This window comes from Streptomyces oceani (assembly GCF_001751245.1).
Lineage (GTDB): Bacteria > Actinomycetota > Actinomycetes > Streptomycetales > Streptomycetaceae > Streptomyces > Streptomyces oceani.
The window spans coordinates 22,673-80,188 of the sequence record NZ_LJGU01000149.1 but is presented as its reverse complement, the minus strand read 5'-3'; the positions used below and the strand labels follow the sequence as shown (position 1 = coordinate 80,188).

Sequence of the window (57,516 nt, the reverse complement as noted above, 5' to 3'; positions counted from 1 at the left end):
ACCTCTCCCAGACCCGCCACCGAGCGGGAACAGCACGTGAAAGCCCGCCGCGCGGCCTCCGCCTCCGCGGTCGGCAGCCTCGTCGAGTGGTACGACTTCGGTCTGTACGGCGCTGCCGCGGCACTGATCTTCAAGGACTACTTCTTCGGTACGGACGACGCCTTCGTCGGCCTGATGGCGGCGTTCGCGACCTTCGCGGTGGGCTACTTCGCCCGCCCCTTCGGCGGCGTGGTCTTCGGTCACCTGGGCGACAAGGTCGGCCGGAAGCCCGTGATGGTCGGCACCCTGGCGCTGATGGGTGTCAGCACCACGCTGATCGGTCTGCTGCCCGGCTACGACACCCTCGGCTGGTTCGCGCCGTTCCTGCTCGTCCTGCTGCGGTTGCTGCAGGGCCTGGGCGCGGGTGCCGAGTACGCGGGCGCGGTCGTGCTCTCCTCGGAGTCCTCGCCGCCGGGCCGGCGGGGCTTCTTCGCCTCCTGGTCGGGTGCCGGCGTCTGGGTGGGCTCGGCCCTGGGCCTGGCCGTCTTCCAGGCGATGCACGCGCTGACCGGCGACAGCTTCGAGACCTGGGGCTGGCGGGTGCCGTTCCTCCTGAGCATCGCGCTGCTGGCCATCTCGCTCTACATCCGCCGGCAGGTCGAGGAGACCGAGAGCTTCACCGAGACCAAGGAGGCGGCCAGGGAGGAGAACGTACCGCTGGTGCGGCTGCTGCGGACGGAGAAGCGCAGGCTGCTGGCCGCCCTGGGCTCCAACGTCATCCTCAGCGGCTACTCCTACATCCCGCAGGTGTGGATTCTGAGCTACCTCACCGAGAACGTCGGCGTCGCCGCCGGCCTCGCCCTGGCGATCAACGCGATCGTCCTGCTGTCCGGCGCGCTGTTCATGCCCTACTTCGGCTCGCTCGGGGACCGGTTCGGCCGCCGCAAGCTCTTCCTCTTCGGAACCGGCTTCGGCGTCCTCTGGCCCGTGCCGATGTTCCTGCTGATCGACACGCACAACACCGCCCTGATCATCCTCGGGATCGTGGTCTGCTTCGTCGGCGCGGTCGCCGTCTGCTACGCGGCCCAGGCGGCCTTCCTCACCGAGATGTTCCCGCCCGCCATCCGGTACTCGGGCATCGCCTTCGCCCGCGAGACCAGCGGCGCGCTGCTGGCCGGCACCACGCCCATGGTCGCGACGGGGCTGCTGCACCTGGCAGGGCACTGGTGGCCGATCGCGCTGTGCATGACCGTCTACGCCGCGATCGCGCTGGTCGCCGTGTACTACTCGCGGCAGTTCCGCTCGGACGCCGACCAGGCCGACCCGGACGCGTTCAAGGCCGACGAGGCGTGGACGCGTACGCCGGGCGCGGGCACGGAGAAGAACGAGACCACGGCGAAGGCGGTGCGCTGATGTCCCTCCACACGGAACGCTTCTTCGAGGACTACGCCCTCGGCGAGACGGGCGGCGGGCGCTCCCGTACCGTGGACCAGTCCGACGTCAACACCTTCGCCGGCCTGACCATGGACTTCCACCCCGCCCACGTCGACCGGGAGTTCGCTCAGGAACGGTTCGGCGGCCGGCTCGTCCACGGCGTGCTGACGTTCGGACTGGTCGTCGGTCTCACCGTCGAGTACAACCCCCGAGCGGTGGCGTACGGATACGAGCGCGTCCGCTTCCCCGGCCCGGTCATGGCCGGCGACACGATCACGGCCACCAGCGTCGTCACCGAACTCACCGAGCACCGTCGGCCGGGCATCGGCCTGGTCACCAAGCGGTACACGGGCGTCAACCAGCGGGCGGAGACGGTGCTCTCCTGCCTCCACATCCTGGCGGTGGACCGGCGCGACTGAGCCGGACCGCCGCGACCGCGCACACACCGTCCGTCCGCACCACCTCTCACCCGAAGGAAACGCACCATGCCTCTGACAGGAGCGATGTTCATCGGCTCGGAACGGCGCATCGGCCAGGGACCGGTGCTCGAACCCGTCGACCCCCGCACGGGCGCCTCCCTCCACCCCGGCTACGGCTCCGGCTCGGCCACGGACGTCGAGGACGCCTGCCAACTGGCCGATCTGGCGGCGCCCGAACTCCGGGCGACTCCGCCCGAGCGGCGTGCCGCCTTCCTGGAGCGCGTCGCCGAGCGCGTCGAGCAACTCGGCGGCGAGCTCGTCGAGCGGGCCGTGGCCGAGTCGGGCCTCCCGGAGGGGCGGATCAGTGGCGAGGTCGGGCGTACGACCGGACAGCTGCGGCTGTTCGCCGCGGAGATACGAGACGGCGGCTGGGCCGGCGTACGCATCGACCCCGCGCTGCCGGACCGTTCCCCGCAACCACGCCCTGACCTGCGGCAGCGGCAGCTCGCCGTGGGGCCGGTCGCGGTGTTCGGGGCGAGCAACTTCCCGCTCGCCTTCTCCGTCGCCGGGGGAGACACCGCGGCTGCCCTCGCCGCCGGATGCCCGGTCGTCGTGAAGGGGCACGAGGCCCATCTCGGAACCTGCGAGCTGGTCGGCTCGGCCGTGGCCGCCGCCGTGCGCGAATGCGGGATGCCCGAGGGCACGTTCTCGCTGCTGTACGGTTCCGGACCGGAGGTCGGCCAGGCCCTCGTGGCGGACCCGCGGATCCAGGCCGTGGGCTTCACCGGATCACGGGCCGGCGGTACGGCGCTGATGCGCACGGCCGCCGCCCGACCCCGGCCGATCCCGGTCCACGCGGAGATGAGCAGCGTCAACCCGGTGTTCCTGCTGCCCGGGGCGTTGCGGGACCGTGCCACCGAGATCGCGGAGGGGTTCGTCGGGTCGCTGACCCTGGGAGCCGGACAGTTCTGCACGAACCCGGGGTTGCTGGCCGCCGTCCGGGGGCCGGCGCTCACCGAGTTCCTGGACGTCGCGGCGGCGCGTCTGGCGGAGGCGGCCGGGCAGACCATGCTGACCAGGGGCATCCACGCGGCGTACGAGCGCTCGGTCGCGGAGATCGCGAGCGTGGAGGGCGTACGGGAGGTCGCTTCCGGTAGTCCCGGGGAGGACGGTAACGCGGGCGTGGCGCGGCTGTTCACCGTCGACGCGGAGGTCTTCCTGCGGCGTCCGGAACTCCAGGAGGAGGCCTTCGGCGCCGCCGCGACGGTCGTGGTCTGCGAGGACGCCGAGCAGCTGGCGAGGGTGGCCGGTGCCCTCGACGGGCAGCTCACCGTCACCGTCCAGCACGGCTCAGGCGACCGGGACACCGCCGCGGCGCTGCTTCCCGTGCTGGAGACCAGGGCCGGTCGGCTGTTGTTCAACGGGTGGCCCACCGGGGTGGAGGTCGGCCACGCGATGGTCCACGGAGGTCCGTACCCGGCCACCTCCGACGGACGTACGACATCGGTCGGCACCCTGGCGATCGAGCGCTTCCTGCGCCCCGTCTGCTACCAGTCGATGCCCGCGGACCTGCTGCCGCCCGCGCTCGCGGACGACAACCCGCTGGGTCTGCCGCGCCGGGTGGACGGGACGCGTGAGACCGTACGTGCCTGAGGCGCGGCCCGCCCACGCGCGGGACGGCGGTCAGCGGCTGCCGCGGCGCGTTCCCGGCGGCACCCCGAGCGGCCCTCCGGGGCCAGGCCGTACGGCGGCCGCACCCGCGGACGGAGTTCGGGGAGGGCACAGTACCCTTTCGCGAGGTTCTCGGGTTTCCGGGCGACGTCGGATACACGGCGCCCATCTCGGTCGAGATGTGGAACGACGAGGGCGAGCCCGAGCTGCCCGCCGACGCGCTGAACTGGTTCGAGTCGCTGCGACTCGGGGTCGGGGAGGCGCGGGCGGGCGACGGCTGTGGGTGCGGGCACTGACGTGTCCGTACGAAGACCCTGGAAGGAGCCGAACCACGTGCCACCGCGCCCCGAAGCATCCGAAACACCCGGGAGCCCCTTTCCGAGCCTCCCGCTGAGCGACGGCCGGACGATCCCCCAGCTGGGACTCGGCATCTACAAGACGCCCGAGGAAGCGGTACCAGCGCTGGCCCGGCGGGCCGTCGAGATCGGCTACCGACACTTCGACACCGCGTCGATGTACGAGAACGAGGCCGGTCTCGGGGAGGGCCTGCGGACCTGTGGCCTGCCCCGGGAGGAACTGTTCGTCACCACGAAGGTGTGGAACACCGACCACGGCTACGAGGAGACCCTCGCGGCCTGCGCACGCAGCCTTGAGCGGCTGCGGACCGAGTACGTCGACCTGTATCTCATCCACTGGCCGGCCCCCGGGCGAGGCCGCTACCGGGAGACCTGGCGGGCCCTGGAGAAGCTTCGGGACGACGGACTGGTCCGCTCGATCGGGGTGAGCAACTTCCACGCCCACCACCTGGCGGAGCTTCGGAAGTCCTCCGAACGCATGCCGGTCGTCAATCAGGTCGAGTGCCATCCGCGGCTGCCCCAGCGGGACCTGATCCGCTTTCACGACGAGCACGGCATCCGTACGGAGGCCTGGGCTCCTCTCGCACGCGGGCGCCTGCTCCAGGACGAGTCGCTCGGGGAGCTCGCCCGTTCCCTGGGTCGGACCCCGGCGCAGGTGGTGTTGCGATGGCACCTACAGCGCGGTGTGGTGGTGATCCCGAAGACGGTCAACCCGGAACGCCTCGTGGAGAACGCGCGGATTCTCGACTTCGAGCTGGCGGACACCGAGATGGCCGCGCTCGCCCGTCTGGAGACGGGCGAGCGGACCGGAGACGACCCGGACGACCGGGACTGAGGGCGCCGCATGGCGGACCGGCGGACCGGGGCGCGGGCACTACGGGCCGCCAGCGGCGGAGGCAGCCCGCGTACCGCCGGAGACGTCCGGAAGACGAACCGGACAGGAGCCGTTCGCCAGGGACTCCGCGCCGAACACGCCGACCAGTGAGGCGGCGACGGCCGGCCGCACCGGGACCAGCGGCGGCTCGGCACGCTCCACGGTGCCCCGGAAACCCCGGAGGAGCAGCATGGTCCCCTCCGCCTCGCGGGCCACGGTCTGTTCGCCGAGGACGAGCGGCTCGGGGGTGCGTTCCTCCTCGTACGCCTGATCGTCCGGCCTGGTCCAGCCCTCCGCCCGGAGCCGGACGGACCACGCCCGCTCGCCCCTCGCGCGTACGGACTCCGCCAGGGCCCGGTTTCCCCGTACCGACACCCAGCTCCAGTGGCTGTCCGGCTCCCCCTGCAGGAAGCCGTGCCGGGTGAGGGCGAGTGCGCCGCTGGACAGGCGTACGGCCAGCACGACGGCGGACCTCGGATCGGCCTCGTCCACCGGGAACGCGGTGACCTCCACCGGCCAGCTGTCGGTGAGCGCCAGCACCGGCGAGAGCGTGTGCGTGCAGTACGCGGTGGAGGCGATCCGGCCGCGCCAGTGCGCGGGGTCGCCGGCCAGCCGGGTCAGCGCTGCCGGCGACATGCCGTGCAGGTAGTCCGCCTCGATCAGGCTGACCCGGCCCAGCTCCCCGGCCTCGATCGCCGCGCGGATGGTCCGCACGTGCGGGTGGAGGACGTAGTTCTCGGCGAAGGAGTAGCTGGCGGTGGAGCTCTCCGCCGCCGTGATCAGCCGACGGCCTTCCGCTTCGCTGACGCAGGCCGCGCTCTCGGAGAGGACGTGCACGCCGCGCTCGAGGAAGGCGAGGGCCAACGGGGCGTGCGCGTCGAAGTCGTTGGCGAGGATCACGCCGTCCAGGCGCTGCTCGAGCAGGTCCTGCCAGCGGGCGGTCAGCTCCGCGTCCGGTAGTTCGTGCGCCGCCGCGGACCGGCGCTCGGCATCGTGGTCGCACGCGGCCACCACGTCCATGCCCAGGCCCCGGCACCGAACCGCGAGGAACAGCCCCATCCTGAGCCCGACCACTCCCACTCGCATGCGGGCATTCTCGTCCGGGGTCCGGTGGACGGCCAGCGGTTTTCCATGTGCCGAGGGTGCCGGGCGGGCTGGACGAGAGGGGCACGACCGTCGGAACGAGACACGGTCGGCTGCCGTCCGGACGGTCCCCGGCACGGGCGGCGGCCGGGACCAGCCTCGGTCAGCCCGCCACCGCCCGTCAGCCAGGCGTCACCGGCAGCAGTCGGTAGGCGTACTCGTACGTCCGGTCCGCGTGCAGCAGGTACTTCTCCAGTGGCGGCTCGCCCCAGCTGTTGTTGCCGCCGACCCCCGTCTGCCGGTGGTTGACGCTCAGCATGACCTCCTTCCGCCGCTTCACCTCGTACGGGTGTCGGACGTCCTCCAGGTCGTACGGGTGCTGGTGCAGCGCGTTGACCTCCAGCGCGCCCGACTTCCACGTGCCGTCCGCCGCTGTCGGGGTGCCCCGCACCTCCAGGCCGGCGCCGTCCTGGTTGGTGAGCCGCGCCCACCGGACGTCGGTGAGGTTGCCGGCCTCCTGCGGTCGCATGTAGCCGGAGGCGTGCACCCGCTTGTCCACCGGCTCGGAGTACCGGCCGAAGTGCGCGCTGCGGAACCGGTCCCAGTGGTTCTCGTGCGGCCCGCGGCCGTACCAGCTGAGCGTCCCGAACTCCGCCGGCACCGTGAACAGCGCGCCCACCAGCGGGATGTCCGGCAGCCCGGCGCCGGGCGCGAGGGTGTGGGTGATCCGCACCTCGCCGTCGCCCCGGATGTCGTAGAGCGTGGTCAGCTTGGACGGGGCCGGGCTGGTGGGCAGCGTGGCGGTCACGGTGAGCAGCGCCCGGCCGTCCCCGGGTTGCTCCACCCGCACCTCGCCCACCTGGGCTTTCGGGCCGGCCTCCCGCCAGGTGCGGAGCTTCTTGTCGGCGCCTCGGCCGATGTCGTTGTCGATGGGCGCGCGCCAGTAGTTGGCCACCGGCCCTTCGGTGAGCAGCGTACGTCCCTGGTGCCGGTAGCGGGTGAGGCCGCCGGTGGCGCGGTCCAGCAGGAGGTCGAAGTCCCGGCCGGTGACCGTGATCCGGTTGTCCCCCTCGTCCACCTCCAGGGCCGGCAGCCCGCCCGGGTCCGGCTGCTCCGGCCGCGGGGCGGGCCAGTCCAGGGGCAGCTGGTCGTGGGCGACGACGTGGCCGGCGTCGGCCCAGCTGGTCGGCTCGCGCAGGGTGAAGCTGAGGTTCAGCCAGTGTTCGGCTCCGGCCGGGATGTCCCGGGGCTTGCGGTACGGCACCCGTACGCTGCCGTGCTCGCCCGGTGCCACCTTCGGCGCGTCCAGGGTGCCGTCCTGGACGGACTCGCCGTCCCGCAGGACCTCCCAGCGCAGCTCGTAGCCGTCCAACCCGGTGAAGAGGTTCAGGTTGTCCACCCGGACCGTCCCCTGTCCCAGGTCGCTCAGGGCGCAGCGGATGGTCTGGTGGACCTTCTTGGCCTCCAGCAGGGCGGGCTTGACCTCGCGGTCCCCGGTCACGACGCCGTTGGCGCAGAAGTCGTCGTCGGTGGGGTAGTTCGGGTCCCAGTCCTTGCCGTAGGAGAGGTAGCTGCGGCCCGGGGCGTCCGGGATGGGGCGCCGGAGGTTCTGGTCGCACCAGTCCCAGATGAAGCCGCCGATCAGGACGTCGTACTTCTCGAAGAGGTCCCAGTACTCCTGGAAGTTGCCGAGGCTGTTGCCCATCGAGTGCGCGTACTCGCACAGCAGGTACGGTTTCGGGTCGCCGGACTTCGCGTAGTTCTCCACGTCCTGGGGCGGGGAGTACATCCTGCTGTGCAGGTCGGTGACCTCGTTCATCTGCTCGTAGTGCACCGGCCGCGAGGGGTCGCGCTGTCGGGCCCAGTCGGCCATCTGGCGGAAGGTGCCGCCCTGGCCCGCCTCGTTGCCGAGCGACCAGATGATCACGCTGGGGTGGTTCTTGTCCCGCTCCACCATGGACCGCATCCGGTCCAGGCACGCGTCGGCCCACTCCGGCAGGCCGCCGGGCAGCGTGTCCCGCACCCCGTGGGTCTCCAGGTTGGCCTCGTCACAGACGTAGAGGCCGTACTCGTCGCAGAGTTCCAGCCAGCGCGGGTCGTCGGGATAGTGCGAGGTGCGTACGGCGTTGATGTTGTGCCGCTTCATCAGCTTGATCTCCTCGAGCATCGACTCCTCGGAGACCACCTGCCCGGTGTCCGGGTGCATCTCGTGCCGGTTGGCGCCGCGCAGCAGCAGCGGCTTGCCGTTCACCGTGAAGGACCTGTCGCCCCAGCCGACCGAGCGGAAGCCGATCCGGACGCGCTGGACCTCCCGTACGGGCGCGTCGTCGCCTGCCTTCTCGGGGAGGGTGACGACCAGGGTGTACAGCGCCGGGTCCTCGGCGGACCACGGTCTCGGCTGGTCGACCGTGCCGGACAGTTCGAGCTCGGCCCGGCCGTCGGCGAACTCGGCCGTACCGCTGAGAGCTTCGTCGAGGACCGGCTTCCCCTCGCTGTCGTGGAGCGTGGCCCGTACGAGCTGCTCGCTCGCCCCGGAGCCGCCGCGATCCCGTAGCGTGACCCGGGCGCGCAGCTCGGCGCTGCCGAGGTCATCGGCCAGTTCGGTGCGTACGGTCAGGTCGTGCACGCCGATCTGGGGCACGGAGTAGAGGTAGACGTCCCGGAAGATGCCGCTGAGGTCGATCATGTCCTGGTCCTCCAGCCAGGACCCGTCGCTCCAGCGGTAGACCTGCACGGCGAGGGTGTTCCGGCCCTCGCGCAGCCAGGGGGTGAGGTCGAACTCGGCTGGGGCGAAGCTGTCCTCGCTGTAGCCGACGCTCTCGCCGTTCAGCCAGACGAAGAAGGCGGACTTCACGCCCTGGAAGGAGATCAGGGTGCGGCGGCCGGACCAGTCACCGGGCACGGTGAACGTGCGGCGGTAGGAGCCCACCGGGTTGTGGCTGGTGGGGACGTCCGGGTAGGTGGGCTGCTCGTGGCCCTTCCACGGATAGTCGACGTTCAGGTAGATCGGCTTGCCGTAGCCGTTGACCTCCCAGTTGGCGGGGACGGCGAGGGTGTCCCAGCCGCTGTCGTCGAAGTCGGGGCGCCAGAAGTCCTGTGGGCGGCCTTCCGGGTTCGGCGTCCAGTGGAAGCGCCAGTCGCCGTTCAGCGACCGGTAGTACGGCGAGTCGGTGGCGGCCGTTCGAGCACGTGCCGCGTCCGTGTCGGCGAGCGGGATCAGGCGGGCGCGGTGTGGCTCGCGGTTGACCTGGAAGTGGGTGGGGTCGGCGTTCCACTCCGAGCCCTTGCCGGCCTTGCCCGTCGGGGCCTCCGCCGCGAAGGCGGTGCGCTGTGCGGACAGTACGGCGAGGCTGCCGGCGGCCATGCCGGTGGTGGTGAGGAAGCTTCGTCGGCTGTGGCGTGTGCGCATGCCGTCTCCTCTCGGGTGAGGTCTCTCGGGTGCGGTCGGTGCGGGGTGCCTGTCGGGTGGGACGGCGGCGTGCCGGGCTGGGAGGTCATCGAGCGGCCGCCCTGAAAAATAATCAAGAACCAACATTTACAACCTGGTTCACACAGAAGATGACACGACAGGGTGGCGGGGATGTCAATGGGTCGCGCGCGGTTTCGGGGGCGCGTGGGGACCGTACGAGCGGGTGGATGTCGGCCGTACGGGCGCCGGCACGGGGCGGGGGCGCGAGCCGTGGGAAAAGCGGATGCTTGGCCGAGCCTGCTCCTTCTACGTTGTAGAGGAACTACCGACTTACGCTGTATAAGGAGCCGCATGGCCGCCCCCGACCCGCACGCCGGCCACCCCAGGCGCTGGCCGATCCTCGCGGTGATCTGTCTCGCGCAGCTCACCGTGCTGTTGGACAACACCATCCTCAACGTCGCCATCCCCTCACTCACCCGGGAGTTGACGGCCTCCACGGCGGACACCCAGTGGATGATCAACTCCTACGCCCTGGTGCAGGCCGGCCTGCTCCTCACCGCGGGCAACGCCGCAGACCGGTACGGACGGAAGCGGATGCTCCTCCTAGGCTTGGTGCTGTTCGGCATCGGCTCGCTCTGCGCCGGACTGTCCGGGAGCGCCGACCAACTGATCGCCGCACGCGCCGGGATGGGCGTCGGCGGCGCGCTGCTGATGACCACCACGCTCGCGATCGTGGTGCAGATCTTCGACGACGCGGAACGCCCCAAGGCCATCGGCATCTGGGGTGGTGTCAGCTCGCTCGGGTTCGCGGGCGGACCGCTGATCGGCGGCGTCCTGCTGGACCACTTCTGGTGGGGCGCCCTGTTCCTGATCAACATCCCGGTGGCGTTGCTCGGGCTGCTGGCGGTCACCGCCTGGGTCCCGGAGTCCCGGGGCCCGCGCTCCGACCGCCCCGACCTGCTGGGCGTACTCCTCTCCGTCGTGGGCATGGTCGGCGTCGTCTACGCCATCACGGAGGGCCCGGAGGCCGAGGGCGGCTGGCTCTCGCCGGGTGTCCTGCTGCCGGGGCTTACGGGCGCGGGAGTACTGGCGGCCTTCGTGCTCTGGGAGTCCCGGACGCCGCACCCGATGCTGAACATGCGGTTCTTCCGGGACCGCCGGTTCGTGGGCGCCGTCGCGGGCGGTGTCCTGGTCGCCTTCGGGATGGGTGGCTCGCTCTACCTGCTCACCCAGCACCTCCAGATCGTGCTGGGTTACGGCCCGTTGGAGGCCGGTACGCGGATGGCGCCACTGGCGCTGACCGTCGTCGCGCTCAACTTCTCCGGCGTGGGGGCGCGGCTGATGGCCAGCCGGGGTACGCCGTTCTCCCTGGTCGCCGGCATGGCTCTGATGTCCGCCGGGCTCGGCTCGATCGCCGTGCTCGGCGCGGAGTCCTACGGCGGCATGCTGTTCGGACTGTTCGTGATGGGTGCGGGTATCGCGCTGGCGATGCCCGCGATGGCGCACGCGATCATGTCCGCGATCCCGGCGGAGGAGGCGGGGGTGGGAGCGGGCGTGAACGGCACCCTCACCGAGTTCGGCAACGGCCTGGGCGTCGCCATCCTCGGAGCGGTGCTCGGCGCCCGGTTCGGCGCGCTGCTGCCGGACGCGATGGCCGGGGCGACCTCGCTGCCCGAGGCCCTCGCGGGGGCCCGTACGGACGAGGAGCGTGGCGCGGCGAGGGATGCCTTCGCGGAGGGCGTGCTGAGCGCCCAACTCGTCGGTGCGCTGGCCGTGTTGCTGGGCGGGCTGTTGGCTTTCGCGCTGCTGCGCCGGGCAGTCGGAGCGGCGAGCGCAGGGGCGGAGGCAGTCGATCCGGAAGCCGACTCCGCCGTGAAACGGCTCGGGAGGACGCGGTGATCCGGTCCGCATAGCATCGGCAGCGCGGCCGGCCCGTCGGCCGCTGCTGCCCGTGACCGCCGCCGCAAGGCCGGGCCGGGACCGTACCGCCGAGGAGGAGTTCCATGGCTGCCGACAGCCGCCCCAGTCGTACGCCCCGGACCAGCGTCTGGCTGGAGGACGGGACGACGGGCGCGAAGCGCCGCTCGGGAGAGCGGCGCGCGGCGGCGCGACGGCAGGGCGGGTCCGCGAAGCAGGGTCAGCAGCCCGCCCTGGACCTGGGGAGTATCACCGCGGCCGCCGTACGCTTGCTGGACGCGGAGGGCCTGGCGAAGTTCTCGATGCGGCGGCTCGCCAGCGAGCTGGGCGTCACGGCGATGTCGGTGTACTGGTACGTGGACAGCAAGGACGCGCTGCTGGAGCTCGCCCTGGACGCCGTGCAGGGCGAGGTCCCGCTGCCGGACCCGGCGGACGAGTCGGCGAACTGGCGGGACCAGCTCCGGCAGCTCGCGTACGGCTATCGGGCACTTTTCGTCGAGCACCCCTGGCTGTGCCAGATGTTCGGAAATCATCTGAACGTCGGCCCGCAGGCGACGGCCTTCGCCGAGGCCAGCACATCCGTGATGCGGCGTACGGGGCTGCCGGCGCGGTTGCTGAGCGGCGCGCTGTACGGGCTGTTCTACTTCGTGTTCGGCTTCGCCACCGTGGAGAGCAACTGGGACGCCCGTTGCAGGGAGGCCGGGCTCACCACGGACGAGTACTACGCGATCGTACGCTCCCGGTTGGCGGATCGACCGGAGTTCGAGGGCTCGCTGGATCTGCGTGCGGAGGCTGGTGAGTCCGGAAGCGTGGCTGAGGCACGGGATTGGGACTTCGCCGTCGCTCTCGACTGCATCCTGGCCGGGATCGAGGCGCAGTGCGCGTTGCTCCCGTCGACCACGGACGGGCCGACCGCCTGAGGTCGGCCGGAGCCCTCCGTACGTCGCGGGCGCGGGTCATACGCTGGGCAGCGACTCGCCCTGTACCGCCTGGATGTCCAGCTCCACCTTGAGGGTGGTGCCGATCGCCGCGATCCCGGCGGCGACCACCTGGTTGTAGTTCATCGAGAAGTCATGCCGCCGCAGTTCGGTGGTCGCGCGGAAGGCCGTGCGTATCCCGCCCCACGGGTCGGGGCCGGTGCCCAGGCAGGACAGGTCGAGGTCGATGTCCCGCACCACCCCGTGCATCGACAACTGTCCGTGTACGGTCCAGCGGTCCGGTCCGGCGGGGGAGACCTGGGTGGCGTGGTAGGTGATCTCCGGGTACTTCTCGACGTTCAGGAAGTCCGGCGACCGGATGTGATCGTCCCGCATGGAGTTCCCGGTGTCGATGCTGGACGCGATGATCACCGCCTCCACGCTGGACTTCTCGGGCCGTTGACCGACCTCGATCCGGCCACTGAGGTCCGTGAAGCGGCCGTGCACACTGGAGATGCCCAGGTGCTGTGCCGTCGCCGCCACCCGGGAATGGGCGGGGTCGATGGTCCACGGACCGGGCTCGGGCAGTTCGCTGCCGCCCTGCTGGTTCAACGTCAGGGTGCCGAGGTCCGCCCGCCCGGAAGCGGTGACCAGCGCGGTGGAGGCGGACGGTTCGTAACCCACGGCCGTGACGATGACCGTGCACGCGCCCTGCGGCAGCCGGTCCTTGGTCCGTACGACGCCGTTCTCGTCCGCCTGTGCGCGCAGTACTTGCAGGCCCGTCATGTCGGTTACGGTCAGCACCGCGTGTTGCAGTGGCCATCCGTCCCGCGTCCGGATGTGCGCACGTACGCCTGCCATCGAGTCTCCTTCGTCTGTCTGGTGCCGACGCGTCAAGCTTTTCAGTCGTCCGTGGTGCTGGATCTGCCGGGTGTTCTCCGGTGTTGCCGAGTGTCCAAGAGGCCATGTCGGGCGTTCCCGGGCCCGAGTCAGGTCCCGATGCCCGTAGAGCCGGATGGCCGCCGGGCGGGCAGGGGTCGCCATGCTCGGGTGCGCACCGACCCCTGCCCGGTCTCCGACCGGTCACTCCTCCGGATGGCTCAGCTCGACGTCGTAACCGTCGACCCCGTGACCCTGCACGGTCAACGCGCTCGCCACCGGCGGGTAGCCGCTGGCGATCACGCTGTACTGGCCGGCCGCCAGGTCGGTGAACGCGTAGCAGCCGTCCTCGTCGGTGGTGGCGGTCGCGGTGACGTTCCCCGCGGCGTCGATCAGGGTCACCCGGGCGTCGGGCAGCGGGTGTTGGTCGGCTCCGCCGCGGATGGTGCCACTGACCCGCGCGCCGGGCTGCAGCGCCACCTCGAGCTGGGTGGTGCCGTGCTCGCCGATCTCGATGGGTCGGGCGTGCGGGCGGTAGCCGGGCGCGTTCACCGCGAAGGTGTAGGTGCCGGCGACCAGGTCGCTGAACCCGAACTCGCCGTCCTCACCGGTCTTCTTGGTGGCCAGAACCTCGCCCCGGATGTCCGTCACGACGACCATGGCTTCCGCCACCGGCTTGGCGTCCACCGCGCCGAGCACCGTGCCGACGATCCCGCTGCTGCCCGTGAGGAGTATGTCGTGGTGCACGTAACCATCCCCTACGGCGGCGGTCGAGGCTTGCGGCTGGTGTCCGTCCGCGGCGGCGATCAGCACGTACGAGCCGGGGCCGGGGGCGTCCAGGACGTAACTGCCGTCGGCGTGCGCCAGGCACCGGCCCAGCTGCCGGCCGTCCAGGGAGATCAGGGTGACGGTGGCGTGGTCGAGGGCCGCGCCACCCGGGTCCCGTACGGTGCCGTGCAGACCGGTGCCCGCGGAGGGGTCTATGGAGGCCGCGGCGGCGCTGACCGCGGTGGCCGCCGGGCTCTGCTCGGCCCGCGCGGTCTGTGCCTTCTGGGCCGCGGGCGCGCCGGCGGCGTCCGGCAGGGGGGCCCAGCTGGGGGCTTCCCGCGGCGTGGCGCCGTTCGGGCCGGCGCCGTTCGGCGCGGCGCCCACGGTGGCCAGCTGACTGGTGGCGTCGGCGGGCGCTTCCGTGGCCTGCCCCACGTCCAGCCGCGACGTCTCCCGGTTCGGCTGTTCCGCTGGACCGGCGGATGCGTCCGGCCACCCTCCCGGAGAGCCGTACTCCGCCTCGACCATGCTCGGCTTCGTCGGATCGTCCTCCATCGCGGACCTGGTCTTCAGCGGGACCTCCTTGATGAACAGCACCAGGAGCAGCCCGACCAGCGCCAGCGGGGTGGCGTAGAGGTAGATGTCGGCGATGCCGTCGCCGTACGCCGACTCGATGACCCCACGCACCGGTCCCGGCAGCTTGCTCAGGTCCGGGATGCCGCTGGTGCCGCCCGAACCCTGCTGCGGCTGCCTGCCCAGCTCGGCGAAACCCTCCCGGGTGTAGTGCGTGATGCGCTCGGCGAGGATCGCGCCGAGCGCGGAGACGCCGATCGCGCCGCCCAGCGAGCGGAAGAATGCCACCACCGAGCTGGCAGTGCCGAGGTCCCGCATGTCGACCTGGTTCTGTGTGCACAGTACGAGGTTCTGCATCATCATGCCGATGCCGAGGCCGAGCAGCGCCATGAAGACCGCGACCCGCCAGTACGGAGTGTCGTAGGCCATGGTGCCCAGCAGCCCGAGACCGGCGGTGAGTAGCACGCCGCCCGCGCTGAGCCAGGACTTCCAGCGGCCGGTTCGGGTGATGATCCAGCCGGAGACGGTCGAGGAGAGGAACAGCCCGCCGATCATCGGGATGGTCATCAGCCCGGAGACGGTCGGGCTCTTGCCGCGGGCCAGCTGGAAGTACTGGATCAGGAAGACGGTCGCGCCGAACATCGCCACACCGACGAACAGCGAGGCCAGCGAGGCCAGCGTGATGGTGCGGTTGCGGAACAGCCGCAGCGGGACGATGGGTTCCTTCGCCCTGCTCTCGACGAGGACGAAGAGCAGGCCGAGCACGAGCGCCGCCGGGACCATGACGTAGGTCTGCACGGACAACCAGTCGTAGTTCTTTCCGGCCAGCGACACCCATATGAGCAGCACGGATACGGAGGCGGTGAAGACGAGGGCGCCCAGCCAGTCGATCTTGACACCGGCACGCTTCACCACCGGCAGGTGCAGCGTCTTCTGCAGGACGATGAGCGCGACGACGGCGAACGGCACGGCCACGTAGAAGCACCAGCGCCAACCGAGCGCCTCGGCGTCGGTGATCACTCCGCCGAGCAGCGGGCCGCCCACGGTGGCCACGGCGAACACCGCGCCGAGCAGGCCGTTGTAGCGTCCGCGCTCGCGTGGCGCGATCATCGCGGCGAGGATGATCTGGGCGAGGGCTGTCAGGCCGCCCATCCCCAGGCCCTGGATCGCGCGGAATCCGATCAGCATGCCCGAGCTCTGCGCCAGTCCGGCACCGGCGGAGGCGAGCACGAAGATCACCAGGGAGAGCTGTACGAGCAGCTTCTTGCTGGTCAGGTCCGCCAGCTTGCCCCAGAGCGGGGTGGAAGCGGTCATCGTCAGCAGCGAGGCCGTCACGACCCAGGTGTACGCGCTCTGGCCGCCGCCCAGATCATTGATGATCTTGGGCAGCGCTGCGGAGACGATCGTCGAGGACAGGATGGCGACGAACATGCCGAGCAGCAGCCCGGACAGGGCCTCCATGATCTGCCGGCGCGTCATCGCCGGTGCGGAGGAGTGGGCTGACGCCGCGTGCTTGCCGCCGCGCCCAGGCTCGTCCTCGGGCACACCGGTGGTGGGTGCGGGGGTGGCCATTACTTCCTTCTCTGAGCTTCAGTGTCGCGGTGTGGGGATGTGTGTTGGGCAGAAACTCTCACGCAACCGGTCCAATAGTGAACTGAGTTGAGCAACATCGGCTTCCGACCAGTCGGCGAGTTGATGCTCGAGCACGTCGACGGTCCGCTCGGACAGTTCGTCGAGCTGCTGGTCGCCGCTCTCGGTGAGCCGGAGCAGCCGGGACCGACCGTCACGGGGGTCCGGGTGGCGCTCGATCCAGCCCCGTTCGGCGACGTGTGCGACATGGCGACTGGTGACGCTCATGTCGATGCCGAGCAGTTCGGTCAGCTCGCTCATGCGCAACTCGCCGTACTTGCGCAGCAGTGCGAGCACTCCGGCCGAGGCGGGCGGGCACTCGTTCGGCAGATGCCGGCCGAGCTCCCGGTTGACCGCTACGACCGAGCGGAGCTGCCGGGCGAGCTCCCGGTGCTCTGCCCGTTCCGCTGACACCACTGCCTCCCACTTGTTCGTTGCTTGAGGCAACCATACGAACGGTTACTTGCTGCACGCAAATTCAATTCGGGCATGCGAGGCAAAGTCTGGCTAAAGAGTCTGCGTACTCCTGACCAAGCCGTGCTCGGCCGCGAAACCGAGGCCGCCGGCTCTGGCCAAGGCTGTCTCGCCACCGGTGGGTTCGCTAGGGTCCAGCCTCATGGTTCACAACCCGCACGTACCGCAGGAGCCGCAGGGAACGCAGGGCGACCCCGCGGGCAGCACGCAGATGTTCCGTGCCTTCGTAGACGAGGGGGAAGGCGGACGGGGCCCGTCGAGCGACCGGGGCGCCGGCTCCGGAGCGCGTATCGGGCTGGTCATCGGTGCGGTCGCCGTGATCGCGGTGTTCGCCGGGGTGGCCTGGCTCGCGTTCGCTTGATCGCGCTTCGTCGGGGGCCAGGCTGATCTGCCCGGGCGCTTCTGCACGTCAGCTCGGGGCGTCTGGCCGGGCCGTCCGCTCGAAGCGCTGTCAGCTCGGGGCGCGCCGGCGTTGGCCCAGCGCGCCCCCACCTCAGTCCTCCTTGGTCAACCCGTCGCGCAGTTGTGCCAGCGTCCGGGTGAGCAGCCGCGAGACGTGCATCTGGGAGATGCCGACCTCCTCGCCGATCTGTGACTGGGTCATGTTCGAGAAGAACCGCAGCATGATGATCTGCCGCTCCCGGGGCGGGAGTTTGGCCAGCAGCGGCTTCAGCGACTCGCGATACTCGACGCCCTCCAGCGCGCCGTCCTCGTAGCCCAGTCGGTCCGCCAGGGAGCCCTCGGTGCCGTCCTCCTCCAGCGCCGGGGAGTTGAGCGAGGAGGCGGTGTAGGCGTTGCCGACGGCCAGGCCGTCCACCACGTCCTCCTCAGAGACGCCGAGGCAGGCGGCGAGTTCGGGCACGGTCGGGGAGCGGTCCAGCGTCTGGGACAGGTCGTCGCTCGCCTTGGTGAGCGCCAGTCGCAGCTCCTGGAGCCGGCGTGGCACCCGCACCGACCAGGCGGTGTCCCGGAAGAACCGCTTGATCTCCCCGACGACGGTCGGCATGGCGAAGGTGGGGAACTCCACGCCCCGTTCGCAGTCGAAGCGGTCGATGGCCTTGATCAGGCCGATGGTGCCGACCTGGACGATGTCCTCCATCGGCTCGTTGCGGCTGCGGAACCGCGCCGCCGCGTAACGCACCAGCGGCAGGTTCAGCTCGATCAGGGTGTCGCGGACGTACGTCCGCTCCGGGCTGTCCTGGTCCAGCACGGTGAGTCGGAGGAAGAGGGAACGGGAAAGGGTGCGGGTGTCGAAGTCTGCGGCGCCGGTGGGCGCCTCCGGGACGGGTACGTCCTCGGCTGCGAAGCGCGGTTCGTCGGCGGTCGTGTTCTCGGCGAGCACCTTCGAGCTGCCCAGTTCTACGGACATGCCACCCCCTGGAGGTCGCGGACGGTTCGAAACGGCGCCTTCGGTGGAAGGGGCACCTCCCCCTCCATACCGGAAGCGCCGCCACGGCAAACGCTGCTCTCGCAGAATGTCACAAGTCAGCAACGCGACGTAGCGCCAAGTCGACATTATTTTCGCGCGTCCGCGATTCGGCTCCCCTTCGCGTCGTACGCAGCCCACAGGCGCCGGCCTCACCGGGCCACGCTGTGTCGGAACTCACCCCGGCGCGGGTGCGTCCCGCCCGCCGGCGTCCCCCGTGCGACCTACGCCTCGATCGGATTTGCGGCCCGCAGTCTGGCGAAGCTCCGCGACAGCAGCCGGGACACGTGCATCTGGGAGACGCCCAGCTCCACGCTGATCTGGGACTGGGTGAGGTTGCGGTAGTAGCGCAGCAGCAGGATGCGCTGTTCCCGCTCCGGTAGCTGCACCAGTAGGTGGCGTACGAGGTCCCGGTGCTCCACACCGTCCAGCTCCGGGTCCTCGTAGCCGAGCCGGTCGAGCAGCCCGGGCGGGCCGTCCTCGCGCTCCTGAGCCGCCTCCAGCGAGGTCGCGCGATAGGAGCGGCCGGCCTCGATGCAGGCGAGCACGTCCTCCTCGGAGACGTTCAGCCGTTCCGCGATCTCCGCGGTGGTGGGCGAGCGACCGTGCAGCACGGTCAGGTCCTCGGTGGCGGCGCTGACCTGGACCCACATCTCGTGGAGCCGACGAGGGACGTGGACGGTGCGTACGTTGTCCCGGAAGTAGCGTCGGATCTCCCCGACGATGGTGGGCATCGCGAAGGTGGGGAACTGCACGCCCCGCTCGGCGTCGAAGCGGTCGATCGCGTTGATCAGACCGATGGTGCCGACCTGGACGACGTCCTCCATCGGTTCGTTGCGGCTGCGGAACCGCGCGGCGACGTAGCGCACCAGTGGCAGGTTCACCTCGATGAGCGCGTCCCGTACCTTGGTGTGCTCCGAAGTACCCGGCTCCAGACCGGTCAGCTGCTCGAACAGCACCTGGGTGAGGGCGCGCGCCGCCGCGCTCCGGCTTCGTGGTGGGTCGTCCGGGGAAGCCTGGGTGACCTGGGACTCCTCCACTCGGCCACCACCCCTTCGCGATGCGACGCTTGGAAAAATTTCCGTCAAAAGCGGTCATAGCATCACAAGACATGTGCACAGGGTGCAAGCACCTGGTTATTCCGTGTTGCCGCGGGAAGTCGGCGGTGCTGGAGGTCAGCGGTGCTGAAGGTGCTCGGGGCGGCGGGGTGGGCCGACCTGGGACAGGTGGCGGCGGGCCGTGGAGCGGCCGACGCGTACTCGCGCCTACGGCGGAACGGCCGGGGTCAGGTGATGAGTTCCGTCATGAAGTCGCCGACACCCTGGGCCGCGTCCGATATCCCCTCGAAGCCCACCTGAACGAGGTCCGCCGCACGCGCGGGCGAGGTCACGATGGTGTAGAGCACGAAGACGATGACGACGTACTGCACGACTTTCTTGATGTCCACCTCGACCTGACCTCCACAGTCGGCTCGCGTAACCCTGTCCCCGCGTGAGTCTAGCCAGCCAGGTCGGCCAGGTGAGGGGGAGTTGCACGCCAATTCGGCCGCCGGAAGGCCCGGTTGTGTGGCCCGCGGGCCGCTCTGTGCCCGGTCGGGCGGCCGTCCGCCCGGTCCCGCCGGGCCACCACGTGCTCCGGGGCCAGCACGTCGTCGTGGGAAGCCTCCACCACCCCGCACCCGCATGCCGCGGGCGCGCATGCCCCGCGCCCGCGGGGCTGGACGCGGGCGCCGGGGCGTACGACCCTCGGGCGGCCGGATTCCGCGGGGTCAGTCGCGGAACGAGCCGTCGGAGCGACGCGCGTGCTTGGACAGCAGGTGGTGACACTGTGGGCAGTGCCGCATCACGCCCCGCTTGACCAGGAACGCGACGCCGATCGTGCAGAGGTACAGCACGCCGGTGGCCAGCTTCTGCGCCACTCGGCCCAGCCACGACTTCGTACACGAAGCGCAGTCCCGGCATCCGTCCGCCATCGTCATCCTCCTGTCCCGCGCTTCTCCCGTGGAGCGCTGCTGTGGTGATCGGAAGGACGTGGTGCGGGTGGGGGCGCGTTGCTCCGCGTCCGGCACTGGGACGCGGCGGTTACATACGTCGCGCGGGTCGCCCCCCGGGGCGGGCGCGAGAGGCCCGTTCGTCGAGGGTAGGTCGCCTCGGTCAACTCTGGCGGCTGTCGTTGACTGCCGGGGTCGCCGCGCCGGTGGATGTGGTGGTGAGGTGAGGGCGTGCCTCGATTCGTGCCAGGTAGCTCTGGACGATCTCGACGTAGGCACGGCGGAGCGACGCCTCTTCGAGCATCGCGCCCCAGGAATGGCCGTAGACGTGCGGGCTCTCCAGGTCGAGCCCCTCGATCACGGCGCCGAGTTCGTCGAGGAAGCGGTTCACCGTCAGCAGCGACGGGTCCTCGATCGGGTCCGAGCGTCCCACCCCGAGCTGGTCGTTCCAGATGATCTCGCGTTCCCGGGCCAGTGGCTCGAACGCCTCGAACGGCACATCGCTCGGGTATCCCGGCCCGCCGTGCACCAGAAGGAGGGGTACGCCATGCTCGCCTCTTGGTGAGATCCGTCCGGCAGCGTCGGGCGGAGGGCCTGCTGGTGCAGCACTTCCCGTGTTTCACGGAACTGGCGGACAATCTCGCGATGGACTGATCCCACCCGCCGCGGGAGGGGTTCTGAGCTGTTCCGGATGCTCGTCGATCGACTGCTTGCCAGGCCCTCCCCCGTACGTTGTGAACGAGACCCAAGGGCAAAGCGGTTGGACGGTCAACGTAGTGGAAACACCGCGGACAAGTAAGCCTTGACTTGGTCCGCCGCTTCCGGCAGCAGCAGCGCTCGTTCCGGCGACGGAGCGCCCTGACGGGGCGTCAGGTATGGGAGACGCGGGTGTGTAACGGATGATGCGAGCGGCGCCGTTCTTCCCAACGCACTCGGGCGCTGCTCGGTTCGGGGCCGCACGCTCCGCCCGAGGCGCGGGACTTCCCTCGCTCTCGGGCACCGACCGCCTGTGCGACCCCTGGCAGCGCGCCGCCGGCTTCGGGATCAGACGCGGGCGGACTCTCCCGGCGGTGCTGTCGGTTCTACGGGTTGGGGATCGGGGAAGTACCTGCGGGCCGCCAGCGCGACGTAGACGAGGCCGATCAGGACGGGAACCTCGATGAGGGGGCCGACGACTCCGGCGAGGGCCTGACCTGAGGTGGCGCCGAAGGTGGCTATGGCGACCGCGATGGCCAGCTCGAAGTTGTTGCCCGCCGCGGTGAACGCCAGTGTGGTGGCCCGGGGGTAGTCGAGTCCCACCAGGCGGCCGACGACCATGGAGCCAGCCCACACCACGGCGAAGTACACCAGTAGTGGGATCGCGATTCGGACCACGTCCAGGGGACGCGAGGTGATCGCGTCGCCCTGCAGGGCGAACAGCACGACGATCGTGAACAGCAGCCCCCACAGAGCGAACGGGCCGACGCGGGGTATCAGCTTCGTCTCGTACCAGACGCGGCCCCGGGCCCGTTCGCCGAAGCGACGGGTGAGGAACCCCGCGGCCAGCGGGATGCCGAGGAAGATCAACACGCTACGGGCGATCTCCCACACCGAGACGTTCAGCCCGGTCTGTTCCAGCCCGAGCCAGCCGGGCAGGACGGAGAGATAGAACCAGCCCAGCAGGCTGAACGCCAGCACCTGGAAGACGGAGTTCAGGGCGACCAACACGGCGGCGGCCTCGCGGTCACCGCAGGCCAGGTCGTTCCAGATGATGACCATGGCGATGCAGCGGGCCAGCCCCACGATGATCAGTCCGGTCCGATACTCCGGCAGGTCCGGCAGGAAGAGCCACGCCAGGGCGAACATGACGGCCGGGCCGACGAGCCAGTTGATCACCAACGAGGGGATCAGCAGGCGGCGATCACGAGTGACGGTGTCCAGACGGTCATAGCGGACCTTGGCCAGGACCGGGTACATCATCACCAGCAGACCGAACGCGATCGGCAACGAGACGCCGGTGACCGTCACCCTCGCCAACGCGTCTCCCAGTCCGGGAGCGAGGCGCCCGAGGACGAGACCGCTGGCCATTGCCAGCAGAATCCATGCCGCGAGGAAGCGGTCCAGAAATGACAGTCGGGCCGCGACAGGTCCTGCCGCCGTGCTGGTTTCCGCGGTCACGAGGCGGCTCCGGAGGCCACGTCGACGGGCTCGGGCAGGGGCTGACCGGCGGGGCGGGTCAGAATTCCCGCGAGCTGGTCGGTCGTCTCCGGCAACAGCCAGTAGTACACCCACGTCCCGCGACGTTCACAACCGATCAGGCCTGCCTGCCGCAGCAGCTTGAGGTGGTGGGAGACGGTCGGCTGGGACAGGTCGAAGTGCGGAGTCAGATCGCAGACGCACACCTCCCCGCCCGCCCTTGAGGCGATCATCGACAGCAGTCGCAGCCGGATCGGGTCCCCCAGGGCCTTGAACACCTTCGCCAGCGCCTCAGCCTGTTCCTCGTCCAGGGGTGCGGTCAGCAGTGCTGGGCAACATCCCTCGACATCTGGGCCGACGACCTCAAGCTCTTGTTTCGACATGCTTCTATGTTGACGTTTTTCGATGAGAGCGGCAAGCTCGACATTGAAGGATGTCAATACAGCCTGTTTGGGAGGCTTGCCATGTCACGTTTGCAGCTCGCCCTGAACGTTGCCGACCTGGAAGGATCAGTGACCTTCTACTCCAAGCTCTTCGGCGTCGAACCAGCCAAGCGCCGTCCCGGATACGCCAACTTCGCGATCACGGAGCCGCCGCTCAAACTGGTCCTGATCGAAGGTGAGGCGGAACAGGACACGCGGTTGGATCATCTCGGCGTCGAGGTCGAGGAGGACCCGCAGGTCGCCGCCGCCACCCAACGCCTCAAGGAAGCGGGCCTGGCGACTTTCGAGGAGAACGACACCTCCTGCTGCTACGCGCTCCAGGACAAGGTGTGGGTCCACGGCCCGGGGCGGGAACCATGGGAGGTCTACGTCGTGAAGGCCGACGCCGAGGAGATGGGCGAGAGCCCCGCGCTGGCAGGCGATCCCTGCTGTTCCGGTTAGCCGACACCGCCCGACTCGCAGCCGAGACAGCCCGGATCGGGGACCTTGGTCAAGGTCGAAGGCCCAACTGAGACCCACGCGCAGTGGGGTGGGACTCGCGGACGAGTCCCACCCCACTGACCTGCGGTAGCGGTGGGATTTGAACCCACGGAGGGTTGCCCCTCACTCGCTTTCGAGGCGAGCTCCTTCGGCCGCTCGGACACGCTACCGCGAGGAAGCGTATCCCACGGGAAGCCGTGAGTCGAAATCGGTGCCCAGCGGCGGCGGAGCCTCAGCCGTCCCGGTCGCCCGCGCCGCGGAAGAAGTCCGTCAGCAGCCGCCCGCACTCCTCCTCGCGCACCCCGCAGATCACCTCCGGGCGGTGGTTCAGCCGCCGGTCCCGCACCACGTCCCACAGCGATCCCGCAGCCCCCGCCTTGTCGTCGCGGGCGCCGTAGACCACCCGTCGCAGCCGGGCGAGCACTGCGGCCCCCGCGCACATCGTGCACGGCTCCAGCGTGACGAGCAGCGTGCAACCGTGCAGCCGCCAGCCGCCGAGTGCCCGAGCCGCGCCCCGGATGGCCAGCACCTCGGCGTGCGCGGTGGGATCGCCGTTGGCCTCCCGCTCGTTGTGGCCCCGCCCGAGCACCGCGCCGTCCGGCCCGAGCAGCACCGCGCCGACCGGGACGTCGCCGCCCGCCGTGGCACGTACGGCCTCCTCCAGCGCGAGTCCCATCGGGTCCAGCCACGGGTCCCGTACGGGATCGGGCGCCGGGCCGTGCCGACTGGTGCGCCCACCGGGCGGCTCAGCGGCCGGTTCGGAGGGGGTCTCGGGTGCGTGCTCGGTCATCTGTTCCCGGGGTCGAGGGCTGGCCTGTGCGGCGCGCCGCTAACGTACCGCCTCCAGCACGTCCGTACAGCCCAGCGCGTCGGCGATCGAGGAGAGGGCGTCCCCGGAGGTGAGGTTGAGCAGGTCCTTCTCCTCCATGCCCAGGTCGGTCAGCAGCTCCGCGTCGCCCAGCGGGCCGGCCGGCACCGCGCTGGCGTCGTCGGCGTCGGCGTCCGGGCCGTCGTCCTCGTCCGTCGGCTCGCCGTCCTCCGTACCGTCCAGGTCGACCAGTTGGTCGAGCGCGGTCGGGTCGTCCGGCTCGCGGTCGAGCAGTTCGTCGGAGAGCAGGATCTCCCCGTACGAGCTGCGCAGGGCGGCTGCGGCGTCGGAGACGAAGACCCGGGGGTCGTCCTCACCGTCGACGCGAACGACACCGAACCAGGTGCCGTCCTGTTCGATGCAGAGCAGCACCGGCTCGTCCTCGGACGCGGCCTCCCGGGCCAGGTCAGCGAGGTCGGCGAGGGTCTCCACATCATCGAGTTCCGTATCACTCGCTTCCCACCCGTCTTCGGTGCGAGCGAGCAGTGCGGCGAAATACACCGTGACTCTCCCACTGGTTTCCGTGTGTCCGAGTGCCGGCGAGGACCCACGCCCCGCCCTCTTCGAATCGTGGCAGAAACCGGCGCCGCACGGAGCCTCTTGGCGCGTGCGTCGTGCGGGTGTTGTCCCGAACCGGGCCCGTGGTGGCGCGCGTCACCAGCGAAACGTCCGCATTCGTAGCTGCTGCCGCATACGTGCCACTCGGGCGCGGCGCGGCTGTACGCGCTCCCGCAGTTCCTTCGCCTCGCGCAGCTCCCGCAGGAAGCGGGCCCTGCGGCGCAGGCGCTCCGGGTCGACGACGGGACGGCCGTCCCCGGCATCGCGCCCGTCCGTACTCGGCGAATCGGGCATTTGCCACCTCCGGGGACGCGCCTCCACCCTCCCTCGCCGCCGGTCGGGACGCCAGTGCTGATCCGCCATGGGCTCTCCGTTACCGTCGACGCCATGCGCCTTCACGTTGTCGACCACCCGCTGGTCGCGCACAAACTCACGACGCTGCGCGACGCGCGCACGGACTCGCCGACGTTCCGGCGGCTGGCCGACGAGCTGGTGACCCTGCTCGCGTACGAGGCGACGCGTGACGTGCGTACGGATCCGGTGGAGATCAGCACCCCGGTCACGACCACGACCGGGGTACGGCTGTCCCATCCGCGTCCCATGGTGGTGCCCATCCTGCGAGCGGGACTGGGCATGCTGGAGGGCATGGTGCGGCTGTTGCCGACCGCCGAGGTCGGCTTCCTCGGGATGATCCGGGACGAGGACACCCTGCAGCCGTCCACCTACGCGAGCCGGATGCCGGACGACCTCTCCGGGCGCCAGGTGTACGCACTGGACCCGATGCTCGCCACCGGTGGCACGCTGGTCGCGGGCATCCAGGAGCTGATCTCGCGGGGCGCCGACGACGTGACGGCGCTCTGCCTGCTGGCGGCGCCGGAGGGAGTGGCCCTGATGGAGCGGGAGTTGGCGGGTACGCCGGTCACGGTCGTCACGGCGTCCGTGGACAGCCGACTGGACGAGCATGGTTTCATCGTGCCGGGGCTGGGCGACGCGGGCGACCGGATGTACGGCACCGCGGGCTGAGCGTCGGAGGCCGGGTATCGGCCGGTTGGCGTACGGTTCCGCTGGCGGGCGCGCGCCCTCGCTTTGCTGCCGTGGCGGTCCGGCCGCGCGGGTCAGCAGGACCGTGAGGGCCTGGGTGACGGCTGGTCCGGCTCCGTCAGGGCGGCGACGGCTCGCTCGGCGTCCCGCTTCGTGGTGAGCCCGTCGAAGCCGTCACCGATGACCAGGTCGACGTCCTCGTCGTCGCGGTTGTCGCGACGGGTGTCCTCGCCCTCGAGATGGCTGCCCAGGACCTGGAAGCTGCCCTTGATCTGCTTGCCCGTCGCGCCGATGAGCAGGCCGGGCTTCTTGACCTGCTGGTCGAGGGAGGCCGGCGCGTTGGCGACGTCACCGATGGTGAAGCCGCGCTTCTCCAGCTTGTCCGCGGTGTCGGCGGCGAGGCCGCTGCGTTTGGTGGCGTTGAGCACGTTCACGGTGATCTCGTCGGGCTTCGGCAGCCCGCCGCGTTGGGCCGCCGACGCGTCCGCGGCGCCCTGTCCGGCCGCCGCCCCCGCCGTTCCGGAATTCCCCTTGCCGTCCGTCGTGGCGCACTTTCCGTCGTGCTGACCCGCGGCCTGCGCCGAGCCGCCGCCGTTGGCCGAGAAGACGTCGATGAGCTGGAACGTCCCCCAGCTGATCAGGCTCAGCGTGATGACCGTGCCGGCCGAGGCGAAGACGAACCGACGACGGTTGCGCGGCGGGCGCATGCGGGGGTAGCGGTCACCTTTGATCCGGTACTGACCGCCCATGCCGGGGGGAGTGAGCATGCTCATGAGCGCACAGTAATCCGGAGTGGCGGCAATGCCTACTAAATGATCAAAGACCGGCCGGAATGGCCGTCATATTTGGTCCATCCGGGAGTTGGTCGCCGCGCCGGACGCGCTTCAGTCCATCTCCAGCACCCGGGCGTGCAGCACCTGGCGCTGTTGCAGCGCCGCCCGTACGGCGCGGTGGAGCCCGTCCTCGAGGTAGAGATCGCCCTGCCACTTCACGACGTGGGCGAACAGGTCACCGTAGAAGGTCGAGTCCTCGGCCAGCAGGGTCTCCAGATCCAGCTGCCCCTTGGTGGTGACCAGCTGATCAAGACGCACCGGGCGTGGGGCCACGTCCGCCCACTCGCGGGTGTTCCCCCGGCCGTGCTCGGGATACGGCCGCCCGTTTCCGATTCGCTTGAAGATCACACGGAAAGCCTACCGGCCAAGCGGTGTCAGGCGCAGCCGTACCTTCCCGCTGCGCCGATCCGGTCGCGCCGTCGGATCGATACCGGTGCCCGCGCGGACCGTACGGACGGCCGGGCGCCGGGCGATGGCGGGCGACGGATCGGCCCCACCACCGCCCGGCCGGCGGTATCGCACCACCGGGCTATCGGGCTACCCGGCTACCGCGTGATCAGGTCACCGCGTGTTGTGGTGGTGTCCGTGCGGTGCCTCGGTGCTGCCCGCCGTCCGCTCGCTGGCCTGCTTCGGTGCCGGCTGCTGGAGGCCGCTGGTGTCCCAGGCGTACGTGCCCACGGCGTCGGCGATGACGTCGATGTTGGCGTCGAACGCCTTCATGGACAGGTTGTCCAGGTCGTCGCACGCCTGGTGATAGCAGCTGTCGTACGCCTCCCCGGCCTCGCCGCCCCAGAGCCGCTGCTCCTCCTTCGACTTGATGCCCTCCGCCCCGGTGAAGGTGCCGCCGGAGGGGATGCCGACCTCGATGAACGGTCCGTAGTCGGAGCGGCCCGTGAAGTCGGTGCCGCGCGGTTCGTTGCCCTGGGAGCGCATGAACTCGTTGATGTCGCGCTCCAGTTGGGCGGAGCCCTCGGGTCCCGGTCCGGCGCCGACCCCGTCCGAGTCGTCACCGTCGTAGACGAACAGGCCGTGGTTGGGCGAGGCGATCATGTCGAAGTTCAGGTAGAGCGCGATCTGCTCACGCTCCTTCTCGGACAGCTCGGACACGTAGTGCTCTGAGCCGACCAGGCCGACCTCCTCGGCGGTCCACAGCGCGAACCGCACCTTGTTGCCCTGCTCGCCCTCCGGGGCCTGCTTGTCGGCGCGGGCGTACGCCAGCGCGGCCTCGAGGAGTCCGGCCGAACCGGAGGCGTTGTCGTTGCTGCCGGGCCCGCCGGTGACCGAGTCGAGATGCGCGCCGAGCATGACCACGTTGTCCGGGTCACCGCCGGGAGTCTCGGCGATGACGTTCGGGGTGCTGCGCTTCTCCTGGAGCTCGCGAATCTCGAGGTTGACGGTGACCTCGCCCTTCGCGGCCTCGGCGGCGAGGGCCTCGCCGTCCTTCTGGGACACCCCGCCCGTGGGGACGCGGCTCGCGTCGGGGCTGCCGAGGGTGCCGCTCAACTCCCCCTTCTCGTTGTTGTAGATGAGCGCCGCGCTCGCGCCCGCGTCCGCGGCCATGGCCTGCTTCTCGGCGAAGCTGCAGGCACCGCGACGGATCAGCGCGATCTTGCCCTGGTAGTCGCCGTCCGCGTAGTCCGCGGCCTGACAGCCGGTGCTGTCGTCCGGGGGTACGGCGGCGATCGCGGCCTCGGTCCCGCCCTCGGGAGTGCTCTTGGTGTACGTCATGAGGTTCACGGAGACGTCGCGCTCGTTCGGCGTGAGCACCTTCATCCGCTCGGCCAGCGTCTCCCGGTAGGTGAACTCGAAGTCCTGGTAGGTCACGTCGTATCCGGCGAGACGCAGCAGGGTGCCGGCGTACTTGGCGGAGCGCTCGTGGCCCTTCGCGCCGGCCGCGCGGTTGTCGTCGCTGTGGTTCGCGATGGCCTGGAAGACCTTCATGTGCTTCATCGCGCTCTTCGCGTCGGCACGTTCGACCAGTTCCTTGGCCAGGCGCTCGGCGTTTCCGGTGTTCCCGGCCTTTCCGGTGTTTCCGGCGGCACGGGCGTTCCCGGTGTCCGGACCGGCCGTGGCGGGGCCGGCGGAGGCGGCGAGGAGCAGCGGGGTGGCGAGGGCGGTGGCGGCGAGGGCGGCGACGGCCTGGCGTCTGCTGCGTCTTCCGCGGCTGCGTTGTGGGCGAGGTGCGTCGGGCACGTGCGACATCCTTCCGGTGGCGGACAGGAACGCCTAGCGGTGGCAACGGCGTTGATCGGTGGCCGGGTTCGCAGTACGGGTTCGCTGTCCGGGTTGCGGACACGGTGTCTGGACCGTAGTCACCGGGACTTCGGTTGGGAACTCTTCGTACCCGGCTTTCGGGGACGGCCCGCGACGCCGTCGTGCGGTGCCGTCCTTCCAGTGAAGGCCGACCCCGGCCGCCGCGCGAGCGGTGCTGATGCGGTGGAGTGTGCCCGGCACAGCGCGTAGCACCGGTGACCCGTCGGAGGAGCACGACTCCGGAGCGTGTCGTACGAGCCGGGGCGAGGACGTCGGCGGCTGCTTCGCGCGCGGAGACCCGCACGGAAATGCGTGCCTGGGCCGCCCGAATATGGGTGCCAGTCCCCATAGCGGTACTGTCGGCCGGTCGCCCAGAGTGGGGAGCGAGGTTGGCGGCGCGCCGGTCAGCCTTCCACGATCCCGCTGGCCTGACCGCGAGTTGACCTGACGCGCCCGTCCGTGCCCGCGCGCCGATCTGTCGACCCGCTGTCTGGCTGCCGAGGAGACGCCGATGAGTTCGCGCGGCATCGCCCCGGATCCAACCAGCGCTGGCACATACCGACGTGCCGGAAAGGAGGGGTCATGGCACACCACGACGACCGTCTCGACGAACTCGAGGCCGAACTGCGACGTGCCGCCCCCGACCTCTTCCGGGATCTCGAGGCCGACGCCCGAGCACAGGGTCGGATTCCGGAACAGGACGTGGGTGACGACCGGGAAGTGGCCGGTGTGGAAGGTCCACCGGCCACGCCGGTCCCATCGAGTCCTCGGCCCCGCCGCCCCGCTGCCCCCGGCCCCGCTCCTGTCGCGTGGTACGAGCGTCGTGTCGCCTGGGTGCTGCTGGTGCTCGCTCTGCTGGGGCTGGGTTTCGGCATCGCGCTCGGGCAGGGCCTCGTCATCGCGGTCGGTCTCGTGCTGGCCGGGCTCGCAGGCCACCTGTTCGACCGGTGTCACGCGGGGGTTCACAGCGAGCCGCCGAACCACTGACTCCGGCCCGGCCCGCCCTTGCGGGGAGGCCGCGGCGCGCTGCGGTCCGCGCCCCCGAGAGGTACGGCGGCGGGCCCCGAGCCGGCAGGTCCGCGCCGCCGTACGGCAGGGCACTGGCGCGAGCCGGGGCCACGGCAGTCGGGCCCACGCGAGACGACGGCCCGGGGGCAGGGGTCACCGACGGGGGAGCCGCGGCTGTCGGGGGCACTCCCGCGGGAGCCACGGGGCGCGCGGCGGCCGTACGTACCACAGCCTGGTCGCCGTCCTTGACACCCCCCGTCGCCCGCGCGAGCAGCGCACCCCGGAGACTGGGAGCAGCGTTGGCCCGGTCGGTACGGAGGCTCCCCGATGACCCTGCAGCAGCTCTACATCGCGCTGCTCATCGGGGGTGCAGTGCTGCTGGCGAGCATCGCCGCCGCCCGTACGGCCAGCCGGATCGGTCTGCCGAGCCTGCTGCTGTTCCTCGCCGTCGGTGTGGTGCTGGGCGAGGACGTGATCGGCCTGCCCTTCGACGACGCGCAACTCGCCCAGAACCTCGGTACCGCCGCGCTCGCCGTCATCCTGGTCGACGGTGGTCTCAGCACCCCCTGGCAGCAGGTACGCCGTCTGCTGCTGCCGGCGTCCGTGCTGGCCACCGCAGGGGTGGCGATCTCGGTGCTGCTGACCGCCGCGGGTGCCCACCTGTTGCTGGGCATCGACTGGAAGCTGGCGCTGCTGCTGGGCGCGATCGTGTCGTCGACCGACGCCGCCGCGACCTTCGCGGTGCTGCGCGCGCTGCCGCTGCCGAAGAAGACCACGGGTCTGCTGGAGGCCGAGTCAGGCTTCAACGACGCGCCGACGATCATCCTGGTGCTGTTGTTCAGCCAGCCGGACGCGGACCTGTCCAATCCGCTGGCGCTGCTGGGCAACCTGCTCTACCAGCTCGGTCTCGGCGGGGCGCTCGGCCTGCTGATCGGCGGTGCCGGGGTGCTCGCGCTGCGACGTATCGCGTTGCCCGCGACCGGGCTTTACCCGCTGGCCACGGTCGGTTTCGGGATGGTGGCGTTCGCCGCCGCCGGCGCGGCCAACGCGAGCGGCATCATCGCCGCCTACCTCTCCGGGCTGGTGCTGGGGAACTCCGACCTGCCGCACCGGGCGGGCACCCGGTCCTTCGCGGAGGGCGCCGGATGGCTCGCGCAGATCGGGCTGTTCGTGATGCTGGGGCTGCTCGTCTCGCCGAGTGAGCTGCCCTCGGCGGTGCTGCCCGCGATCGTGGTGGGCCTGGTGCTGCTGCTGGTGGCCCGTCCGGTCTCGGTGCTGGTGTGTCTGGCGCCCTTCAAGACCCCGTGGCGGGAGGGGGCGTTCGTCTCCTGGGCGGGGCTGCGCGGCGCGGTGCCGATCGTGCTGGCCACCTATCCCATCGTCTCCGGTATCTCCGGAGGCGGCGACCTGCTGAACATCGTCTTCGTGCTCGTGGTGATCTTCACTCTGGTGCAGGGGCCGCTACTTCCCCTCGCCGCCCGGCTGTTCCGCCTGACGGACCCGGGGGAGCCGCGGGAGGTCCAGGTGGAGACCGCGCCCCTGGACGTGCTCGACGCCGATCTGCTCACGGCCGCCGTACCGGCCGGCTCCCGACTGCACGGAGTGGCGATCTTCGAACTACGGCTGCCGCATCCGACGGTCGTCACCCTGATCGTCCGGGACGGCGCGAGTCTGGTGCCCGACCAGCAGACGGTGCTGCGTACGGGCGACGAGCTGCTGCTGGTCACGACCCCGCGTACGCGGGAGGCGGCGGAGCGGCAACTGCGCGCGGTGGGCCGGCGGGGGAAGTTGGCGCGCTGGTTCGGGGAGCACGGTGACCCGGAGTCGCCACGCCCGGTGACCCGCGTCTGAGCGTGCTCGTGCGTCGTCTCCGGTTGAACCGGATCGATGACCCGTCGCGACGAAATCACAAAAATTATGCCCGGTATTGCGATGTTCTGCGGAAATTTGCCGGAACTGCCGCCAGGTAATGTCACGGTCAAGACAAGGCCGTCGTGTGTACGCAGCGTGGTGGCCCGCACGTGAGAGCCGGTTGATGGAGAGGGGGCGCGATTCCACTGTGCCGTGCGTCCGAGCAAGTGTTGGCGCCATACTCACCGTCGCGGTCCGGACCAGTTACGGCTGAGCGCCGGAACCGCGAACTCGTCGGAACCGTGCACTTGGAGCCTGTCATGGAGCCCACCGCCCACCCGCGTAAGACCAGCCTGCCCGGAGTAGGGGCCCGCTACGACCTGCAGACCGACGCCGGCCACCACCTCTCGGTGGTGGCGCACCAGGACGGCCGGCGGATCGTTTCCTTCCACGACCCGGAGGACGACGACGCCTGCAAGGACGCCGCGCCCCTCGAACCGAACGAGGCGACCGCGCTGGCCAGGCTGCTCGCCCCCGACCCGGTCGCGCACCTCCACCAGCACAACCTGGAGCTGGACCTGGTCACCGAACACATCCCGGTGACCGCCAAGTCGCCCTACAGCGGGCGGACTCTCGGCGACACCCAGGTACGTTCCCGCACCGGCGCGTCCATCGTGGCCGTGCTGCGGCGTACCTCCGCCGAACCGTCCCCCACCCCGGACTTCCGCTTCGCCACCGGCGACGTACTCGTCGTTGTCGGCACCCGCGAGGGCGTGGACGCCGTTGCCGAACTGATCGCCGGAGGATAAGCCCGTGCACGACACCACCGCCATGCTCATCGAACTGGGCGCCGTCATCCTGGGGCTGGGCATACTCGGCCGGTTCGCCGAACGGATCGGCTTCTCGCCGATCCCGCTCTACCTCCTGGCCGGCCTGGCCTTCGGACACGGTGGTCTGCTGCCGATGAGCGCCAGCGAGGAGTTCATCGCGACGGGCGCCGAGATCGGCGTCATCCTGTTGCTGCTCCTGCTGGGGCTGGAGTACAGCGCCTCCGAGCTGGTTCACACGCTCAAGAAGCAATACCCTTCCGGCGCTGTCGACTTCATGCTGAACGCCCTGCCCGGCGCGATCGCTGCGCTGCTCATGGGCTGGGGGGCGGTGGCGGCCGTCGCGCTGGCCGGTGTCACATGGATCTCCTCCTCCGGAGTCATCGCGAAGGTGCTGGGCGATCTCGGCCGGCTCGGCAATCGAGAGACGCCGGTGGTCCTCGGGGTGCTGGTCCTCGAGGACCTGGCCATGGCGATCTACCTGCCGGTGCTGACCGCGCTGCTGGCCGGCGTCAGCCTGGCGGGCGGCAGCCTCACCGTGCTCATCTCGCTGGGCACGGTCGGCGCCGTGTTGTACGTCGCCCTGCGGCACGGTCGCCTCATCAGCAAGGCGGTGTCCTCGGACAACCCGGAGATGCTGCTGCTGGTCGTGCTCGGCCTGACCCTGCTGGTCGCCGGAATCGCCCAGGACCTCCAGGTCTCCGCCGCGGTGGGGGCGTTCCTGGTCGGCATCGCGCTGTCCGGGGAGGTCGCCGAGGGCGCGTTCAACCTCCTGACACCGCTGCGCGACCTGTTCGCGGCGGTGTTCTTCGTCTTCTTCGGGCTGAGCACGGACCCCAGCAAGATCCCGCACGTGCTGCTGCCGGCGCTGATCCTGGCCCTCGTGAGTGTCTGTACGAAGGTCGCGACCGGTTGGTACGCCGCGCGCCGGGCCGGCATCGGCGCCAAGGGCCGCTGGCGGGCGGGCGGCACCCTGGTCGCGCGGGGCGAGTTCTCCATCGTGATCGCCGGCCTGGCCGTCGGGAGCGAGCCCAGGATCGGGCCGTTGGCCACGGCGTACGTACTGATCATGGTCATTCTGGGCCCGCTGACCGCGCGTTGGACACAGCCGATCGCCCAGCGGTTGGGCGGACCGAACGCCGGTGGCGAGGTCTCGCTGCGCAAGCGCGGTGCGAGCGCCGGGAAGGACTCCGGCACGAAGGGCGCTGGTGTGCGGGGCGGTTCGGCGCAGGACGGGAGCTCCGGGGAGACGGTCGCCCGGGAGGGCGCCCGACCCGTTGACTCCGAGGGCGACGTCGGCGACGACGGCGCGGCGAGTGACGGCGGCGACGCCGCCCTCACCGGGCCGGGGGGCGAGAGCGGGGAACCGCACAGCTGACGCGGTGGCACGCCGCCGTGGTGCACGGTGCCGCGCAGGACGGCGGTCACATGCCGCCGCCTCCACCGCCGTCACCACCTCCGGCGCCACCGGAGAACCCGCCCCCGCCACCGCCGGAACCGTCAAGGTCGGTATCGAACAGCCCGCCCCACTCGTCGTGCGCCGCCCCCAGTCCGGAATCCCCAGGGCAGCTGCCGACCCCGGTCCACCACGGCTGGCCCCAGACGTCCCGGGTGGTGTCCCGCAGGCGGTTCTGGGGGGCCAGCCGCACACCGCCGGTGAACCTGCCCAGCCGGAAGGCGACAGCCAGGGCGTGGATCAGCAGTACGTCCTGCGGATCGCAGTCGCCGTACTCGACCGTCGCCAGTGCCAACAGTGGCTCCGGAGCACGCCGCCGGCCCGGCTTGCGGATCGTCGCGATCGGGTGCGTGTCGCGCAGCAGCTCGCTGGATCGCCAACCGGCCTTCCGTAGCAGCCATTCGTGATGCGGAGTGCGCACGGTGAGGGTGCTGGCGATGCTCTGCTGGTCCAGGCGCGGCACCAGGTCAGCGATGTCGAGGTCGACGCTGTCCGGGCCGATCGTGAGCCGCAGTCCTCGGGCGGGGTCGGCCGAACCGGTCACCAGTCCGTACGGCGCGCGGATGCGTACGGGCGACGCCGACGGGTGGGGCGACGCGGGTGGCCCGGGGGACACGGACGAGTCGGGTGAGACAGGCGAGTTGGGTCGTGCGGGCGACTCGGACGAGGACACGGGCACGGCCGCCGCGGGCGTCTCCGGCTCGGTTGGCGCGGACGTGTCCACGGCCCACACGTCGACCCGCTGCGAGAGCCGGTCCACCGCGACGCTGACGAGACCGTGCGGGCCGTGTGCCCAGCGCCGGGCGATCCACAGCGGCACCTCCTCCTCCGCGGCACGCTGAGCGTGCCAGGCGACCGTCTCCGGGCCGCCGGAGGCGCGTACCGCCAACTCGCCCAGCTCCTGCGCGAACACCGCGGGCTGGAGGGGGCGTACGAGGAACGTGGAGCCGGAGATCCTGGTGACCGGGACGGCGCGCGCCATCTCCACGTGCCACAGGGGCTGTTCGGAGCCGGCGCCGCCCAGCCACGAACCACGCAGGTACGCGTCGGCCATCGCGGGCAGGTTCAGCTCGCCAAGTGGCACGCGCTGCCGACCGATTCGCAGGTGTTCCGCGCACAGCCGCACCGGCTTGTCGAACGGGTTACCAGTCGGCTCGTGGTAGAGATACGATCGCGACGCCATCAGCGAGGTCCCTCGTCCGCGGTCCGTTCCTCAGCCGGCACCGTCGTCACCGCCTCCCGTTCCGCTGCCGCGCCGGTGCCACTCTCCCATTCGTCCCGGTCGGCGCCCGGACCGGAATCGCCGCCACGGGAATCCACCCTGGTGAATCACCGCGGGCCCCAGCGCTCCCGCTCCGGGAGGTGCTGGTGGTCCGGCACCTTCGGCGCCTCCTCCGCCCAGCCACTGGCCGCGCTGGTACGCGTCCGCCGGAGCCAGGGGGTTCAGCTTCTGGAGGGAGACGACCTGGGGGCCGACGGGGAGTTCGCGGCCGTCCGGGGTGAGGGCGCGGGTGAGCAGGACGCCTGAACTCTCGCCGTGCACCGGACCGGCCAGGGGCGTCATCCGCCACCACCCCCGCCGTCGCCACCACCCCCGCCGTCGCCACCGCCGCCGTCGCCACCGCCGTCACCACCGCCCCAGCCGTCGCCACCGGCTCCCGGGCCGGAGTCGCCGCCGCAGGAGCCGACTCCGGTGAACCACGGCTGCTCCCACCTGTGCGTAGCGGACAGATGCTGATGGGGGCTGTCGCTGAAGCGCACGGTGCCGGCGTGGCGACCGATGCCGAAGGACACCGCGAGCGCGTGGGCGACCACCTGGTCCACCGGCTGCCCTGGGCCATACGACACCTCGGCCAGCGGCAGCAGCGGCCGCGGGCCCCTCGATCGCGGCGGTTTGGTGATCACGGCGACCCGCTGCTTGTTACGCAGCAACTCCGAACTGTGGCCGTTCCGCATACACAGGAGCCACTCCTGATCGTCCGTCCGCAGGGTGACGACCTTCGGCGAGAACAGCCCGCGTGTGTCGACGACCAGTTGGGCGTGCTGGTCACCGATGGTTATCGCGAGACCTCGGGTGGGATTCTTCCGGTGCAGCGAGAGCCCGGCGGGCGCGCGCAGCCGGACGAGTGGCGCCCGCTCCGACCATACGTCCACCCGCGTGGTCAACCGGTCCACCGTCACGGTGACCGGGCCGTGTGGACCGGGCGCCGTGCGGCGAGCCATCCACAGGGGGACGTCGAGTGCCCGGGCGTACTCCGCGTGCTGCCGGACGGCCTCCGGCCCGCCGCTGTGTCGTACGGCCAACTCGCCCAGCGCGCGGGCGAACTCGGCGGCGCGACGCGGCTTGATCGGCACGGCGGCGCCGGAGACCCGGGTGAGCGGCACGATGCCGCGCTCCGTGCCGAAACTCCGGAGGGGGCGTTCGGCACCGCCTCCGCCCAGCCACTGGCCGCGCAGGTACGCGTCCGCCATGGCCAGGAGATTCAGCTCCACCAGCGGGATCTGCTGGAATCCCACCTGGAGCATCCGTTCGTTCAGCCTCACCAGCCGGGCGAACGGATTGTATGAGCTCTCGTCGTACAACTGGCTTTCCATGATCGTCATTCGCCGTCGCCTCCACTGCCACCTTCGTCTTCGCCACCGGCACGACCGCCCCAGCCGTCACCGCGGTCTCCCGGTCCGCAGCCGGTGTGGCAGCTACCGGCTCCGGTGAACCACGGTTTCCCCCAGCGCTCGCTGCTGGACGGGTCCTTCTGACGGTGGACGCTGAAGCGCCCCTCGCCCGTGTCGCTGCCGCTGCCGACGGCGCGCGCGTGTGCGATCACCGCATCCACCGGCCCCCCGAGTGCGTCATTCGCCTCCCCCGTCACCCCCACCACCCCCGTCGCCCCCGTCACTCGCGTCGCCCCCGCTGCCACCGCCCCTGCCCCCGCGCCACCCGTCCAGACTGGCGCCCAGCCCGGTGTCGCCGCGGCAGGTCCCGGCCCCGGTGGGCCACCGCTTCCCCCAGCGTTTCGGGCTCGAGACCCGTCGCTCGTCGTCCGCGCCAAGCCGGATCACGCCGTTGGTGTCGCCGATACCGAAGGACACGGCGAGCATGTGCGCGGCGACCGCGTCCAGGGGCTCGCTGGTGTGGTGCGAGATCTCCGCCAGTGGCAGCAGCACCTGGCCGGAGGGAAACTTCCTGGGCTTGACGATCTCGGCGATCTCGTGCCCCTCGCGCAGAAGCCGCGAACCGTACGTCCCCCGCCGCCGCAGGATCCACTCCTGACCGACCATCCGCAGGACGACCTCGTGTGGGGGATACCTCTCCCTGAGGAAAAGTTCGACGGGCTGGCGGTCGAGCGTGATCCGGAGACTCCGGGTGGGGTCGCTGGGAGCCAGCGGGAGCTCGCCGGCCCGTAACTGCAGAAGCCACGCCTGCTCCGCCCACACGTCCACGCGCGCGGACAGTCGGTCCACCGCCACGGTGACCGGGCCGGCCGGTCCCGATGCTGCACGGCGGGCTATCCACAGCGGGACGTCCAGCATCAGGGCGTGATCCGCCTGCTCTCGCACCGTCTCCGGCCCGCCGCTGTGCCGCACGGCCAGTTCGCCCAGCGCGCGGGCGAACTCGGCGGCGCGGCGCGGTTTGACCGGCCTGCTGGACCCGGACACGCGGGTGAGGGGGACGGAGTCGCGCGAGGCCCCGAGGTCGCGGAGGGGCCGCTCGGCGCCGCCTCCGCCCAGCCACTGGTCGCGTAGGTACGCGTCCGCCATCGCCAGCAGGTTCAGCTCCGCCACCGGGACCCTACCTCGACCGATGCGTACTTCCCCTTTGTCCAGCTGGACGCGTCGTGCCAGCGGGCTACGCGAACTCTCGCCGTACAACAGGTCGTCCACGGTCTCCACGATGCCCCCCGAGTCCTTCGTACCTTCCCACGCCTCGCGTCGAGTGCTTCCCTCCGCCACTTTTGCCGCCGGACACGGGGTCCATGCCAGCCGTGGCGAACGGTCGCGGCTCCGTTACCTTCCCGAGACGATGAGTCCCCATGTGACAGCGGAAGTTGACGTGATCGGACCGTGGCACGCCGTCGTCGGCCCCGCTCAGTCGTCCCGCCGCGCCCGCGCCTTCGCGGCCTGCTTCTCCTCCCGCTTGTGCGCCCGCACCTTCTCCAGCGACTCCGGACCGGTGATGTCCGCCACCGAACGATGCGCCCCCAACTCGCCATACGCCCCCGCCGCCTCCCGCCAGCCTTCCGGCCGCACGGCATACTGCTTGCCGAGCAGCGCGAGGAAGATCTGCGCCTTCTGCGCGCCGTAACCCGGCAGTGCCCGCAGCCGGGAGCGCAGCTCGGTGCCGCTGTCCACGTCCTGCCACAGGGCACGCGGATCGCCGGAGTACTCCGCTATGAGGTGCTGGCAGAGCTGCTGCACGCGCTTCGCCATCGATCCGGGATAGCGGTGCACGGCCGGCTTCGCCGACAACAGCGCCGCGAACTCCTCCGGCGGATAGGTGGCTATCGCGTGCACGTTGAGTTGGTCGGTGCCCATGCGCTGAGCGATGGTGTAGGGACCAGTGAACGCCCACTCCATGGGCACCTGCTGGTCCAGCAGCATGCCGACCAGCGCCGCCAGTGGGTCGCGGCTGAGCAGTTCATCGGCCTCGGGTTGCTGCGCGAGCCGTACGCTAACGTCCATGGCCTCAGCATCCCCCGACCACGTACGGGCCGCATCCGGGTGTGGATAACTCTCCGCCCGAGGCCGGGGGCACTCGAACGCGACACTCGAACGCATCGCGCGGTCACCACTCACCACGCACCACGCGTCGAGCACCACGCGCCACGCGGCTCCGGCGAGCCCGCTGTTCGCGGACGCAACGAACCTCCAGCCGGCGAGGGATGTGTGCGTTCCGTGCGGAAGCGGACCGACGGTACTGAGCGTGGCGCCCGGCGGTGCAGGGTGTGGCGGACGACACGGTAGGAGCGCGCCGGCGTGGGCAGGGGACATGGCGGGACGGAGCCTCGCGGTGCCGACAGACCGGCGGAGGGGACGGAGAGACGTGCGGGATGCGGGAGCCCGGCCACAGGCCGGGCAGCTGGACGGGCTGCTGAAGGTGGTGCGGCGCCAGACGACTCGCGGGGTCGAGCCGGACGTACGCGAGGTGCTCGACTGGCTGCGACGCCAGACGGGCACGCACGTCGCTCTGGTCGGGGACACCGGCGCCGGGGATGCCGGGGACGCGGTGGAGGCGGCCACCGAGGACTTCCCCCGTACGGCGCTGGGCGTCCTGGCACCGCTGCTCGAACGGTTGGTCAGCGGTCAGCTCGCCGCGGCCGCGAGTACGGCCGGGGCGCTGCACGTGCGCTGCGAGGCCCTGGGACCGCACGAGCCGGGTCCGGTGCTGGTGGTCGTCGGGGCCTCGGAGCCGACCCCGGAGACGGTCGCGCTGTGTCAGCAGACCGCGAGCGTCCTCACCCTGCTACGACGTGCCGGGGTCGGCGACCGGGCTTGGCGCGAGTACGAGTACAAGGCACGTCAGTTCCGGTTCGCCGTGCTCTCCGCGCTGCTGATGGGAGAACCGATGCTGGCCCGGCGGATGGCGACGGGCGCCGTTCCCCCGCTGCTGGACGCCGGTCGACTCCGCGTCTACCTGCTGCAGTGTCCGCCGGCGGAGCGTGACCGAATCACCAGGGCTCAGCAGGACCCCTCCGGCTATCACGGGCCCGACCTGCTGGTGCAGTGCCCCGTCTTCAACGACCTGCTGATATGCCTGGTCGCCGACGAGCAGCGCGGTGCCGACGAGCAGCGCGGTGCCGACGAGCAGCGCGCGGACCCTTCCGACGGTCGGCCTCCGAGGCGGGGAGCGGCTCTGCACCGCATGGTGCGGGACAACCCGGCCTACGCGCTGGGGGTCAGCGGGTCACATGTCCTCGGCGCGACGGCCGAGGCGTACAGCCAGGCCGCCAACGCCCTGGCCGCCGCCCGTACGACACCGGGCCGCGTCGCCTTCTTCCACGGCCGGACTCCGCTGGACGGACTCCTGCCGCGCCAACCCGCCCTCGAGTGGGCACGCGCGCTCCTGAGGCCACTGGAGTCGGCACCCAAGACGAGCCGGGACGTCACCCGGCTCGTCGTGAGCATGCCCCGATCCGCCGTGGCCCGGCTGCTCGGCCTCAGCCGCAACACCGTCACGGCGCACATCCGACGGGCGGAACACGCCCTCGGCCAGGACCTCGCCGACATCCGCTGCCGTGCCGCCGTGCACCTGGCCCTCGCCCTCGACAGTTCGTGCCCGCCGCTCGAGTCCGGGTACGAGGACCGCCCGCCGCCCTCCCTGAAGGAGCTGTTGGACACCGAACGCGTCGCCGTCTGGGCGCACACGACTCTCCGCCCGCTCGAGACCCGGTATCGCCGCACGCTGCGGGAGTGGATCGACGCCAACACCGACGCCCAACGGACCGCCCGTCACATGGGCATCAGCCGCAACACCGTACGAGCCCATCTGCGTACCGCCGAGACGGAGTTGGGGCTCGACCTGCTGACCACCGGGATCGGCGTCCACGATGTCGTCCACGCGCTCCACGTCACGGCCATCCGGCGGGTCGACTGAGCGCCGTGCACAATCGGCGGTCGCGATTGAGCATCGTGCACCTTGGTCGGCGGGTGCGGTGGCGCATAACGTCTGTCTGGCCGAGCCGCTAGTACCGCGGCTCGATAACCGGGGGATGAGCCGGGGGCCCGTGCGCTACGGCGCACGTGCCTCCGGAGTAAACACGCGGCGTGCTACACGCCGGTACACCGTGCCCTGGCGCATCTGGGCGTGGCCGAACCGGTGCGTGCCGGCCGCGAACCGGCCCCGCCCGGAACGCAGCACGGGCGGGGCCGTCACTCGCCCGCCCGCGGAACGGGCCCGCCTCTCCGGTCGGGCGTACGAACGAGAAACCGGCGGCCCCGCCTCCCCAGCCCGCACGGGACGAGGAAGCGGGGCCGCCGCACGGCCGACGGGTGGCTACTCGTCGTCGCGTTCCGCGGCGCGCTCGGCGCGCGTCCGGTTCCCCTTGCCGCCGCTCACGCCACCGCCGGGCAGCGTGCCCATCCTGGGCAGCAACTGCGCGGTGAGCAGCGTGGACAGCGCCGAGGTGTCGCCGCCACCGTCCCGCCCGTCGGTACGTACGACCAGCGGCTGCGGCGCCTGGCCGACCAGTTCCGCGCCCACCTCCAGCCGACGGCGCGCCAGTTCGTACTGCAACACCACCCGGTTGTCGCGGTACGCCTGAGCCAGCCGACGTTGGGCCCGCACCTCGTTCTCGGCGGAGATCAGCTCGCTGCGGCCTCGGGTCTCGATCTCGAAGCGGACCTTCTGCGCCTCGGTCTCCCGCTCCTCCAGCAGCTGGGCGACGTCCTCACGCGCCTTGTTCAGCGCGGCCTTGACCTCGACGATGCGCGCGTCCCGCACCTTCTTCGCCCGCTCGATGTCCATCTGCAGGCTGTCCGTACGGCGCTTGCGGGTCAGGCCCCACTCCTGCTCGTACGACGTGCGCTCCTTGGCGACCCGTTCCCGGGTGGCGAGGTGCTGCTGGTACTGCACGGGCAGCTGGACGTCCGGGATGTTGCAGCCGGTGATCCGCACGCCGTACCGGGACAGCTGGTGGTTCAGCAGCTGCTGCATGTCGTCCACGTCCGAGCCGCGCAGGTCGTACGCCTGCTCCGTGCGCACCTGCCGGCCGCGCTGCCGGATGGCGTCCTGCACGGCGTTGGAGAGGACGAGGTCGAAGTTGCCGGCGCCGATGGTGCGTACGAAGAGCACGGCGTCGGTGATGCGGAACTTCAGGAAGAACTCGATGGACCGCAGCGGCACGTTCTCCCGGGTCGGGCAGGCCACCACCGGCGCGGAGTACGGGATCTCCGTCGCGGTGTCCACCACGAAGTCCACCCGGGACCAGGGGTGGAAGAGGAAGTGCCGGCCCGGTTCCAGGGTGCTGCTGATCGCGCCGTACCGGGTGAGGACGCCGGTGGTGCCCTGCTCGATCTTGACGATCGAGGAGCGTACCCACCACAGCCCGCCGGCCAGGAGCAACACCACGGAGGAGACGTACGCCACCGCGGCGAGCGCGCCGTACGCGATGTCGCTCGCGCCGTCGGAGTCCTGCGCCGAGAGCATGATGCCGGTCAGCAGCGCGAAGACGCCCAGCCACATGGGCAGCATCCACCACACCCGGCGGCGGTGCCGGGGGATGATGACCGGCACCAGGGTGCCGGCGTCGCCGCCGCGCAGCAGTTGCGGGATGTCGCTCCAGGCGGCGACCTCCTCGGTGATGACCGATCGGCGGCTGTTCCGTGCGGTGCTCATTCGCCCGCCTCCCCCAGGTCGTCGTCGTGCTGGTCGCTGAGTCGGCCGTCGGTGAAGCGGAAGACGGCGGTGCCGGTGTCACCGGTGCCGCCCGCCTGGGCGGTGTCCGTGCCGGTGTCCGTGCCGGCGCCGGTCGGGCCGCTCGTCTCCGCGGCTGGCGTGCTCTCCGGTGTGCCCTCCGGCGTGCTCTCGCCCTCGGCGGACGGTTCGACCTCGCCGCCCGTGCCCGGCACGGTCGGCTGATCGGTCCGCAGCAGCGCCGCGATCTCCGTCTCCCGCCCGGCGATCCGCTGCGAGACCTCGTCCAACCGGGCCCGTACGGCGGCCATGTCGCTCTCCGAGAACAGCTCCGTGCCCTGTTCGCCGACGAGTTCCCGGGCCAGTGCCAGGAAGTCCACGCCGGCCGCGCCGCCGTCCTCCTCCGAGCCGCCGATGCGTACGAGCCGGGGCAGGTGGTCGGCGACCTGCTCCAGGGTGTCCAGCACCTGACGCTGGTAGCGGTACTCCAGGATCTCCGGCGCCTCGGCCGCGGTCACCGCCCGGATGTCGAGCGCCTGAGCCTCCAGCAGCGCGGCGTTCGCCTTGGCCTCCGACTCGGCCTGTACGTACCGCTGGCGGGCCAGCGCCTGGGCCCGGTTGGTCTCCCGTTCCACGGCGGTGTCCATCCGCGCCTGGTGCTGGGCGATGTCCGCCTGGATCGCGGACAGCGTCTCCTGCCGGGTCGCCAGCTCCTTGCTCAGGTCGCCCTCGTCCTGTTCCTTGCGCAGCTGGAGGGAGTACTCGTGGGTGTACGCCTCCTTGGCGAGCCGCACCATCTCGGGCGCCGCGAGGTCCATGCGGTAGTTGCGGTCGGACGGCTCGGCATGCGTGATGTTGGCGTTGGTCAGTTCCACGGCGGGCCGGAACTGGCCGTTCAACTGCTCCAGCAGCCGGCTGGTGTCCTCGCCCACCATGTCGTAGATGGTCGCGGCCTCCTGCTCGTAGATGAGGCTGCGGATGGTCTCGCTGACGGCGTTGCTCAGCTTCTCCTCGAAGCCCCGCACCGCGCCGAGGGTGTACACGAACTCCACCGGGTCGCTGATCCGGAACTGGATGAACAGGTCGATGGACGCCTTCACCCCGCTTCGGGTCGGCGCCTCCCGCACCGGCGCGTTGAACGGGTACTCGCGGGTGGTGTTGACGATGTACGACACCCGCTTCCACGGGTTGAGCAGGATCACCCTGCCCGGCCCGACGACCGCCTCCAGCTTCCCGAACCGGGTGATCAGCGCGTGGCAGCCGTCCGGCACCATCACCATGCCCTGCCGCCACCACACGAAGGCGATCGCCAGCAGCGACATCAGCCAGTAGTGCAGGCCGAAGAGCGGGTTGGTCAGCACGCTGTCCGAGATGCCCGCGGCGGTGGCCGTGCCGATGACTCCGACGACCAGCAGCATGCAGACCGGCAGCATGCTGAGGAAGGAACGGCCGCGCGGGATCACCATCGGGCAGATGGAGTGCACCTTCTGCCCGCCCTCCCGGACCTGTTCGCTGCGGTTGAGCGTCTCCCCGGCCTCGTCCAGGGCCACGGTCTGCTCGGACATGACGGTGTCGATGTCCCCGCCCTGCTCCTTGGCGGCGGGGAAGTCGGACGGGTTCATGCCGTCCTCCTGGGGCCCCTCCGCCCCGTCCTGCTGGCCGCCGGACTTGCCGCCCGACCTGCCGCCGGACTTGCCGCCCGACGAGCCGCCGCGGCCACCGGACCTGCCACCGCGGTTGCCGCCGGTGACCCGTACGCCGGTGCGCTCGCCGAACTCGTCCAGCACTTCTCCGGCACCCTGGCTCTCGGCCACCGTACGGGCTGCCCTTCTCAGGTCGTCAGCTCGTGCCACGCGTCCCCCTGTTCACTGGTCTCGCGATTCGTACGTCATCCCACACCACGCCGATGGGGGGACGAAAGCTGCTGCTACCCAAGGTGACGACTTTGATGCGCCGCTGGTTTCGGCTCCGAGGCTACTGTTTTCCCTCGCGACGGCCCCGCGCCGTCTTCCGAGGACGCTGAACGGGCCTGGCACGGCCTCCGAGCGGCCGCCCGCGCGGGCTGTCCGTAACGGACCGTGGTGGTCAGCCCCGCCGGCGGCCCAACCGCCGTACCGGATCAGGCGCGCAGCCGGCCCAGCCGAGCACCGCCACCGCGAGCAGCACGGCCCAACGCTGGTGCGCCACCTCCCAGCGCGGGTCCCGCAGCGGCACGAACAGCTCGAACCCGTCCGGCTGCAGCGCCATCACCACGACCACCAGCGCCAGTACGGCGCCGCCGACGCCGGCCCCCGGTGCGCAGACCCCCGTGCAGCGCACCACCCCCGCGGACAGCGCCACCGCCAGCGCGCACAGCGTGGCGGCCTCCAGCGTCACGGCGCCGTACGGCAGACCCTCCGCCCGTACGGCGGCGTCCCCGCGCTGGCTGAGCAGCAGGGCCGCCGCCCACCACAGCGCCGCCACCGGCAGCACGAGCCCGACGCGCAGGGCCTGGCGCAGCGGGCGCGGCACGGGCACCGCCCCGGTGGTGTGCCGCGCCGGGTCGTCCAGCAGGAAGGCGGCGGCCAGCGCGCCGCACAGTGCCGTCGCCCGCAGCACGTTGAGCCGTACGCCCTGGTCCAGCTCCGGCGCGAACGCCCAGGGCACCGCCGCCAGCAGCAGGCCCACCAGCGCGGCGGCCAGCGGTGAACGCCAGGGCAGGGCACGCGACTCCGTCCGCAGCAGCACCGCCACCAGCCGGGCCCGGGTGCCGGCTCCGGAGGCCGTCGGGGCCCGCCCCCGGACATCGGCCCGGCCCGCGGGCATCAGCACGCGCTCGAGGAAGTGGTGCCGGCATGGGCCGGCGGGCTCACGCCGAGCAGTTCGGCGGTCCGCTCGGCGGAGACGCCCGGCCGGGTCAGCTCCGTCAGGTGCTGACGCACCCGCTGGGTCACCTCGTCCGTCGGCTGCCGCAGCAGCTCCCGCAGCATGCGTTCCGTCTGCTCCTGGAGGCCGGGCAGGACGTCCGTGGTGTCGGTCGCGGCAGTGGCCAGCCAGCCGATGAGGACGTTACGGGAGTCGCAGTACCGCCCCGCCGCCGGTGGGTCGTCGTCCAGCACCAACGACCGGGAGAAGCTCGCGGCGAACTCGAGTTCCGTGTCGGTTTCCCCCCAGGCGGTGCCCACGGTGCCCGCGTCATCCGCGGGCTTCATGCTGATGCCCTCGGGCGCCCCTACGGCGTCCACCCGCTGTCGTACCGTACGGGGCGCCTCCCGCGCCGGCGGTCCGACCAGCGTGCGCACGGCCTCGGTCACGGCGTGCCACTCGTCGGCCCGGGGCAGGTAGTCGTCGTACGCGCAGTACGTCGTCCGCCCGTGCCGTACGCAGTCCTGCACCGCGGCCGGGTCGTTGGTCGCCCGCTCGCGGTCGGCCGTCAGCTCGGCGCTCGGGCCTCGGGTCTGCAGCGCCCCGGCGGTGCCGGCGACCACCAGCGCGCCGATCAGCACGCTCCGTACGAGCCGGCCACGGCTGCCGCTGAACCACCCGGCGGCGGCCGTGCACAGCACCGCGATCGCCAGCAGGTACACGACGTGCCAGCCGGCGGGGCGGCCCAGCAGCGCGGCGGGCTGTGGTTCCGGCGCGAGCGAGGGCACCGTCGGAGCCAGCCAGGCCGAGCCCTCCGGGGCGCCGACGAACACGAACGTCACGGTGATGAGCAGCAGCGTCACCAACGGCGCCAGCAGCGCCGAGCGCGACAGCCGTCCCAGCAGCACCCCGAGCGCACAGAGGCACAGCACCACCACCGGCCCGGTCAGCAGCTCGGCGACGGAGCCCTGCCCCACGGCGCCGGGCCGCAGCGCGTCCCGCAGGTACGCGGCGAGCGTCAGCAGCGCCACCGCCAGCGCCAGCGGCAGTGCGGCGAGCACCCGCGCCAGGGTGCGCCGGTGCGGCGCCAGCACCAGCACGTCGAACTGCCGATCGGTGCCGTGTCGGTGGGCGCGCAGCGTCGCCGAGTTCGTCGCGATCATCCCGGCCAGGCCCACCAGCAGCGCGCCCAGTTGGGCGTCCTGGTCGGCGTAGTGCAGCACCGGGTACGCGTCCGGGCCCTCGCCGGGCAGGAACAGCGTCACCACCGTGCCCAGCAGCGCCAGCAGCACCAGCGGATGCCGCGCCAGGCGCCACGCCTCCGTGCGAGCCAGCGCCAGCGTCGCGCGGCGAGCCGCCGCCGGGGCCGGTTCCGCGGGGGCCAGCGGGTCCGAGGGGCCCGATGGTGACAGCACCGCCGTGTCGGCGCTGTCCGTGCCGGCGGGGCCCGTGCCGGCGGCGTCCTTGTCCGTACGTCCCGCCCCGGTCACGCGTCCTCCTTTGTCGGGAGGCCGCCGAGCGTCAGCAGGTAGCCGTCCTCCAGGGTGGGTTCCAGCAGTCTCGCCCCGTCCGGTGGGTCGCCGAGGTTCCGGAACTCGCCGGTTCCCGTACGCCAGCCCGCCAGCGCGGCCGGTTCGCGTGCGGTGCTCGCCCACACCCGACCCGCGGCCTGCTCGGCGAGTTCGGCCGGCGTACCGTCGAACTCGATCCGGCCGTGCGCCAGCACCACCACCCGACGGCACAGCATCGCGACGTCCTCGGTCTGGTGGGTGGACAGCAGCACCGTCCGGTCCTCGCCGGCCTCGGCGATCAACTCACGGAACCGGATGCGCTGTTCCGGGTCCAGCCCGACGGTCGGCTCGTCGAGTACGAGGAAGCCGGGGTCGTCGACGAGTGCCGCCGCCAGCGCCACGCGTTGGCGCATGCCGCCGGACAGCGCCCGGATGCGCTTGCCGCGCACGTCCGACAGACCGACCGCGGCCAGCACCCGGCGCACCTCCTGGTGTCGGGCGGCACGGTGGGTGTGCTCCCGGAGGATGGCGACGTAGTCGACGAACTCGAAGGCGGTGAAGCCCGGGTGGAAGCCGGGGCTCTGCGGCAGGTAGCCGAGCTTTCGGCGGACGGCGGTGCGACCGCGCACGCTGCCGGGGTCGTCGTCGAGCACGGTCAGCGTGCCCTGGTCCGGGCGGATCGCGGTGGCGAGGACGCGCAGCAGGGTGGTCTTTCCGGCGCCGTTCGGGCCGAGTAGTCCGGTCACGCCCGGATCGAGGCGCAGCGACACCTCGTCCAGGGCGACGGTGCGGTGGTAGGTGAGGCTCAGGCCGCTGGCCGCGACCGTCGGCGTCCCGGCGGCCGGTCGGCGCGTGGCATCGGCCGGCGCCGCGGTGCCGGGCGACGCCGCCGTCCCGGAAGAGGAAGGGCGAGTGGTCACAGCAGCCTCCTGGCGGCGAATCGGAAGGACGGGGTGAGGTGTCGGGCGGTCTCGAAGTGGTGGCGCGCGGCCACCAGCGCGACGCCGGCCAGCAGCCCGGTGCCGGCGGTCGTCAGCTGCCCGACGGCGGTGTACGGGAACGGCGGGCCGTGCGACAGCAGCCAGCCCAGCAGCAGCGACAGAAGCCACCCGGCGCTGACGAGGCCGGGCGCGAGCACCGGCCCGAGCCGGGGCATCAGGGCCAGGCCCAGGGTGGTCAGCGCGAGGGCGGGCAGCAGCCAGCCGGCCGTGACCGTCGCGAAGGACGGCATCGCCAACGACGCCAGCACCCCGGTCGGCAGCGTGCTGGCCAGTACCGCCGAGGCCCGTACGAGCAGCAGCCGGAAGGTGTGCAGCGGCGCGGTCACGGTCAGCTCGTACGCCGGATCGAGCCCCGGCCCGAAGGACAGCACCATCCCGGCCAGCGGCAGCAGCGGCGCGGTGCTGAGCAGCAGCAGCGGGGTGGTCGTACGGCCGACGAGTACCGCCAGCGCCAGTACGAACAGCACGGACGCGAACCAGGACCAGCGCAGCACCGGGGCCGCGGCGAGGAGCCGGGCGATGTGGTCCGGCACCCGGGCTCGGAGCAGCAGCCGCTCGGCGAGTCCCGGGCTGGGCGCGTCCAGTTCGGCGTCCAGCCGCGCCCAGCCGTCGGCCAGCTCCCGCGGGTCGGCGTGCTCGGCGAGGACGGAGCGGCAGTGCGGGCAGCCGGCCAGATGCGTCTCGGCCGACCACAGGCGCGGTGGCGGGAGGTCGCCGGCGGCGTACGCCCGCAGGTCCTCCTCCGACACGTGCCAGGGCTTCGCGGAAGTCAAGTCAGCTCCTGACGCAGTTGTTTACGGGCGCGCATGGCCCGGGTCTTGACGGTTCCGGCGGGGATGCCGAGCAGGATCGCGGCCTCCCGGGTGGTGAGGCCGTCGAGCACGGTCGCCTGCAGGACGGCTCGGAGTTCGGGGGCGAGGCGTGCCAACGAGCCGGCCAGGTCGCCGTGTTCGACGCCGGAGAGCACCCGGTCCTCGGCGGAGTCCTCGGTCCGGTGCCGGAGCCGGGCCAGCGCTTGGCGCACCCGGCCGCGCGCGCTGGCGCCGCGTACGGCGTCGATGAGCCGGCGGGAACCGATCCGCCACAGCCAGCCGGCCACGTCGCCGTCGTGCCGGTAGCGCGCCGTGCCGTGCCAGACGGCGAGGAAGGTCTCCTGGACGAGGTCGTCGACCAGCGCGTGGTCGGCGCAGCGGCTACGGAGGCGGAGGGTCAGCCAGGGAGCGTGCGTGCGGTACAGCTCCTCGAAGGCGTGCCGGTCGCCGGCGGTGGCGGCACGCAGCAGCTCGCCGTCCGTCCGCGCCGCCCGCGGGCCCTGGCGCGTGTCAGGTGCCGCTCCCGGGGCAGCCGTACGCGGCGGCGTGCCGGGGGCGTTCCGCCGCCCCCGGCCGTCCTGCTCGCTTCGGTCTCCCGGGTCCGCCCGGCGCATGTCGTCCACACCCCCTCATCGGATGCCGGGGCTCGAACGGTTCTCGGGACGACGGACGCGTTACCGCGAGCCGGCGTCGACGTACGTACGTAGGTGCTGGGCGGTGCGGCCCTCGCCCCGCTCGACCAGTTCGGCGGGGGTGCCGGTGAACACGATCCGGCCGCCGTCGTGTCCGCCGCCCGGACCCAGGTCGATGAGCCAGTCGGCGTGCGCCATCACCGCCTGGTGGTGCTCGATGACGACCACCGTGTTGCCGTCGTCGACCAGCCGGTCCAACAGCCCCAGCAGCTGGTCGACATCGGCCATGTGCAGACCGCTGGTGGGCTCGTCCAGCACGTAGACGGAGGACTTCTCCGCCATGTGGATGGCCAGCTTGAGGCGCTGGCGTTCGCCACCGGAGAGGGTGTTCAGCGGCTGGCCCAGCCGCAGGTAGCCCAGCCCGACGTCGTTGAGCCGGTCCAGTACGGTCCGGGCTTGCCCGGAGGGGAAGAAGTCCCGCGCCTCGGCCACCGACATGCCCAGCACCTGGCTGATGTTCCTGCCCCGCAGGGTGTACGTCAGCACCTGCGGGGTGAACCGCTGCCCCTCGCACTTCTCGCAGACGGAGGCCACCCCGGCCATCATCGCCAGGTCGGTGTAGACCAGCCCGATGCCGTTGCATCCCGGGCAGGCGCCCGCCGAGTTGGCGCTGAACAGCGCCGCCTTCACGCCGTTGGCCTTCGCGAAGGCCGTACGGATCGGGCTCAGCACCCCGGTGTACGTCGCCGGGTTGCTCCGTCGGGAGCCGCGGATGGGCGACTGGTCGGCGACCAGCACGTCGTCCCGACCCGACAGGTAGCCGTGGATCAGCGAACTCTTACCGGAGCCCGCGACCCCGGTCACCACGGTCAGCACGCCGCGCGGCACGTCCACGCTGACGTTCCGCAGGTTGTGCAGGTCGGCGGCCTTGATCCGCAACTGGCCGAGGTGCTCGCGGGGTTGGGTCCGCAACCGCGCGCGGTGCCCGAGATGCCGCCCGGTGCGGGTGTCGGAGGCCCGCAGACCGGTCACGGTCCCCTCGAAGCAGATCCGCCCGCCGTCCTCACCCGCCCCGGGGCCCAGGTCGACGACGTGGTCCGCGATGGCGATGACCTCCGGCTTGTGCTCCACGACCAGCACGGTGTTGCCCTTGTCGCGCAGCCGCAGCAGCAGGTCGTTCATCCGCTGGATGTCGTGCGGGTGCAGCCCGACGGTGGGTTCGTCGAAGACGTACGTCACGTCGGTCAGGCTGGAGCCGAGGTGCCGGACCATCTTCACCCGCTGGGCCTCGCCGCCGGAGAGGGTGGACGAGGTGCGGTCCAGGGTGAGGTAGCCGAGGCCGATCTCCACCAGCGAGTCCAGGGTCTCCCGCAGGCTCGTCAACAGCGGGGCGACGGAGGGGTCGTCGAGGCCGCGCAGGAACTCCGCGAGGTCGTCGATCTGCATGGCCGAGCAGTCGGCGATGTTGACGCCCTCGATGGTGCAGGACAGCGCGGCAGAGCTGAGCCGGCTGCCGCCGCACGCGGCGCAGGCCGCGAACACCACGGCACGGTCGACGAAGGACCTGAGGTGCGGCTGCATCGAGTCGCGGTCCTTGCTGAGGTAGGTCCGCTGGATCTTGTGGACCAGACCGTCGTAGGTGATGTTGTTCGAGCCGACCTTGATCTTGGTGGTGGGCTTGTAGAGCAGGTCGTGCCACTGCGTCTCGGTGAAGTCCCGGAGCGGGACGTCCGGGTCGTAGAAGCCGGAGTGCGCCAGCACCTGCCAGTACCACGAGTCCACCTGGAAACCGGGGGCGGTGATCGCGCCCTCGTTCAACGAGCGGTCTCGGTCGAGCAGTTGGTCCAGGTCTATCTGCGAGGTCTCACCGATCCCCTCGCACTCGGGGCACATGCCCTCCGGACCGTTGAAGCTGAACGCGGTCGCCGGCCCGACGTACGGGGTGCCCAGCCGGCTGAAGATGATCCGCAGCATCGTGTACGCGTCGGTGGCGGTGCCCAGCGTGGAGCGCGAGTTGGCGCCCATCCGCTCCTGGTCCACGACGATCGCCGCGCTGAGATTGTGCAGACCGTCGACGTCCGGCCGGCTCGGACTGCCCATGAAGGACTGCAGGAAGGCGGTGTACGTCTCGTTGATCAGGCGCTGGGACTCCGCCGCCACGGTGCCGAACACCAGCGAGGACTTGCCGGAGCCGGATACGCCGGTGAACACGGTGAGGCGGCGCTTGGGGATGTCGAGCGACACGTCGGCCAGGTTGTTCTCGCGCGCGCCCCGCACCTGGATGACGTTGTGTTGGTCGGCCGGCGGATCGCTGGGTTGTGGGCGGGACGGTTCGGACGACATGCGGGATATCTCCTTCATGCGCTCGGTTCGCTCTTTCTTACGCTCGGTTCGCCTCCGGGCGCTCGTACCCGGTGTCGACGCTCCTCGACGCTGCACTCGCTCGCAGGCTCGCTCGTCCCCTCGGCCTCCGGGCGGGGGAGACCCCATGCTCACTCGCTGTCCCCCACAGAACCCGGAGCAGGGAGGCGAGCGAACCCTGAGGGCGCACCTGCCGCCTGGGCATGTGCTGTATCCACAGGAACCCGGAACGGGGAGGCGGGTTGACCGGAGGACACGGAGTTGGGCGGCGGGAGCGGCGTTCAGGCTACCCGGAGTGGGGGCGGGAGAGAGCGGTTGCTGAGACTCCGTTTGCGAAGGTGGACATATCACCCTCTACTGGATGAACGGCATGAAACCGACCCATGAGGGGTGATCCTATGATGCCGGTCGAGACTCCGCGTAAGCTCCCGACCTCCTCCGACACCACGGCAGACGTGGAAGCGCTGCTCAACCCGGCGGAAGCGGACGGTACGTTCCGGGACACCGCGGAATGCAAGGGCGGCGGCACGCTTCTCGGACTGCTGCTCTTGTCCTCGCCGACGCCCCGACCGAAGAAGGGCTGACCGAGGTCGTGGAGACGGAGGGTTCGGGCACCACGAGTCGCCTCGCGGACGTGGTGCAGGAGTTCGCCTCCGCGGTCGTCCCCGCCCTTCGGGGTGGGGACGACCGCTTCGACCTGCTCGGCTCGGTGCTGACCCAGGATGACGACCCGCTGGCCGCCGCGGCCGTACGCGTACTCGCCGCCGACGCCCTCGCCCCCTGCCTGCTGGCCGAGAAGGCCACCAGCGAACGGGACGTGCTGCTCTTCCGCCAGGCGATCGACGGCTACCCGCCCACCCCGGACGCCGCCGTCCCCACCGTGTGGAGTCACTGGGGTATGCGGGCCGCGCTGGGCCGCTTGCACGTCGGGGCCCCCGGTGGGGAGACGCACCAGCACACCGCCCCGGACACCGCCTGGGTCGCCGCGCAGCCCTGGCAGCGCATGACCCACCAGCTCGCCCAACTCGCCTCGCTGGCACTGCCCGGGCTGCCCTCCCCGCTGGCCACCGCCGTGGCGGCCCGTCCGGTCGACCTGGCGCGCGGTTTCGTACGGGCCGTGCGGCGACGGGACTGGACCCAGGCCGCCGGCGCCGGCCGCTGGCTGACCGTGACCCCGGGGGTACCGTCCTCGCTGGGCCTGCCGGCGGGCCTGGAGTTCGTACGGCACATGGGCGGCGCCGACGCCCGGGTCGCGCTGCACGTACGGGCCGCGCAACTGGCGGCCGAGCGGACGCGCGTGCCCAGCGAGGCCAGCGTATGAACCTGGCTGGCTGGGAGCACGTGTCACGGGCGGCGTTGTCCTGGCTGCACGGGCGGCTGCCGCGGTTCCGGCCGCCGCCCGGGGTGGCCGACCCGGTGGACACGCCGGGGGAGAGCCGGGACCTGCTGCTGAAGCCGCTCGGTGAGCTGGCGCAGTTGTGCGTGTGCGTTCTGCGGGCCGCCCCGGCGGGCAGCGTGCAGCGTCGACTCGCCCGCGAGATGCTGGACTTCGCCTGGCGGGAGACCGGGCGCGGCGAGCTGTTCCGTACCCTCGCGCGGGACGAGCCACATGCCGTACACCCGGTGGAGACCTACGGGCCGTTCGCCGAAGCCGGGCTGCGGCACCGGGAGTTCGAGGAGTACGCCCGCTTCCTCGTCACCACCCGCGCTTGGTCGCTGGCCGAGGAGCCGCCGACCCGCGCGTTGGCGCTGCTGAACGCCCGGCGCCGGCTGGGCGTCTCGTACGCCCTGGGAGGTGCCCGAACGGCCGATCCGCGGGCCACGACGGACGAGGCGTTCGCCGAGGCGACGCGCCGCACCTGGCTGGGTGGCCTGGCCGAGCCCTGGACCTTCGAGGCACGGGTGGGCTACGCGCTCACACACCACGTCTTCCACCTCACCAACTGGGGTGCTCTGCCTGAACAGTTGCCGCCCGAGGTCCGGGATCACCTGGCGTTGTGGCTGCCGGCCTGGCTGGACTGCTGTGTGGCGGGCCGACACTGGGACCTGACCGGCGAACTGCTCGCCGTGGCGGCCATCCTGCCGCCGCCGCACGCGGGCGCCGTGCCGATCGCCGAGGCGTGGGAGGCGTACGCGGCGGCGCAGGACGCGGATGGCGCGTACGCGGAGTTGGGCACGCCGCCGTCGGCGGAGACCGGGCAGTCCGACCACGACGAGGAGCGCGTCTTCCGCGCCTGCTACCACGCGACGGTGGTGGCCGCCCTCGCCGCCGTGCTGGCCGCCGCGCGGCACCGTACGAGCGCCGCGACCGCCATGACCGGCGCGACCGTACGTCCGCACGCCGACGCCGATGCCGCGTCGCCCGTCCCGCTGTCCCTCCCGACCACCGGTGGTGACCGATCGTGACCGCGACCAGTACGTCCGCGACCAGCGCGTCGGTGCCCGGCACCGCGGCGCCGCGCCTGCTGCACGGCGTCGGCGCCCGTGCGCTGGAGTGGCTGAGCGCCAACCGCGAGCAGTTCCGCGCCCGTACGGACGCCACCACCACCCGGGTGGAGGTGATGGAGCGGTTCAAGCCGATCGGGGAACTCGCGGTGATCGGCAAGGTGTTGCTGCGCGAGGGCGTCGCCGGCTCGGAACAGGCCGTGCTCATCCGGGAGTTGCTGGACTTCGCCTGGGACGATCTGCTGGAGGGCGGCGAGCTGCTGGCCTGGGTGCAGCGTCAGGAGCCGATGTCGCCCATCCCGCTGGAGCTGTACGTCCCCTTCCGGGAGTTGGGACGGCAGCACAGCGACCTGGAGTCCACCGTACGGCTGGCGCACGGGCTGGCCAGCTGGGGCGGGGTGGAGGTGGTGCCGAACCGGCGGCTCGGCCTGTCCAGGGTGGAGTCGCGCGCGGGGCTGAGCCCCAGCATCGAGCCGGACGAGGCGCTCCGCCGCACCTGGCTGGGACGTACGCCGGAGCCCTGGACGGTGGAATACCACATCGCCTACGACGTCACCCACACCGTGTTCCACCGCACCGACTGGGGCGAACACCCGGAGTACCTGCCCGCCGACATCGCCGACTACCTGGCGCGGTGGCTGCCCGTATGGCTCGACGACTGGGCGGAGCTGCGGCAGTGGGACCTGCTCGGCGAACTCCTCGTCGTCGACGCCTGCCTGCCCGAACCGACCCTGGACGCGGGACTGTGGCAGCGGTACGCCGCGGCCCAACTGCCGGACGGTGCCATGCCCGCACGCGATGACGCGCCGGAGCGTGCCGCGGCCGGCGGCGGTGGCGGGGACGGCAGCCCGGGCGAGGGCGGCAGTCCAGGCGAGGGCGGCGCCGATCCCGCCGAGCTTTTCGACTGGATGTACCACCCCACACTCGTCGCCGCGTTCGCCTCCGTGCTGGCCACCTCACGCGCCATGACGGCACTGACCGGGCCGTCCCCCGAGCCCCGGTGAACGCCGACCACGCGGACCCGACGGACCCGGCGGACCGTACGCTGTCCGACCGCGTCCGGGCCGCCGTGGACACCGTCGACGCCCCGGACGTGGTCTTCGCGTACAGCCGGCACGGCCGACGCACCATCACCACCGGTGGCACCGGCACCGCGCCGGAGACCCCACGGGCGGAACTGCGTTACGAGATCGGCTCCGCCTCCAAGACCCTCACCATGCTGCTGCTCGCCGACCTCGCCGCCCGCCGGCACGTACGCCTCACCGACCCCGCCGACGCGTGGCTGTTCCCCCCGCCCGCCACCTCGCTCGGCGTCCCGTCCGGGACGCGCCGAGCCCGGCGAGTCCAGTCGTCCCGGCCGCCCCACCCGGGACCCGTGACCCTGCTGCACCTGGCCACCCACACCGCCGGACTGCCCCGGCTGCCCCGGGACTTCTACCGGCAGGCCGTGCCCCGCTGGCGCAGCAACCCGTACGCCGGCTACTCCCGCGACCGACTGCTCGCGGCCTACGCCCGCACCCGGCCCCGGCATGCCCCGGGCCGCCGCTGGCGCTACTCCAACTTCGGCGCCGCGCTGCTCGGCCCGGTCCTCGGCGCGGCCACCGGGACGCCGTACGCCCGACTGCTGCCGCACCGGCTGTTCGGTCCGCTGGGGATGACCTCGGCCGGCGTGCTGCCGCTCGGGCCGGGTACGGACGCGGTCGGGCACGCGCGGGACGGCGTGACCGCCGTGCCGCCGTTCGACACCGGCGAGGGCTTCCTGCCGGCGGGTGCCGTCCGCGCCACCCCGGCGGACCTGCTCAGCTACCTCGAGGCGCATCTACGGCCGCACGCGGGGCCGCACGCCGACCGGCTGCGTACGGCGCTGCTCGCCGTGCAGCGACCGCTGCTCGACCGGGGGATACGCCATCGGCACACGCACACCCTGGCCTGGGTCCGCCACCCCAGCCCGTACGGTCCGCTGTACTTCCACTCGGGCGCCACGACGGGGCAGGAGGCGTTCCTCGCCTTCCAGCCGGACACCGGTCGGGCGCTGGTGGCGCTCGCCACCCGCCGGTACAGCGCGCGTACGACCCTCACCCAGGCCGCGTACGGGCTGCTGACCGAGCTCCCGTGAGGGCGGACAGGCGCCTGCGGGGCCCCGGAACGGTCGGGCGGGGAGGGCCTGCTTGCCTGCTTGACCGCGAAAACCGATCACTCTACGGTTTTTCTGTGTGTGCCCGCGGAGGCTCCCGTCGGGCACGCCGTGGTCAGAGGAGCGATCGCAGCCCAGCGGACGACCGATAGGTGCGCCCATGTCCCAGCCCGCCTCCGCACGCCGACCCGCCGAGCAGACGCCTGCCGACCCGCCGTCCGCCGACCCGCCGTCCGCCGATCCGGCGCCGGCCGATCCGCCCCTCTCGCTCGCTGAGAAGGCGTCGCTCACCAGCGGCGCCAGCGCCTTCAGCACCGAGGAGCTGCCGGCCGCCGACGTGCCACGCGTCCAGATGTCCGACGGGCCGCACGGTCTGCGGCTGCCCCGGCCGAGCGCCGAGGGCGGGCAGTTCGACCTGAGCAGCGCCGCTCCCGCGACGTGCTTTCCGCCGGCGGTGGCGCTGGGCAGCAGTTGGGACCCGGAGCTGGCCGCCCGGGTGGGCGGGGCGATCGCCGCCGAGGCGCGGGAGTACGGCGTGCACGTCGTGCTCGGCCCCGGCATCAACATCAAGCGTTCCCCACTGTGCGGCCGCAACTTCGAGTACTTCTCCGAGGACCCGCTGCTGACCGCCGAGCTGGGCGCCGCGCTGGTGCGTGGCCTACAGGCCGGCGGGGTCGGCGCCTCGTTGAAGCACTACGCCGCGAACAACCAGGAGACCGACCGAATGCGGGTCAGCGCGGACATCGACGAGCGTCCGCTGCGCGAGATCTACCTGCGCGCCTTCGAGCGCGTGGTGCGCGGCGAGCGCCCGTGGACGGTGATGTGCTCCTACAACGGGATCAACGGCGTGCCGCTGAGCGAGAATCCCCGGTTGCTGACCGACATCCTGCGCACCGAGTGGGGTTTCGAGGGCGTGGTCGTGTCCGACTGGGGCGCGGTACGCCACCGGGTCGCCGCCCTGCGTGCCGGGCTCGACCTCCAGATGCCGGGTACCGAGGGCCGTACGGACCGGGAGGTGAGCGCGGCGGTGGACAGCGGCGAGCTGGCCGAGTCGGTGCTGGACCGTTCCGTGGCCCGGCTGGTGCGGTTGGCACGCGACGCGCGGGCGGGTGCCTCCACGGGCGTCTCCACGGGCGCTTCGCCGGACGCTTCGCCCGGTGCCCCGTCCGGCGCCGCGTCCGGTGCCTCGCCGGATGCCGGCCGGTCGGTGCCGTACGAGGCGCACCACCGGCTGGCCCGCGAGGCGGCGGAGCACAGCGCGGTCCTGCTGAAGAACGACGGTGGTCTGCTCCCGCTGGACCCGGGCAGCGGCAGCGTGGCCGTCCTCGGCGAACTGGCCCGTACGCCACGCTTCCAGGGCGCAGGCAGCTCCCTGGTGACGCCGACCAGGCTGGACACCCCGCTGGACGCGTTGCGTGAACTGGCCGCCGGCGCCCGGGTGGACTTCGCGCCCGGATACGAACTGCCCGCCGAGCCGGGCTCGGCGGGCTCGTCGAGTTCCCCGGACGCCCAGGGCACAGTCCTCGCGGAGGCCGTACGGCTCGCTGCCAGCAGCGAGGTCGCGGTGCTCTTCCTGGGCCTGCCGGCACCGGACGAGTCGGAGAGCTTCGACCGTACGCATCTCGACCTGCCCGCCGAACAGCTCGAACTGCTGCACCGGGTGCGGGAGGTGAACCCCCGGCTGGTCGTCGTGCTGTCCAACGGCGGCGTCGTACGGACCGCGCCCTGGCACGAGGAGGTGCCGGCACTGTTGGAGGGCTGGCTGCTCGGCCAGGCGGGGGGCGGCGCGCTGGCGCGCATCCTGTTCGGCCTGGTCAACCCCTCCGGACGGCTCG

General features: G+C 71.6%; 51 protein-coding genes and 1 tRNA gene (1 of these 52 running past the window's edge). 21 read left to right on the top strand and 31 right to left on the bottom strand.

Annotated features, from left to right (window positions below; genetic code table 11):
* The 4 genes from AN216_RS22965 to AN216_RS22950 all read left to right on the top strand — a co-directional run.
* Positions 1–1,392, top strand: partial view of an MFS transporter gene (locus AN216_RS22965; RefSeq protein ID WP_170843202.1) — the 3' portion only. It extends 6 nt beyond the left edge of the window; only the last 1,392 of its 1,398 coding nucleotides appear in the window; the start codon falls outside the window, past its left edge; the stop codon is at positions 1,390–1,392.
* Positions 1,392–1,832, top strand: a complete 441-nt coding sequence (locus tag AN216_RS22960; RefSeq protein WP_070198612.1) for a MaoC family dehydratase — start codon at positions 1,392–1,394, stop codon at positions 1,830–1,832. Before AN216_RS22965 ends, AN216_RS22960 begins: the two co-directional genes overlap by 1 nt.
* A gap of 66 nt (positions 1,833–1,898) precedes the next feature.
* Positions 1,899–3,485 (top strand): aldehyde dehydrogenase (NADP(+)), encoded by a 1,587-nt coding sequence (locus AN216_RS22955; protein ID WP_070198611.1) that lies wholly within the window; start codon positions 1,899–1,901, stop codon positions 3,483–3,485.
* 351 nt (positions 3,486–3,836) lie between these two features.
* Entirely contained in the window at positions 3,837–4,694 is an 858-nt protein-coding gene (locus AN216_RS22950; protein WP_070198610.1) for an aldo/keto reductase, read from the top strand.
* Between the two features lie 39 nt (positions 4,695–4,733).
* On the opposite strand, the gene AN216_RS22945 is transcribed toward AN216_RS22950, so the two are convergent.
* The gene (locus tag AN216_RS22945) at positions 4,734–5,819 is read right to left on the bottom strand and encodes a Gfo/Idh/MocA family protein (RefSeq protein WP_079166880.1); all 1,086 of its coding nucleotides are present in this window, start codon (positions 5,817–5,819) and stop codon (positions 4,734–4,736) included.
* 178 nt (positions 5,820–5,997) lie between these two features.
* Entirely contained in the window at positions 5,998–9,225 is a 3,228-nt protein-coding gene (gene lacZ / locus AN216_RS22940) for a beta-galactosidase, LacZ type (RefSeq protein WP_070198609.1), read from the bottom strand.
* A gap of 351 nt (positions 9,226–9,576) precedes the next feature.
* On the opposite strand from lacZ, the gene AN216_RS22935 reads away from it, so the two are divergent.
* A complete protein-coding gene (locus AN216_RS22935) occupies positions 9,577–11,124 on the top strand; it encodes an MFS transporter (protein WP_070198608.1) in 1,548 nt (515 codons plus the stop codon).
* 104 nt (positions 11,125–11,228) lie between these two features.
* On the top strand, positions 11,229–12,062 hold the full coding sequence (locus AN216_RS22930; RefSeq protein WP_070198607.1) for a TetR/AcrR family transcriptional regulator: 834 nt from the start codon (positions 11,229–11,231) through the stop codon (positions 12,060–12,062).
* A gap of 36 nt (positions 12,063–12,098) precedes the next feature.
* Here AN216_RS22930 and AN216_RS22925 read toward each other — a convergent pair whose 3' ends face one another.
* The 3 genes from AN216_RS22925 to AN216_RS22915 all read right to left on the bottom strand — a co-directional run bounded on the left by AN216_RS22925 (position 12,099) and on the right by AN216_RS22915 (position 16,322).
* Positions 12,099–12,920, bottom strand: coding sequence for a YceI family protein (locus AN216_RS22925; RefSeq protein WP_070198606.1), 822 nt, complete (start codon positions 12,918–12,920; stop codon positions 12,099–12,101).
* Between the two features lie 222 nt (positions 12,921–13,142).
* Positions 13,143–15,758, bottom strand: a complete 2,616-nt coding sequence (locus tag AN216_RS22920) for an MFS transporter (protein WP_107402077.1) — start codon at positions 15,756–15,758, stop codon at positions 13,143–13,145.
* A 111-nt stretch (positions 15,759–15,869) separates the two neighbouring features.
* Positions 15,870–16,322 (bottom strand): MarR family winged helix-turn-helix transcriptional regulator, encoded by a 453-nt coding sequence (locus AN216_RS22915; protein ID WP_070198630.1) that lies wholly within the window; start codon positions 16,320–16,322, stop codon positions 15,870–15,872.
* 202 nt (positions 16,323–16,524) lie between these two features.
* Here AN216_RS22915 and AN216_RS22910 point away from each other — a divergent pair, with 202 nt between their 5' ends.
* Positions 16,525–16,743: a hypothetical protein gene (locus AN216_RS22910; protein ID WP_070198604.1), complete on the top strand. Its 219-nt coding sequence runs from the start codon at positions 16,525–16,527 to the stop codon at positions 16,741–16,743.
* Positions 16,744–16,875: 132 nt separating this feature from the next.
* On the opposite strand, the gene AN216_RS22905 is transcribed toward AN216_RS22910, so the two are convergent.
* From AN216_RS22905 to AN216_RS22880, 7 genes are all read right to left on the bottom strand, one after another.
* Entirely contained in the window at positions 16,876–17,751 is an 876-nt protein-coding gene (locus AN216_RS22905) for an RNA polymerase sigma factor SigF (RefSeq protein WP_070198603.1), read from the bottom strand.
* 281 nt (positions 17,752–18,032) lie between these two features.
* A complete protein-coding gene (locus AN216_RS22900) occupies positions 18,033–18,848 on the bottom strand; it encodes an RNA polymerase sigma factor SigF (RefSeq protein ID WP_070198602.1) in 816 nt (271 codons plus the stop codon).
* A gap of 245 nt (positions 18,849–19,093) precedes the next feature.
* On the bottom strand, positions 19,094–19,255 hold the full coding sequence (locus AN216_RS29435; RefSeq protein ID WP_170843201.1) for a hypothetical protein: 162 nt from the start codon (positions 19,253–19,255) through the stop codon (positions 19,094–19,096).
* 321 nt (positions 19,256–19,576) lie between these two features.
* A complete protein-coding gene (locus AN216_RS22895; RefSeq protein WP_244502605.1) occupies positions 19,577–19,726 on the bottom strand; it encodes a hypothetical protein in 150 nt (49 codons plus the stop codon).
* 235 nt (positions 19,727–19,961) lie between these two features.
* Positions 19,962–20,327 (bottom strand): alpha/beta fold hydrolase, encoded by a 366-nt coding sequence (locus AN216_RS22890; RefSeq protein ID WP_170843200.1) that lies wholly within the window; start codon positions 20,325–20,327, stop codon positions 19,962–19,964.
* Positions 20,328–20,842: 515 nt separating this feature from the next.
* Positions 20,843–21,955, bottom strand: a complete 1,113-nt coding sequence (gene arsB / locus AN216_RS22885; RefSeq protein ID WP_070198599.1) for an ACR3 family arsenite efflux transporter — start codon at positions 21,953–21,955, stop codon at positions 20,843–20,845.
* Positions 21,952–22,356 carry an ArsR/SmtB family transcription factor gene (locus AN216_RS22880; RefSeq protein WP_070198598.1) on the bottom strand — a complete coding sequence of 135 codons (405 nt, stop codon included), beginning with the start codon at positions 22,354–22,356 and terminating at the stop codon, positions 21,952–21,954. Before AN216_RS22880 ends, arsB begins: the two co-directional genes overlap by 4 nt.
* 81 nt (positions 22,357–22,437) lie before the next feature.
* On the opposite strand from AN216_RS22880, the gene AN216_RS22875 reads away from it, so the two are divergent.
* A complete protein-coding gene (locus AN216_RS22875; RefSeq protein ID WP_070198597.1) occupies positions 22,438–22,857 on the top strand; it encodes an ArsI/CadI family heavy metal resistance metalloenzyme in 420 nt (139 codons plus the stop codon).
* Between the two features lie 124 nt (positions 22,858–22,981).
* Here AN216_RS22875 and AN216_RS22870 read toward each other — a convergent pair.
* From AN216_RS22870 to AN216_RS22855, 4 genes are all read right to left on the bottom strand, one after another.
* Positions 22,982–23,066, bottom strand: a tRNA-Ser gene (locus AN216_RS22870).
* Between the two features lie 62 nt (positions 23,067–23,128).
* Positions 23,129–23,686 (bottom strand): tRNA adenosine(34) deaminase TadA, encoded by a 558-nt coding sequence (tadA, locus tag AN216_RS22865; protein WP_079166878.1) that lies wholly within the window; start codon positions 23,684–23,686, stop codon positions 23,129–23,131.
* 39 nt (positions 23,687–23,725) lie between these two features.
* A complete protein-coding gene (locus AN216_RS22860; RefSeq protein ID WP_070198596.1) occupies positions 23,726–24,265 on the bottom strand; it encodes a tRNA adenosine deaminase-associated protein in 540 nt (179 codons plus the stop codon).
* 153 nt (positions 24,266–24,418) lie between these two features.
* The gene (locus AN216_RS22855) at positions 24,419–24,616 is read right to left on the bottom strand and encodes a hypothetical protein (protein WP_070198595.1); all 198 of its coding nucleotides are present in this window, start codon (positions 24,614–24,616) and stop codon (positions 24,419–24,421) included.
* Between the two features lie 93 nt (positions 24,617–24,709).
* Between AN216_RS22855 and upp the strand changes: the two genes are divergently transcribed.
* Positions 24,710–25,345: a uracil phosphoribosyltransferase gene (upp, locus tag AN216_RS22850; RefSeq protein WP_070198628.1), complete on the top strand. Its 636-nt coding sequence runs from the start codon at positions 24,710–24,712 to the stop codon at positions 25,343–25,345.
* A gap of 92 nt (positions 25,346–25,437) precedes the next feature.
* On the opposite strand, the gene AN216_RS22845 is transcribed toward upp, so the two are convergent.
* The 3 genes from AN216_RS22845 to AN216_RS22835 form a co-directional block, all read right to left on the bottom strand.
* Positions 25,438–26,136 (bottom strand): LytR C-terminal domain-containing protein, encoded by a 699-nt coding sequence (locus AN216_RS22845; protein ID WP_070198594.1) that lies wholly within the window; start codon positions 26,134–26,136, stop codon positions 25,438–25,440.
* A 111-nt stretch (positions 26,137–26,247) separates the two neighbouring features.
* Positions 26,248–26,544: a type II toxin-antitoxin system VapB family antitoxin gene (locus AN216_RS22840; RefSeq protein WP_070198593.1), complete on the bottom strand. Its 297-nt coding sequence runs from the start codon at positions 26,542–26,544 to the stop codon at positions 26,248–26,250.
* Between the two features lie 213 nt (positions 26,545–26,757).
* Positions 26,758–28,389 (bottom strand): M28 family peptidase, encoded by a 1,632-nt coding sequence (locus AN216_RS22835; protein WP_244502604.1) that lies wholly within the window; start codon positions 28,387–28,389, stop codon positions 26,758–26,760.
* 642 nt (positions 28,390–29,031) lie between these two features.
* Here AN216_RS22835 and AN216_RS22830 point away from each other — a divergent pair.
* From AN216_RS22830 to AN216_RS22815, 4 genes are all read left to right on the top strand, one after another.
* On the top strand, positions 29,032–29,436 hold the full coding sequence (locus tag AN216_RS22830; protein WP_070198591.1) for a hypothetical protein: 405 nt from the start codon (positions 29,032–29,034) through the stop codon (positions 29,434–29,436).
* A 348-nt stretch (positions 29,437–29,784) separates the two neighbouring features.
* Positions 29,785–31,308, top strand: coding sequence for a potassium/proton antiporter (locus tag AN216_RS22825; protein WP_070198590.1), 1,524 nt, complete (start codon positions 29,785–29,787; stop codon positions 31,306–31,308).
* 320 nt (positions 31,309–31,628) lie between these two features.
* Positions 31,629–32,117, top strand: coding sequence for a cation:proton antiporter regulatory subunit (locus tag AN216_RS22820; RefSeq protein WP_070198589.1), 489 nt, complete (start codon positions 31,629–31,631; stop codon positions 32,115–32,117).
* Positions 32,118–32,121: 4 nt separating this feature from the next.
* A complete protein-coding gene (locus AN216_RS22815; protein ID WP_079166877.1) occupies positions 32,122–33,513 on the top strand; it encodes a cation:proton antiporter in 1,392 nt (463 codons plus the stop codon).
* 46 nt (positions 33,514–33,559) lie between these two features.
* Here AN216_RS22815 and AN216_RS28380 read toward each other — a convergent pair whose 3' ends face one another.
* Positions 33,560–34,774, bottom strand: a complete 1,215-nt coding sequence (locus tag AN216_RS28380) for a hypothetical protein (protein ID WP_070198588.1) — start codon at positions 34,772–34,774, stop codon at positions 33,560–33,562.
* A gap of 141 nt (positions 34,775–34,915) precedes the next feature.
* Here AN216_RS28380 and AN216_RS28375 point away from each other — a divergent pair, with 141 nt between their 5' ends.
* Positions 34,916–35,119, top strand: a complete 204-nt coding sequence (locus AN216_RS28375; RefSeq protein WP_070198587.1) for a hypothetical protein — start codon at positions 34,916–34,918, stop codon at positions 35,117–35,119.
* A 32-nt stretch (positions 35,120–35,151) separates the two neighbouring features.
* Here AN216_RS28375 and AN216_RS29825 read toward each other — a convergent pair whose 3' ends face one another.
* From AN216_RS29825 to AN216_RS22785, 3 genes are all read right to left on the bottom strand, one after another.
* Entirely contained in the window at positions 35,152–36,195 is a 1,044-nt protein-coding gene (locus AN216_RS29825; protein ID WP_244502603.1) for a hypothetical protein, read from the bottom strand.
* 246 nt (positions 36,196–36,441) lie between these two features.
* Positions 36,442–37,482 (bottom strand): hypothetical protein, encoded by a 1,041-nt coding sequence (locus AN216_RS22790; RefSeq protein ID WP_244502608.1) that lies wholly within the window; start codon positions 37,480–37,482, stop codon positions 36,442–36,444.
* 195 nt (positions 37,483–37,677) lie between these two features.
* Positions 37,678–38,271 (bottom strand): HhH-GPD-type base excision DNA repair protein, encoded by a 594-nt coding sequence (locus tag AN216_RS22785; RefSeq protein WP_070198585.1) that lies wholly within the window; start codon positions 38,269–38,271, stop codon positions 37,678–37,680.
* Between the two features lie 361 nt (positions 38,272–38,632).
* Between AN216_RS22785 and AN216_RS22780 the strand changes: the two genes are divergently transcribed.
* Positions 38,633–40,183, top strand: a complete 1,551-nt coding sequence (locus AN216_RS22780) for a helix-turn-helix domain-containing protein (protein WP_244502602.1) — start codon at positions 38,633–38,635, stop codon at positions 40,181–40,183.
* A gap of 399 nt (positions 40,184–40,582) precedes the next feature.
* On the opposite strand, the gene AN216_RS22775 is transcribed toward AN216_RS22780, so the two are convergent.
* The 8 genes from AN216_RS22775 to AN216_RS22740 all read right to left on the bottom strand — a co-directional run bounded on the left by AN216_RS22775 (position 40,583) and on the right by AN216_RS22740 (position 51,084).
* The gene (locus tag AN216_RS22775) at positions 40,583–41,923 is read right to left on the bottom strand and encodes an SPFH domain-containing protein (RefSeq protein ID WP_070198583.1); all 1,341 of its coding nucleotides are present in this window, start codon (positions 41,921–41,923) and stop codon (positions 40,583–40,585) included.
* Positions 41,920–43,794 carry an SPFH domain-containing protein gene (locus AN216_RS22770; RefSeq protein WP_244502601.1) on the bottom strand — a complete coding sequence of 625 codons (1,875 nt, stop codon included), beginning with the start codon at positions 43,792–43,794 and terminating at the stop codon, positions 41,920–41,922. The genes AN216_RS22775 and AN216_RS22770 overlap by 4 nt, the downstream gene beginning before the upstream one ends.
* A 232-nt stretch (positions 43,795–44,026) precedes the next feature.
* Positions 44,027–44,746: an ABC transporter gene (locus tag AN216_RS22765; RefSeq protein WP_338059281.1), complete on the bottom strand. Its 720-nt coding sequence runs from the start codon at positions 44,744–44,746 to the stop codon at positions 44,027–44,029.
* Positions 44,746–46,275, bottom strand: coding sequence for a hypothetical protein (locus tag AN216_RS22760; protein WP_079166874.1), 1,530 nt, complete (start codon positions 46,273–46,275; stop codon positions 44,746–44,748). Before AN216_RS22760 ends, AN216_RS22765 begins: the two co-directional genes overlap by 1 nt.
* Positions 46,272–47,105: an ABC transporter ATP-binding protein gene (locus AN216_RS22755; protein ID WP_070198623.1), complete on the bottom strand. Its 834-nt coding sequence runs from the start codon at positions 47,103–47,105 to the stop codon at positions 46,272–46,274. Before AN216_RS22755 ends, AN216_RS22760 begins: the two co-directional genes overlap by 4 nt.
* Before the next feature lie 107 nt (positions 47,106–47,212).
* Positions 47,213–48,070, bottom strand: a complete 858-nt coding sequence (locus AN216_RS22750; RefSeq protein WP_070198582.1) for a zf-HC2 domain-containing protein — start codon at positions 48,068–48,070, stop codon at positions 47,213–47,215.
* Entirely contained in the window at positions 48,067–48,732 is a 666-nt protein-coding gene (locus tag AN216_RS22745) for an RNA polymerase sigma factor (protein ID WP_338059280.1), read from the bottom strand. Before AN216_RS22745 ends, AN216_RS22750 begins: the two co-directional genes overlap by 4 nt.
* Before the next feature lie 51 nt (positions 48,733–48,783).
* Positions 48,784–51,084 (bottom strand): ATP-binding cassette domain-containing protein, encoded by a 2,301-nt coding sequence (locus tag AN216_RS22740; protein ID WP_070198581.1) that lies wholly within the window; start codon positions 51,082–51,084, stop codon positions 48,784–48,786.
* Positions 51,085–51,485: 401 nt separating this feature from the next.
* Here AN216_RS22740 and AN216_RS22735 point away from each other — a divergent pair, with 401 nt between their 5' ends.
* From AN216_RS22735 to AN216_RS22710, 6 genes are all read left to right on the top strand, one after another.
* Positions 51,486–51,686 (top strand): hypothetical protein, encoded by a 201-nt coding sequence (locus tag AN216_RS22735; protein WP_420855790.1) that lies wholly within the window; start codon positions 51,486–51,488, stop codon positions 51,684–51,686.
* Between the two features lie 8 nt (positions 51,687–51,694).
* Positions 51,695–52,423, top strand: a complete 729-nt coding sequence (locus AN216_RS22730) for a hypothetical protein (RefSeq protein WP_070198579.1) — start codon at positions 51,695–51,697, stop codon at positions 52,421–52,423.
* Positions 52,420–53,508: a DUF6895 family protein gene (locus AN216_RS22725; protein ID WP_070198578.1), complete on the top strand. Its 1,089-nt coding sequence runs from the start codon at positions 52,420–52,422 to the stop codon at positions 53,506–53,508. Before AN216_RS22730 ends, AN216_RS22725 begins: the two co-directional genes overlap by 4 nt.
* Complete coding sequence (locus AN216_RS22720) at positions 53,505–54,551, top strand: DUF6895 family protein (RefSeq protein ID WP_244502599.1); 1,047 nt, start codon at positions 53,505–53,507, stop codon at positions 54,549–54,551. The genes AN216_RS22725 and AN216_RS22720 overlap by 4 nt, the downstream gene beginning before the upstream one ends.
* Positions 54,548–55,663 carry a serine hydrolase domain-containing protein gene (locus AN216_RS22715; protein WP_070198577.1) on the top strand — a complete coding sequence of 372 codons (1,116 nt, stop codon included), beginning with the start codon at positions 54,548–54,550 and terminating at the stop codon, positions 55,661–55,663. Before AN216_RS22720 ends, AN216_RS22715 begins: the two co-directional genes overlap by 4 nt.
* 178 nt (positions 55,664–55,841) lie before the next feature.
* On the top strand, positions 55,842–57,516 hold a 1,675-nt coding region (locus AN216_RS22710), incomplete at its 3' end, for a glycoside hydrolase family 3 protein (RefSeq protein ID WP_079166872.1).

Bases quoted from the DNA above. Each gene is read 5' to 3' on its own strand.
- AN216_RS22960 (WP_070198612.1), top strand. From the start codon at position 1,392: ATGTCCCTCCACACGGAACGCTTCTTCGAGGACTACGCCCTCGGCGAG.
- AN216_RS22955 (WP_070198611.1), top strand. From the start codon at position 1,899: ATGCCTCTGACAGGAGCGATGTTCATCGGCTCGGAACGGCGCATCGGC.
- AN216_RS22945 (WP_079166880.1), bottom strand. From the start codon at position 5,819: ATGCGAGTGGGAGTGGTCGGGCTCAGGATGGGGCTGTTCCTCGCGGTT.
- lacZ (WP_070198609.1), bottom strand. From the start codon at position 9,225: ATGCGCACACGCCACAGCCGACGAAGCTTCCTCACCACCACCGGCATG.
- AN216_RS22935 (WP_070198608.1), top strand. From the start codon at position 9,577: ATGGCCGCCCCCGACCCGCACGCCGGCCACCCCAGGCGCTGGCCGATC.
- AN216_RS22930 (WP_070198607.1), top strand. From the start codon at position 11,229: ATGGCTGCCGACAGCCGCCCCAGTCGTACGCCCCGGACCAGCGTCTGG.
- AN216_RS22925 (WP_070198606.1), bottom strand. From the start codon at position 12,920: ATGGCAGGCGTACGTGCGCACATCCGGACGCGGGACGGATGGCCACTG.
- AN216_RS22920 (WP_107402077.1), bottom strand. From the start codon at position 15,758: ATGACGCGCCGGCAGATCATGGAGGCCCTGTCCGGGCTGCTGCTCGGC.
- AN216_RS22910 (WP_070198604.1), top strand. From the start codon at position 16,525: ATGGTTCACAACCCGCACGTACCGCAGGAGCCGCAGGGAACGCAGGGC.
- AN216_RS22905 (WP_070198603.1), bottom strand. From the start codon at position 17,751: ATGTCCGTAGAACTGGGCAGCTCGAAGGTGCTCGCCGAGAACACGACC.
- AN216_RS22880 (WP_070198598.1), bottom strand. From the start codon at position 22,356: ATGTCGAAACAAGAGCTTGAGGTCGTCGGCCCAGATGTCGAGGGATGT.
- AN216_RS22875 (WP_070198597.1), top strand. From the start codon at position 22,438: ATGTCACGTTTGCAGCTCGCCCTGAACGTTGCCGACCTGGAAGGATCA.
- tadA (WP_079166878.1), bottom strand. From the start codon at position 23,686: ATGACCGAGCACGCACCCGAGACCCCCTCCGAACCGGCCGCTGAGCCG.
- AN216_RS22855 (WP_070198595.1), bottom strand. From the start codon at position 24,616: ATGCCCGATTCGCCGAGTACGGACGGGCGCGATGCCGGGGACGGCCGT.
- upp (WP_070198628.1), top strand. From the start codon at position 24,710: ATGCGCCTTCACGTTGTCGACCACCCGCTGGTCGCGCACAAACTCACG.
- AN216_RS22845 (WP_070198594.1), bottom strand. From the start codon at position 26,136: ATGAGCATGCTCACTCCCCCCGGCATGGGCGGTCAGTACCGGATCAAA.
- AN216_RS22830 (WP_070198591.1), top strand. From the start codon at position 29,032: ATGGCACACCACGACGACCGTCTCGACGAACTCGAGGCCGAACTGCGA.
- AN216_RS22825 (WP_070198590.1), top strand. From the start codon at position 29,785: ATGACCCTGCAGCAGCTCTACATCGCGCTGCTCATCGGGGGTGCAGTG.
- AN216_RS22820 (WP_070198589.1), top strand. From the start codon at position 31,629: ATGGAGCCCACCGCCCACCCGCGTAAGACCAGCCTGCCCGGAGTAGGG.
- AN216_RS28380 (WP_070198588.1), bottom strand. From the start codon at position 34,774: ATGGCGTCGCGATCGTATCTCTACCACGAGCCGACTGGTAACCCGTTC.
- AN216_RS29825 (WP_244502603.1), bottom strand. From the start codon at position 36,195: ATGACGATCATGGAAAGCCAGTTGTACGACGAGAGCTCATACAATCCG.
- AN216_RS22785 (WP_070198585.1), bottom strand. From the start codon at position 38,271: ATGGACGTTAGCGTACGGCTCGCGCAGCAACCCGAGGCCGATGAACTG.
- AN216_RS22775 (WP_070198583.1), bottom strand. From the start codon at position 41,923: ATGAGCACCGCACGGAACAGCCGCCGATCGGTCATCACCGAGGAGGTC.
- AN216_RS22765 (WP_338059281.1), bottom strand. From the start codon at position 44,746: ATGCCCGCGGGCCGGGCCGATGTCCGGGGGCGGGCCCCGACGGCCTCC.
- AN216_RS22740 (WP_070198581.1), bottom strand. From the start codon at position 51,084: ATGTCGTCCGAACCGTCCCGCCCACAACCCAGCGATCCGCCGGCCGAC.
- AN216_RS22735 (WP_420855790.1), top strand. From the start codon at position 51,486: ATGAGGGGTGATCCTATGATGCCGGTCGAGACTCCGCGTAAGCTCCCG.
- AN216_RS22725 (WP_070198578.1), top strand. From the start codon at position 52,420: ATGAACCTGGCTGGCTGGGAGCACGTGTCACGGGCGGCGTTGTCCTGG.